Annotated in this window: 61 protein-coding genes (1 of these 61 cut by a window edge); 35 read left to right on the top strand and 26 right to left on the bottom strand. The window is 54.7% G+C overall.

From position 1 onward, the window contains the following. Positions 1–522 carry the 5' portion of a heavy metal response regulator transcription factor gene (locus tag G7009_RS23680; RefSeq protein ID WP_060519766.1) on the bottom strand. The gene continues 156 nt to the left of window position 1, outside the view, so the window shows 522 of its 678 coding nt (coding positions 1–522); the start codon lies at positions 520–522; its stop codon lies beyond the left edge, outside the window. A gap of 165 nt (positions 523–687) precedes the next feature. Here G7009_RS23680 and G7009_RS23675 point away from each other — a divergent pair, with 165 nt between their 5' ends. From G7009_RS23675 to G7009_RS23650, 6 genes are all read left to right on the top strand, one after another. Next, on the top strand, positions 688–894 hold the full coding sequence (locus tag G7009_RS23675) for a co-regulatory protein PtrA N-terminal domain-containing protein (RefSeq protein ID WP_060519770.1): 207 nt from the start codon (positions 688–690) through the stop codon (positions 892–894). Positions 895–1,075: 181 nt separating this feature from the next. Then, the gene (locus tag G7009_RS23670; protein ID WP_060519772.1) at positions 1,076–2,989 is read left to right on the top strand and encodes a copper resistance system multicopper oxidase; all 1,914 of its coding nucleotides are present in this window, start codon (positions 1,076–1,078) and stop codon (positions 2,987–2,989) included. Positions 2,990–3,003: 14 nt separating this feature from the next. After that, positions 3,004–3,327 carry a hypothetical protein gene (locus G7009_RS23665; protein ID WP_181132484.1) on the top strand — a complete coding sequence of 108 codons (324 nt, stop codon included), beginning with the start codon at positions 3,004–3,006 and terminating at the stop codon, positions 3,325–3,327. Further along, positions 3,317–4,432: a copper resistance protein B gene (locus G7009_RS23660; protein WP_060519774.1), complete on the top strand. Its 1,116-nt coding sequence runs from the start codon at positions 3,317–3,319 to the stop codon at positions 4,430–4,432. The genes G7009_RS23665 and G7009_RS23660 overlap by 11 nt, the downstream gene beginning before the upstream one ends. Before the next feature lie 10 nt (positions 4,433–4,442). Then, positions 4,443–5,225, top strand: coding sequence for a c-type cytochrome (locus tag G7009_RS23655; RefSeq protein ID WP_060519775.1), 783 nt, complete (start codon positions 4,443–4,445; stop codon positions 5,223–5,225). Beyond that, positions 5,215–5,670 carry a DUF411 domain-containing protein gene (locus G7009_RS23650; RefSeq protein WP_060519778.1) on the top strand — a complete coding sequence of 152 codons (456 nt, stop codon included), beginning with the start codon at positions 5,215–5,217 and terminating at the stop codon, positions 5,668–5,670. Before G7009_RS23655 ends, G7009_RS23650 begins: the two co-directional genes overlap by 11 nt. 105 nt (positions 5,671–5,775) lie before the next feature. Here the strand turns inward: G7009_RS23650 and G7009_RS23645 are convergent, their stop codons facing one another. Then, positions 5,776–5,964 carry an AbrB/MazE/SpoVT family DNA-binding domain-containing protein gene (locus G7009_RS23645; RefSeq protein ID WP_060519780.1) on the bottom strand — a complete coding sequence of 63 codons (189 nt, stop codon included), beginning with the start codon at positions 5,962–5,964 and terminating at the stop codon, positions 5,776–5,778. Between the two features lie 503 nt (positions 5,965–6,467). On the opposite strand from G7009_RS23645, the gene G7009_RS23640 reads away from it, so the two are divergent. Next, positions 6,468–7,208, top strand: coding sequence for a hypothetical protein (locus G7009_RS23640; RefSeq protein ID WP_197864294.1), 741 nt, complete (start codon positions 6,468–6,470; stop codon positions 7,206–7,208). Here the strand turns inward: G7009_RS23640 and G7009_RS23635 are convergent. The 5 genes from G7009_RS23635 to G7009_RS23615 all read right to left on the bottom strand — a co-directional run bounded on the left by G7009_RS23635 (position 7,165) and on the right by G7009_RS23615 (position 13,694). Further along, positions 7,165–7,641 carry a DUF488 domain-containing protein gene (locus G7009_RS23635; RefSeq protein WP_060519784.1) on the bottom strand — a complete coding sequence of 159 codons (477 nt, stop codon included), beginning with the start codon at positions 7,639–7,641 and terminating at the stop codon, positions 7,165–7,167. The genes G7009_RS23640 and G7009_RS23635 overlap by 44 nt on opposite strands. 193 nt (positions 7,642–7,834) lie before the next feature. Next, positions 7,835–9,133 (bottom strand): HEPN/Toprim-associated domain-containing protein, encoded by a 1,299-nt coding sequence (locus G7009_RS23630; RefSeq protein ID WP_060519785.1) that lies wholly within the window; start codon positions 9,131–9,133, stop codon positions 7,835–7,837. A 264-nt stretch (positions 9,134–9,397) separates the two neighbouring features. After that, a complete protein-coding gene (locus G7009_RS23625; RefSeq protein ID WP_060519786.1) occupies positions 9,398–10,729 on the bottom strand; it encodes a hypothetical protein in 1,332 nt (443 codons plus the stop codon). Further along, positions 10,726–12,735, bottom strand: a complete 2,010-nt coding sequence (locus G7009_RS27905) for a transposase (protein ID WP_165961575.1) — start codon at positions 12,733–12,735, stop codon at positions 10,726–10,728. Before G7009_RS27905 ends, G7009_RS23625 begins: the two co-directional genes overlap by 4 nt. Beyond that, the gene (locus G7009_RS23615; protein WP_060519787.1) at positions 12,732–13,694 is read right to left on the bottom strand and encodes a hypothetical protein; all 963 of its coding nucleotides are present in this window, start codon (positions 13,692–13,694) and stop codon (positions 12,732–12,734) included. The genes G7009_RS27905 and G7009_RS23615 overlap by 4 nt, the downstream gene beginning before the upstream one ends. Positions 13,695–14,323: 629 nt before the next feature. On the opposite strand from G7009_RS23615, the gene G7009_RS23610 reads away from it, so the two are divergent. The 3 genes from G7009_RS23610 (at position 14,324) to G7009_RS28275 (ending at position 17,173) form a co-directional block, all read left to right on the top strand. Then, positions 14,324–15,568, top strand: coding sequence for a TniQ family protein (locus G7009_RS23610; RefSeq protein WP_181132483.1), 1,245 nt, complete (start codon positions 14,324–14,326; stop codon positions 15,566–15,568). A 42-nt stretch (positions 15,569–15,610) separates the two neighbouring features. Beyond that, a complete protein-coding gene (locus G7009_RS23605) occupies positions 15,611–16,588 on the top strand; it encodes an IS5 family transposase (RefSeq protein WP_033991331.1) in 978 nt (325 codons plus the stop codon). A 165-nt stretch (positions 16,589–16,753) separates the two neighbouring features. Then, positions 16,754–17,173, top strand: coding sequence for a TnsD family Tn7-like transposition protein (locus G7009_RS28275; protein ID WP_375139569.1), 420 nt, complete (start codon positions 16,754–16,756; stop codon positions 17,171–17,173). A 27-nt stretch (positions 17,174–17,200) separates the two neighbouring features. On the opposite strand, the gene G7009_RS23595 is transcribed toward G7009_RS28275, so the two are convergent. The 5 genes from G7009_RS23595 to G7009_RS23575 all read right to left on the bottom strand — a co-directional run bounded on the left by G7009_RS23595 (position 17,201) and on the right by G7009_RS23575 (position 20,680). Continuing rightward, positions 17,201–18,115 carry a TniQ family protein gene (locus tag G7009_RS23595; protein WP_110765414.1) on the bottom strand — a complete coding sequence of 305 codons (915 nt, stop codon included), beginning with the start codon at positions 18,113–18,115 and terminating at the stop codon, positions 17,201–17,203. Positions 18,116–19,103: 988 nt separating this feature from the next. Beyond that, positions 19,104–19,349 carry a hypothetical protein gene (locus tag G7009_RS23590; protein ID WP_181132481.1) on the bottom strand — a complete coding sequence of 82 codons (246 nt, stop codon included), beginning with the start codon at positions 19,347–19,349 and terminating at the stop codon, positions 19,104–19,106. Positions 19,350–19,540: 191 nt separating this feature from the next. Further along, positions 19,541–19,840, bottom strand: coding sequence for a hypothetical protein (locus G7009_RS23585; protein WP_060515395.1), 300 nt, complete (start codon positions 19,838–19,840; stop codon positions 19,541–19,543). A gap of 247 nt (positions 19,841–20,087) precedes the next feature. Continuing rightward, entirely contained in the window at positions 20,088–20,363 is a 276-nt protein-coding gene (locus G7009_RS23580) for a hypothetical protein (protein WP_156341229.1), read from the bottom strand. A gap of 44 nt (positions 20,364–20,407) precedes the next feature. Then, on the bottom strand, positions 20,408–20,680 hold the full coding sequence (locus G7009_RS23575; protein WP_060515393.1) for a hypothetical protein: 273 nt from the start codon (positions 20,678–20,680) through the stop codon (positions 20,408–20,410). A gap of 153 nt (positions 20,681–20,833) precedes the next feature. Here G7009_RS23575 and G7009_RS23570 point away from each other — a divergent pair, with 153 nt between their 5' ends. The 4 genes from G7009_RS23570 (at position 20,834) to G7009_RS23555 (ending at position 22,522) form a co-directional block, all read left to right on the top strand. Further along, entirely contained in the window at positions 20,834–21,484 is a 651-nt protein-coding gene (locus tag G7009_RS23570) for a hypothetical protein (protein ID WP_060515392.1), read from the top strand. A gap of 132 nt (positions 21,485–21,616) precedes the next feature. After that, on the top strand, positions 21,617–21,802 hold the full coding sequence (locus tag G7009_RS23565; RefSeq protein WP_181132480.1) for a hypothetical protein: 186 nt from the start codon (positions 21,617–21,619) through the stop codon (positions 21,800–21,802). A gap of 43 nt (positions 21,803–21,845) precedes the next feature. Beyond that, positions 21,846–22,028, top strand: a complete 183-nt coding sequence (locus G7009_RS23560; RefSeq protein ID WP_060515391.1) for a hypothetical protein — start codon at positions 21,846–21,848, stop codon at positions 22,026–22,028. 200 nt (positions 22,029–22,228) lie between these two features. Next, positions 22,229–22,522, top strand: coding sequence for a hypothetical protein (locus G7009_RS23555; protein WP_181132479.1), 294 nt, complete (start codon positions 22,229–22,231; stop codon positions 22,520–22,522). A gap of 39 nt (positions 22,523–22,561) precedes the next feature. On the opposite strand, the gene G7009_RS23550 is transcribed toward G7009_RS23555, so the two are convergent. Both G7009_RS23550 and G7009_RS23545 read right to left on the bottom strand, forming a co-directional pair. After that, entirely contained in the window at positions 22,562–22,840 is a 279-nt protein-coding gene (locus tag G7009_RS23550; RefSeq protein ID WP_181132478.1) for a hypothetical protein, read from the bottom strand. Between the two features lie 608 nt (positions 22,841–23,448). Further along, a complete protein-coding gene (locus tag G7009_RS23545; protein ID WP_181132477.1) occupies positions 23,449–23,739 on the bottom strand; it encodes a hypothetical protein in 291 nt (96 codons plus the stop codon). Between the two features lie 791 nt (positions 23,740–24,530). On the opposite strand from G7009_RS23545, the gene G7009_RS23540 reads away from it, so the two are divergent. From G7009_RS23540 to tnpC, 9 genes are all read left to right on the top strand, one after another. After that, the gene (locus G7009_RS23540) at positions 24,531–26,024 is read left to right on the top strand and encodes a hypothetical protein (protein ID WP_181132476.1); all 1,494 of its coding nucleotides are present in this window, start codon (positions 24,531–24,533) and stop codon (positions 26,022–26,024) included. 56 nt (positions 26,025–26,080) lie between these two features. Next, positions 26,081–26,440: a histone-like nucleoid-structuring protein, MvaT/MvaU family gene (locus G7009_RS23535; protein WP_010951431.1), complete on the top strand. Its 360-nt coding sequence runs from the start codon at positions 26,081–26,083 to the stop codon at positions 26,438–26,440. 646 nt (positions 26,441–27,086) lie between these two features. Then, positions 27,087–27,929 (top strand): TIGR04255 family protein, encoded by an 843-nt coding sequence (locus G7009_RS23530; protein WP_020302570.1) that lies wholly within the window; start codon positions 27,087–27,089, stop codon positions 27,927–27,929. Continuing rightward, positions 27,926–28,609 (top strand): transcriptional regulator, encoded by a 684-nt coding sequence (locus G7009_RS23525; protein WP_258198039.1) that lies wholly within the window; start codon positions 27,926–27,928, stop codon positions 28,607–28,609. Before G7009_RS23530 ends, G7009_RS23525 begins: the two co-directional genes overlap by 4 nt. A 2-nt stretch (positions 28,610–28,611) precedes the next feature. Next, on the top strand, positions 28,612–29,481 hold the full coding sequence (locus G7009_RS23520) for a hypothetical protein (protein WP_016497350.1): 870 nt from the start codon (positions 28,612–28,614) through the stop codon (positions 29,479–29,481). Positions 29,482–29,791: 310 nt separating this feature from the next. Further along, complete coding sequence (locus G7009_RS23515) at positions 29,792–30,715, top strand: hypothetical protein (protein ID WP_010951435.1); 924 nt, start codon at positions 29,792–29,794, stop codon at positions 30,713–30,715. Between the two features lie 186 nt (positions 30,716–30,901). Beyond that, positions 30,902–31,234 carry an IS66-like element accessory protein TnpA gene (gene tnpA, locus G7009_RS23510; protein ID WP_009684096.1) on the top strand — a complete coding sequence of 111 codons (333 nt, stop codon included), beginning with the start codon at positions 30,902–30,904 and terminating at the stop codon, positions 31,232–31,234. After that, on the top strand, positions 31,231–31,566 hold the full coding sequence (tnpB, locus tag G7009_RS27900; RefSeq protein WP_009684097.1) for an IS66 family insertion sequence element accessory protein TnpB: 336 nt from the start codon (positions 31,231–31,233) through the stop codon (positions 31,564–31,566). Before tnpA ends, tnpB begins: the two co-directional genes overlap by 4 nt. Before the next feature lie 61 nt (positions 31,567–31,627). Beyond that, the gene (gene tnpC / locus G7009_RS23500; protein WP_009684098.1) at positions 31,628–33,163 is read left to right on the top strand and encodes an IS66 family transposase; all 1,536 of its coding nucleotides are present in this window, start codon (positions 31,628–31,630) and stop codon (positions 33,161–33,163) included. A 33-nt stretch (positions 33,164–33,196) separates the two neighbouring features. Here tnpC and G7009_RS23495 read toward each other — a convergent pair whose 3' ends face one another. From G7009_RS23495 to G7009_RS23485, 3 genes are all read right to left on the bottom strand, one after another. Further along, entirely contained in the window at positions 33,197–33,730 is a 534-nt protein-coding gene (locus G7009_RS23495) for an NUDIX hydrolase (protein ID WP_024947944.1), read from the bottom strand. 91 nt (positions 33,731–33,821) lie between these two features. Next, a complete protein-coding gene (locus G7009_RS23490; RefSeq protein ID WP_024947943.1) occupies positions 33,822–34,673 on the bottom strand; it encodes a universal stress protein in 852 nt (283 codons plus the stop codon). An 11-nt stretch (positions 34,674–34,684) separates the two neighbouring features. Further along, on the bottom strand, positions 34,685–36,172 hold the full coding sequence (locus G7009_RS23485) for a SulP family inorganic anion transporter (protein WP_053870531.1): 1,488 nt from the start codon (positions 36,170–36,172) through the stop codon (positions 34,685–34,687). Between the two features lie 552 nt (positions 36,173–36,724). Here G7009_RS23485 and G7009_RS23480 point away from each other — a divergent pair. Together G7009_RS23480 and G7009_RS23475 are read left to right on the top strand one after the other, a co-directional pair. Next, complete coding sequence (locus G7009_RS23480; protein ID WP_011953103.1) at positions 36,725–36,949, top strand: hypothetical protein; 225 nt, start codon at positions 36,725–36,727, stop codon at positions 36,947–36,949. 14 nt (positions 36,950–36,963) lie between these two features. Beyond that, on the top strand, positions 36,964–37,170 hold the full coding sequence (locus tag G7009_RS23475; protein ID WP_020302568.1) for a hypothetical protein: 207 nt from the start codon (positions 36,964–36,966) through the stop codon (positions 37,168–37,170). A 143-nt stretch (positions 37,171–37,313) separates the two neighbouring features. On the opposite strand, the gene G7009_RS27895 is transcribed toward G7009_RS23475, so the two are convergent. Both G7009_RS27895 and G7009_RS23470 read right to left on the bottom strand, forming a co-directional pair. Next, positions 37,314–37,442 (bottom strand): hypothetical protein, encoded by a 129-nt coding sequence (locus tag G7009_RS27895; protein ID WP_003253468.1) that lies wholly within the window; start codon positions 37,440–37,442, stop codon positions 37,314–37,316. Positions 37,443–37,564: 122 nt separating this feature from the next. Then, positions 37,565–39,262, bottom strand: coding sequence for a phosphoethanolamine transferase (locus G7009_RS23470; protein WP_003298414.1), 1,698 nt, complete (start codon positions 39,260–39,262; stop codon positions 37,565–37,567). A gap of 490 nt (positions 39,263–39,752) precedes the next feature. Here G7009_RS23470 and G7009_RS23465 point away from each other — a divergent pair, with 490 nt between their 5' ends. The 3 genes from G7009_RS23465 to G7009_RS23455 all read left to right on the top strand — a co-directional run bounded on the left by G7009_RS23465 (position 39,753) and on the right by G7009_RS23455 (position 41,559). After that, a complete protein-coding gene (locus tag G7009_RS23465) occupies positions 39,753–40,091 on the top strand; it encodes a zinc ribbon domain-containing protein (protein ID WP_071890582.1) in 339 nt (112 codons plus the stop codon). Between the two features lie 54 nt (positions 40,092–40,145). Next, a complete protein-coding gene (locus tag G7009_RS23460; protein WP_010951438.1) occupies positions 40,146–41,051 on the top strand; it encodes a cation diffusion facilitator family transporter in 906 nt (301 codons plus the stop codon). A gap of 157 nt (positions 41,052–41,208) precedes the next feature. Further along, positions 41,209–41,559, top strand: coding sequence for a DUF3147 family protein (locus G7009_RS23455; protein WP_011953105.1), 351 nt, complete (start codon positions 41,209–41,211; stop codon positions 41,557–41,559). Between the two features lie 32 nt (positions 41,560–41,591). Here G7009_RS23455 and G7009_RS23450 read toward each other — a convergent pair whose 3' ends face one another. Further along, the gene (locus tag G7009_RS23450; protein ID WP_011953106.1) at positions 41,592–41,918 is read right to left on the bottom strand and encodes a DUF2790 domain-containing protein; all 327 of its coding nucleotides are present in this window, start codon (positions 41,916–41,918) and stop codon (positions 41,592–41,594) included. Between the two features lie 689 nt (positions 41,919–42,607). Here G7009_RS23450 and G7009_RS23445 point away from each other — a divergent pair. Together G7009_RS23445 and G7009_RS23440 are read left to right on the top strand one after the other, a co-directional pair. Continuing rightward, positions 42,608–43,282, top strand: coding sequence for a heavy metal response regulator transcription factor (locus G7009_RS23445; RefSeq protein WP_003253457.1), 675 nt, complete (start codon positions 42,608–42,610; stop codon positions 43,280–43,282). After that, positions 43,279–44,697 (top strand): heavy metal sensor histidine kinase, encoded by a 1,419-nt coding sequence (locus tag G7009_RS23440; RefSeq protein WP_020302565.1) that lies wholly within the window; start codon positions 43,279–43,281, stop codon positions 44,695–44,697. Before G7009_RS23445 ends, G7009_RS23440 begins: the two co-directional genes overlap by 4 nt. Before the next feature lie 58 nt (positions 44,698–44,755). Here G7009_RS23440 and G7009_RS23435 read toward each other — a convergent pair whose 3' ends face one another. Further along, complete coding sequence (locus G7009_RS23435; RefSeq protein ID WP_020302564.1) at positions 44,756–45,343, bottom strand: hypothetical protein; 588 nt, start codon at positions 45,341–45,343, stop codon at positions 44,756–44,758. Positions 45,344–45,609: 266 nt separating this feature from the next. Here G7009_RS23435 and G7009_RS23430 point away from each other — a divergent pair, with 266 nt between their 5' ends. Continuing rightward, positions 45,610–45,831 carry a hypothetical protein gene (locus G7009_RS23430; protein WP_020302563.1) on the top strand — a complete coding sequence of 74 codons (222 nt, stop codon included), beginning with the start codon at positions 45,610–45,612 and terminating at the stop codon, positions 45,829–45,831. A gap of 82 nt (positions 45,832–45,913) precedes the next feature. Here the strand turns inward: G7009_RS23430 and G7009_RS23425 are convergent, their stop codons facing one another. Genes G7009_RS23425 through G7009_RS23415 form a run of 3 tightly spaced genes read right to left on the bottom strand, consistent with a single transcriptional unit; the run spans position 45,914 to position 48,730 of the window. Continuing rightward, positions 45,914–47,368 (bottom strand): phospholipid carrier-dependent glycosyltransferase, encoded by a 1,455-nt coding sequence (locus G7009_RS23425; protein ID WP_010951444.1) that lies wholly within the window; start codon positions 47,366–47,368, stop codon positions 45,914–45,916. Next, positions 47,362–48,345, bottom strand: a complete 984-nt coding sequence (locus tag G7009_RS23420) for a glycosyltransferase family 2 protein (protein ID WP_010951445.1) — start codon at positions 48,343–48,345, stop codon at positions 47,362–47,364. Before G7009_RS23420 ends, G7009_RS23425 begins: the two co-directional genes overlap by 7 nt. Further along, positions 48,311–48,730 (bottom strand): GtrA family protein, encoded by a 420-nt coding sequence (locus tag G7009_RS23415; protein ID WP_010951446.1) that lies wholly within the window; start codon positions 48,728–48,730, stop codon positions 48,311–48,313. The genes G7009_RS23420 and G7009_RS23415 overlap by 35 nt, the downstream gene beginning before the upstream one ends. Before the next feature lie 257 nt (positions 48,731–48,987). Here G7009_RS23415 and G7009_RS23410 point away from each other — a divergent pair, with 257 nt between their 5' ends. The 4 genes from G7009_RS23410 (at position 48,988) to G7009_RS23395 (ending at position 53,150) form a co-directional block, all read left to right on the top strand. Continuing rightward, positions 48,988–49,956, top strand: a complete 969-nt coding sequence (locus G7009_RS23410; RefSeq protein WP_011953108.1) for a LysR family transcriptional regulator — start codon at positions 48,988–48,990, stop codon at positions 49,954–49,956. A 210-nt stretch (positions 49,957–50,166) separates the two neighbouring features. After that, entirely contained in the window at positions 50,167–51,474 is a 1,308-nt protein-coding gene (locus G7009_RS23405; RefSeq protein ID WP_009395904.1) for an OprO/OprP family phosphate-selective porin, read from the top strand. A gap of 298 nt (positions 51,475–51,772) precedes the next feature. Then, positions 51,773–52,798, top strand: coding sequence for a hypothetical protein (locus G7009_RS23400; RefSeq protein ID WP_011953109.1), 1,026 nt, complete (start codon positions 51,773–51,775; stop codon positions 52,796–52,798). 127 nt (positions 52,799–52,925) lie between these two features. Next, positions 52,926–53,150: a hypothetical protein gene (locus G7009_RS23395; protein ID WP_010951451.1), complete on the top strand. Its 225-nt coding sequence runs from the start codon at positions 52,926–52,928 to the stop codon at positions 53,148–53,150. Between the two features lie 52 nt (positions 53,151–53,202). Here G7009_RS23395 and G7009_RS23390 read toward each other — a convergent pair whose 3' ends face one another. Next, positions 53,203–55,200, bottom strand: a complete 1,998-nt coding sequence (locus G7009_RS23390) for a heavy metal translocating P-type ATPase (RefSeq protein ID WP_181132475.1) — start codon at positions 55,198–55,200, stop codon at positions 53,203–53,205. 202 nt (positions 55,201–55,402) lie between these two features. Then, entirely contained in the window at positions 55,403–55,726 is a 324-nt protein-coding gene (locus G7009_RS23385) for a DUF2790 domain-containing protein (RefSeq protein ID WP_003253432.1), read from the bottom strand. Between the last annotated feature and the right edge of the window lie 111 nt (positions 55,727–55,837).

Below are 55,837 nucleotides of genomic sequence, written 5' to 3'. Positions count from 1 at the left end.
CAGCGACTTGGGGAGCACCTCGCCGCGTCGGCGCATGAGCAGCTCCAGCAGGGAAAACTCCTTTGCGGTAAGGTCGATCCGCTTGCCGTTTCGCGTAGCTCGACGCTTGAGCAGGTCTACCTCAAGGTCTGCCATCTTCATGGTGGTTTGAGCAGCACCACCGTTGCCTCTGCGCAACAACGTGCGAACCCGAGCCAGCAGCTCCGAGAACGCAAAGGGCTTCACCAGGTAGTCATCAGCGCCCAGTTCCAAACCTTTCACGCGGTCGTCTACGCCGTCTCGGGCCGTCAAGAAAAGAACCGGCACATCCTGACCCGCCGCACGGATCTTGCGCAGGACATCCCAGCCATCGAGCCCCGGCATCATCACGTCGAGTATCAGCAAGTCATACGCTTCGCTCTGTGCCTGTTGCAGGGCGTCAGTGCCTGTCATCACCCGGTCAACGGTGAAGCCAGCTTCTGTCAGACCTTGCTGGAGGTAGACACCGGTTTTTGGCTCATCTTCGGCTACGAGTAATTTCATCTGCTCTCATCCACGCGGGGTGCATCTCCAGTTTGCAGGAAAAAAGACGCCCAACCAGAAGCTGACGGAAAAGTAATGTCGAGATCAGTTTTCTGACAGCACCGCGAAGCTAACTTGACCCTGTACCTGACGCCATGAGGCGCAGAACCCACTGAGGATCTCCAGATGAACATGGTCAAAGCAATTGTGATGGTCGTTACCTTCGGCATGGCAGGCATCGCCCTGGCAGAGGGCGGCGCGGACCGGACCTTTGCGCGGATGGAAGCGGCTCGCCAAAGCTCCATGCAGGCATTCCAAGTTGCGCAGGAGAAGAAAGAGCAGGCGCCAGTTGCCGCCCAGTCCAGCAAGCATGCCGGCCACGAAAGCTGCTGATCCCAGCTTACAGAAATGTAATCACCCCGGAATCTGAACTATGGCAGTTTCAGACTACGGCCTCTCATCAGCCTCGCGCAGTGACGAAAGTCTACGAGACTGGTGAGAGCTCCAATGAACCCAAGGGCTGCCCCATCGAGCAGCCTGGATATCAGCGATCTACCTGACTGGACGCAACGGCATGCAAAGCAAAACCACGAGACGATCTTTCGTCAAAGGCCTGGCCGCTACCGGACTTCTGGGTGGGCTCGGCATGTGGCGCGCGCCGGTCTGGGCCGTGACCAGCCCTGGCCAACCGAACGTGCTGAGCGGCACGGACTTCGATCTGTATATCGGCGAACTCCCCGTCAATATCACGGGTGCAGCTCGCACGGCCATGGCCATCAACGGTTCGGTGCCAGGGCCGATCCTGCGATGGCGCGAAGGCGACACCGTGACACTGCGCGTACGCAACCGGCTGAAACAAGACACCTCCATTCACTGGCACGGCATCATCCTGCCCGCCAACATGGACGGTGTGCCGGGCTTGAGCTTCCACGGCATCGCTCCCGATGGCATGTACGAATACAAGTTCAAGGTCCACCAGAACGGCACCTACTGGTATCACAGCCACTCAGGCTTCCAGGAACAGTCCGGGGTCTATGGGGCGTTGGTGATCGATGCCAAGGATCCGGAGCCGTTTGTGTACGACCGTGATTACGTCGTCATGCTCAGCGATTGGACGGATGAAGACCCGGCGCGGGTGCTCTCCAAACTCAAGAAGCAATCTGACTACTACAACTTCCACAAGCGCACTGTTAGCGACTTCGTTGACGATGTGAGCGAGAAAGGCTGGTCGGCCGCTGTAGCGGATCGGAAGATGTGGGCTGAAATGAAGATGAGCCCCACCGACCTCGCTGACGTGAGCGGGTATACCTACACCTACCTCATGAACGGCCAGGCTCCGAACGGCAACTGGACGGGTATCTTCAAGCCCGGCGAGAAGATCCGCCTGCGCTTTATCAACGGCTCGGCCATGACCTATTTCGATGTCCGGATTCCTGGGCTCAAGATGACGGTTGTGGCTGCCGACGGCCAGTACGTCAAACCCGTATCGGTCGATGAGTTCCGGATCGCCGTTGCCGAAACCTACGATGTCATCGTCGAACCTGAAAACGAGCAGGCCTATACAATCTTCGCGCAATCCATGGACCGTACCGGGTACTCCCGAGGCACCCTGGCAGTTCGTGAAGGCTTGCAAGCGCCCGTGCCGGAGGTAGATCCACGCCCGATCATCGCCATGAGCGATATGGGCATGGACCACGGCAGCATGGGCGGAATGGATCACGGCGGCATGGCTGGCATGGACCAGGGGAACATGGCCGGGATGGATCACAGCAAGATGGCTGGGATGGACCATGGCAGCATGGCCGGCATGGACCACAGCAAGATGGCTGGAATGGACCATAGCAGCATGGCCGGCATGGACCACAGCAAGATGGCTGGAATGGACCATAGCAACATGGCCGGCATGGATCACAGCACGATGGCTGGGATGAGTCATGAGGGCATGGCCGGCATGAGCGGTGCAATGCAGAGCCATCCGGCTTCCGAGACAAACAACCCGTTGGTCGATATGCAGACCATGTCGCCGACCCCGAAGCTGAACGATCCGGGAATTGGCCTGCGCAACAACGGGCGCCGAGTGCTGACCTACGCCGATTTGCGGAGCACCTTCATCGATCCCGATGGTCGAGAGCCTGGACGCACAATCGAACTGCACCTTACCGGCCACATGGAGAAGTTCGCGTGGTCGTTCGACGGTATCAAATTCTCTGATGCTGAACCGCTGCGGTTGAAATATGGCGAGCGTCTTCGCATCACCTTGGTCAACGACACCATGATGACTCACCCCATCCATCTCCACGGTATGTGGAGTGATCTGGAGGACGAGAACGGCAACTTCATGGTTCGCAAGCACACCATCGACATGCCACCTGGCTCAAAACGAAGCTATCGCGTCACCGCAGATGCCTTGGGACGTTGGGCCTATCACTGTCACCTACTGTTCCACATGGAAATGGGCATGTTCCGAGAAGTCCGTGTGGACGAATGAGCTGGAGATTTGAGATGAGCAAACCAATGAAACGAAGCGCCTTTTTCCTCTCTGCTGCGATGGTCGGCATGTTGGCTGTTTATGCCCCGTCGTCGTGGTCCAGCGACAACCATGATCAGCATTCCCAGAAATCTACCGAGGCCGGTAAAGCCAAAGGTTCGCAGGACAAGCAGGGTCAGGGGATGAACCATGAAGGCATGGACCATGGGTCCATGGAAAGTATGGACCACGGCTCGATGAAGGGGATGGACCATGGCTCGATGGAAGGCATGGACCACGACATAATGATGGAATCGCATGGCAGCGACAAAGCTAAGGCAGGGAAAGATGGTCAATAGCCTTGGGCGGCCTTCGCTGCTGGCCCTGACTGTTTCAATCGGCATGCTGGGCGTAACGCCCAGCTTCGCCGCTGAAGAAATGGATCACTCGGGCATGGATCATTCGAAAATGGGGCACGGTTCCATGCAAATGGATGCTGTTCCGTCCGAATCGATGCCGGCGATGGATCACAGCAAGATGGGGGTGAGCAAACAGCAGAAACAGCCTGCCCCTGTTGATCACAGCCAGATGGAGCATGCTCAAAGCCAGAGCAAATCCAGCCCGGTGGACCATAGCAAGATGGACCACAGCAAAATGGGCCATGGAAACATGAAGGGCATGGATCACGGTTCGATGAAGGGCATGGACCATTCCCAGATGAATCATGGTTCAGCGATTTCTCCGACCACAACGAGTCGCACGCCGATTCCAGTGCTCACTGATGCCGACCGCGAGGCAGCCTTTCCGCCTTTGGGTGGCCACCAGGTGCACGACAGCGGAATCAACAGCTTCTTCCTGTTGGACCAGCTCGAATACCAAGACGCCGATGAGGGCAGCACCCTGGCCTGGGACGCATCAGGCTGGGTAGGCGGCGACATCAATCGACTCTGGGTTCGCTCGGAAGGCGAGCGCACCAATGGGGTAACCGAAGACGCTGAGCTGCAACTGCTATACGGGCGCTCGGTCAGTCCTTGGTGGGACGTGGTCGCCGGAGTCCGTCAGGATTTCAAACCGGAATCACCGCAGACCTGGGCAGCCTTTGGTATTCAGGGCATGGCCTTGTATGACTTCGAGGCCGAAGCTACGGCGTTCATCGGCGAGAACGGCCAGACTGCTGCGCGTCTTGAAGGCGAATACGACATCCTGCTGACCAATCGCTTGATTTTGCAGCCCACGGCCGAGGCGAACTTCTATGGCAAGAACGATCCTGAGCGCGGTGTTGGATCGGGTCTGGCCAATACCGAAGTCGGGCTGCGTCTACGGTATGAAATCGTCCGCCAGTTTGCCCCGTACATAGGCGTTACCTGGAGCCGCTCCTACGGCAACACCGCTGACTTCATCCGAGACGAGGGTGGAGATGTTGATGAGGCACGCTTCGTTGCCGGTATCAGGATGTGGTTCTGAGAATTCCAACATGAAAAGAACAATTACAACGCTGCTTGTGGCCGGTGCTGTCGGAAGTGCTGCGGTATTGGGCACCGCGTATTTCGGCTTGGTGAATGTCGGCGCCGATGATCCTCACTTCCCGGCTGTCCATTCGTTTCTCGCCATGGCTCGCGACCGGTCGATTGAGGTTCGAGCGCGAGACATTGAAGTGCCTGACCTGAAGAACGCTGCGTTGATCAAGGCAGGCGCAGGCAACTACAACGCCATGTGCATTGGGTGCCACCTCGCCCCTGGCGTTGGAAAGACAGAACTTAGCCAAGCGCTATACCCGTCGCCACCTGACCTCACCAAGGTGGGTGTCGGAGGCGAACCGGCTGCCGCATTCTGGACGATCAAGCACGGCATCAAAGCCACCGGCATGCCCGCTTGGGGCAAGAGCATGGGTGATGAGTACATCTGGGGAATAGTCGCGTTCCTGGATCAACTTCCCGAAATGAATCCCGAGCAGTACAAGGCTTTGGTGGCCACGAGCGGTGGCCATCAGCACGGCGGCGGCGAAAGCGATATGCATAACCATGAGGGCCAGCACGGCGGGAGCGGGCATGCCGAGCATGGCGATCACGACGAAGCGGCAGACAACGATCATGCCCAGGCAGCTCACGACCATGGAGCTCCACCCGCAGGCGCCACCCAAGCGGCAGATCATCACGGTGACCACAATGCGGCCGAAGCCCATTCGGACGCCCACCCGAAATCGTCGACAAAGACGCATGTTCACAAAGACGGTAAGGAGCACACTCATGCCAACTAACCGGATACTCGTTCGTCTAGCCGCTATCGCTGGGCTGCTGGTGACCTCAGCGGCCTACGCTGCCGAGCCTTTGTCCATCGACGTTCACCGAGACGCGAACTGCGGTTGCTGCAAGAAATGGATCGCGCACTTGGAAGCCAATAGTTTCAAAGTGACCGACCATATTGAGACGGACATGAGCGCAGTGAAACAGAAGCTGGGCGTAGCGCCACGGTTAGCGTCCTGCCACACAGCCGTGATTGATGGAAAGTTTGTTGAAGGTCACGTGCCAGCTGAGCAGATTCGAGAACTCAAGGAGCGGAACGATCTGGTCGGGATCGCCGTGCCAGGAATGCCAGCTGGATCCCCAGGCATGGAGGTTGATGGCGTAAGCCATGCCTACCAAGTCATTGGGTTAACCAAAAGCGGCGCGGACCTAGTAGTCGCCAACTATCCAGCCAAATAACGCACCGACCAGAAGGACGGCAGTAGGCTGACTGCCGTCCCATGTATCCCCGCTAGAAAGCTTCATCAGCTCAACACGACGACACAGAGGGCCTGCAACGCGTAGCTAATCAGATTCGCGGCGCTCGCGGACTGGCTTGAGTACGATATCGCCGTTGATGAGCTCTATGGAGAGTCTGTCGCCCGTCGTGACCCCGAGCTCGCGCAGAATGTCGTCAGGTAATTCCACAATCACATCGCCGGAGCCGTCGCCGGGATCCAGGCACTTTACCGTGGTGCGCGCTGATTCAGTCATTGGGCTCTCCTGCCAGAGCTACCAGTCCCCATCATACTCCAGCAGCCATGCAAGCGGTGATTTGCTCAAGCAGCTTTGCAAATGCCATTTTGTTGGAGTGTTCAGTACGCCGGAAGCCCCTTGCGACTGAGCTAGATCCCATCGACGAACATCGAAAGGGGCCGCAACCCCAAACGGTGCGTAGCTCGTCCGCTTCAATCGGACGGCAAGTTCGTGCCGAAGCTGCGTTCAATCTTTCTGCGGTGCAGCCCGGTTAGGCAATCCCTAGCAGCAGCTATGCCTGAATTGCTCGCTCTTGGTGATGACGCTCAGTGGCAGCCGCACATGGATGAGGTTTGTCGGGACAGGGCGATATCATATGGCCAGTTTACGCTCTGGTCGCTACAGTATCAGCAGTACAATAAGGACGTGCCTGTATGAGAAGGAAAGCTCGCATACTAATCCTATGCAAAACATACCCGTCACCCAGCGCTGCCTATACAGAGACTTCGTGCGTTGCGGGGATGGACGAGGCAGGCAATCTGATCCGTCTTTACCCTGTACCGTTCCGCCTGGTCACTGATGATCAACGATTTTCAAAGTGGCAGTGGATCGAAGCCTCCATCGAAAAAAGCTCCAACGATCACCGACCTGAAAGCCATAAGATTGGCGTGGATACGATTCAGCCCCAAGACATTATTCCAACCTCGAAAGCGTGGATTCGAAGGAGGGAAATGCTTAGCAAGCTGCCCATCTACGACAGTTTTGAGGCTCTGGAGCAGGCTCGACAGAATTCCAATGTCACGCTCGGCTTGATCAAGCCTGAGCGAATTATTGGATTAGAGATCCGTAAAGCCGCGTCAGAAAGCTGGACTGATGAGGAGCTTGAAAAACTGGAGAGACTGCAGCGCCAGCCCGGTTTATTCGATCAGGACGATGTCAAAGCCAGCATCAAGCGCCTAGAGAAGGTGCCCTTCGATTTCTACTACAGCTATGAGTCAGTACTTGATGGTGAGGTAAAGATTTATAAGCACAAGATCGTAGACTGGGAGGCAAGCCAGCTGTACAGAAACATGCGCCGAGCTCATGGGCCTAACGGCTGGGAAGCGCCGTTTCGACAGAAGCTGGAGGTCGAGTTACCAGGAAAAGATCTTATGCTTCTAATGGGAACGATTCATCGATTTCCGCAACAGTGGCTTATCATCAGTCTCATCTATCCACCTAAGCAACCGCCCGAAGCAAATCAGCAAATTTCTCTATTTTGAGAGGCAGATGCCGCGTATCCAGGGATGAATCCAATTCACTCGCAGCCTCGGCGATAAGGCTGCGGTGACAAAAATTCGCGTCAGCTTCGTAGCAAACCATACAAATGCGCTGGCTTGAGGCATCAGCTGTCAGGTTCTCCAGAAGGTCCATCCGGGTACGGATGTAAGCCCTGAAGTCGCGCGCATAGACCCCCCAATCGCCATCGACCTTATAGCGGTTTCGAATCGGTTTTGGGCAACCCAAGGGAGGGGAATGCTCGTAGGCAATTCCTGCATCCGCCAAGCACTGGGCGAAAGCCTTCTTGGAGAAACCAGGCTTTCTGGACAGAGGGTACTCGCGAACGTCCAGAACCTTGTCGATCTGAGCTTGCTTAAGACGAGCGATGAAGGCGTCGATAGACAACCCTTCATAGCCTGCGGTGTAGATCGCCATGTGAAATCTCCCAGCGGCTTCCTGCGGCTGTTCTGCAAATAAATGAGAGACTATACCATTCTAGCCATGCTGTACCCCATGGGCATTGGATGGATGGCCATCTCCAAGAGGTAGCGACGAGCGGATGGTAGGGGCCAGAAATCATCTCGGTCCGCGTTAGGTGGAAGCGCCTTCGCCGAGAGGCTATTGAGGTTTAGGACTTCGAATAGAGCATCGCAGCAGCCAAACCAGTGCATTCCTCAAGAAGCGCCGCTATCACGGATCGGAGCTTACTCGCGTCATACACACCTGATTCAACATCCTCCTGAGTGGTTTCATAAAACGCCTTTGCGTAGCTATCTTTGAAATCGAGGGCGCCCTGATAAATACCTAACGACTCCTTGTAATTCGTCCAGGTCACCTGCGCTGGGGGTCGCCCCTTAAGATTGAGATCGAGATAGCACTCGATAGCGGCCGCGCAGCCGTTGATGTCAGCGTTGGCAACACCACACGGGCCTTTCGCCGGAAACTCGCGCAGCTCGTCCAAGTCAGGAAGAACCATAGCTTTCATGTTCACTGGGAATTGAAAGCGTTTGAGTAGATTTTTATAGGTATCCACTCCTTCGGCGTCGTTATCGAACAGGAAGACCACGCGATTGTGAACATCAATTTTGACCAGTCCCTCGGCGAACTTGGACAGATTACCTGTACCGGAAAATGGGTGACGCTCCTCGATGTCAATGAATCGAAAAAAATCCTCGATGTCCGGGCGGAGCAGCGCCAGACCCCGCTTCAGAATGTGGGTATCAGAAGTGCCTTCAGTCGCTATCAAATAGGTCTGGGTCCGACGTGCGTTCCCAATGAAATCCTCATTTTTAGCCCATCCTGCATCCACAAAATTGCCGTAATCCCAGACGACATCTTCACCTAGATTAGCGGGGTTTTCGGCAAGGATTCGCAGAGTTGCATATGGGCTCAGAAATCCTAACATTGAGCCGAAATGGCTGCGCTCGGAGTAGCCTCCGATGTCTCGATCAAACACTCCCGTCGGGAGTAGAGATGCCGCTGGATCAGCCGCAAAGCGGCCCCGGCCCTGTGCATGATCGGAATCGTAGCTGGCGACATAGTCGCTTTTTAGGTCTCGCAATGCGTACGCTTTGATGAAGTCGATAAATTGATCGAAAGTCAAACGGTCGGATCGACGCTCACCTGGCAGGTATTCCTCGAACTGGTCTCTGTCGAGCACGACCTGATTTTCGTATTCCGACCTCACCGCCGCCAATGTGTATCCGAGCAGCTCCAACCGTGACACCATCGAACCAAGTGTCCGGCAAAAACACAGCTCCATTTGCTCCAGACTTTCAGGGCTATGAGCGTAGTCGTAGTCGATGCCCTCGTGCCGACGGTACTGGCGGTCGGACTCTTGATAGAGCATCCCGTGATCCATGCCCATATAGCCAGTGTTGTATGTGAGATCGAGGCTACCCACAGACAGCGTAATTGGTGTGCTCATAAGATCTTTGTACCTGGAGTTAACTGTCTAACGCCAATGCATGACGCGAATCTGGACATGCTTGTACTGGCACGTGATAGCACATTTCAGCGGCGTCGGAGATGCATCCGAGCTCAGGTGCTCTATCCTGGTGTACCTGCCCCTCGCTAACTCAGGCGTGTAAACCTGTTTTTTTCACTGTAAACCACTCTGGTTAACAGTGAAAAAAATAGGTTTACACGCCAGCAATCATAGGGCCCGCGAACGGAATTCTTCGCCACACCATCACTTGGGTTTGGGGTCCTTGTCGTCCTCCATCAAGGCAAAGAAAGCTTTGGCCTGCTCTTCCTCGGAGAGCTCCTCAACCGGAGTCCGCCGCGGGCGCGCAGTCGGCTTCTGCAGAGCATTCGCTGAGGCATCAAGTTGCTTTTTTACAGATCGTTCCGACGCAGTGAGCGATGAGTCGAAAACCTTCTGGGTGACTCGGTCCTGCCGTTCAGCTCGCGCAAATTTCACTACGTTGGACGTGAACGCGGCTGGCAGGTCAAACGGACACCGCAGGTCTGGATGCTGTTTGGACACCCGACCACCCAGAGCCAATTTTTGAAGGTGTTCGACCTGTTTGGCACTGGACGTGTAAGCCGCTGAGCGGTAAGCATGGCCGATGTCTTGAAGGGAGGCCGCATGACGGCCTGCACTGCGGCACTCAATGTACGCCTGCTTCAACAACTCCACCGCCAGGCGCTTGATACCGAAGGTGCAACGGTAAATTTCCCTTGCCAATTCACCCTGATTACCGCGAATCGCGCCATTGCCCACGCGAACACATTCATCAATGAAAGCTTTCCAGTCGGAACTGCCAGGCTCATCGGGAAGCATGATTCTTGGGTCCGTCAGCAAGCGCTGCTGATCCTCATTGTTTCTCTCAAACAACTTGTGACCCAAGCTGTAATTGCACACGTAGACCATTGGCGGACCGATACCAGCCATGTTCAAGAGGATATCGGTAACCTTCGCTGCACCAAGCCCCTTTTGGATGTACTGCATTTCATCCAGGATGACTAACGATACCCCATCACGATTCGCCCTACGCCGGCATTCACTCAGCAGCTCAGCAACGGTCAGTCGCGACAGAGGCAACTCAACGAACTCTCGAAGAAGGGCCTTAGCATTGGTGGTACCTCGGGCGCTTGCATACCAATGCGACCGCAACGGTAGCTCACCCTGGAAGTGATCGCAGGACAGATCAACGGGGCCAGGCAGAACCTTGCGCAGCGCAGCAATGGTCTGGCTCTTCCCAACCCCTGCAAGCCCTGTAAAACACACCGGCACAGCATCGACTGCAGGTGCTTCATAGAGCCCTCGGGCGTACTCGCGCTCAGAAGAGAACAATGCTCGCGCATGCAGCGCTGCGCGCCCCACCATCTCCTGGATGAACTCAATCGTAAATGCGTTGGGAATGAACGATTCACGCAATGCTTGAGACAGCACCTCTGCCGCCAACCGAGGTTCAATTTCGTACAGACTTTCCAATGGCTCAGGTCGACGCGTGATGATCTGGCGGACCTGATCAGCCGTTTGGCAGCCGTCGAACCAACTCGCAATGGCCTCATTCATTTGGCTTTACCTCGGAATCGATCATAGTCATCTGTATCTCGCTGCGCAGATGCCGATTTAGGTGGTCGACCAATTCTTCTCACGCCACCTTTACACTCTTCACCGGTATCTTCTTTGAATCTATCATCGTGAAATTGATGAATTGCCGGCATCTCATTACGAAGCAAAGTTTGAGATTTTCGCCTTAAGGCATCTAGTGACTGAAGATCACGTAATGATATGTCCCGATCACCGTCAACGGTCCTTTGCGTCGTTACAAAGTCCAGTTCGAACAGTGTGCCTCCTACCTCAATCCATATATGCCGAACGCACATAGTCAGTACATATACATCAACTTCAATAACGCTGCTCCTAGCAACTCGATCAAATATCCCGGTATTGATCAAATCAACAGACCTATACTTGCGCCCGTACAGATAGACTGCGTCTTGACGTACAACGGCCGGGTGCACAGACAGGAAGCTCTTTATGGCAACCTCTTGCTGCATCCCGATTGCAGAATTACGGAAGCGGCTGTCCCAGTAATTCCAGATACCCAGCGGGGTGGGCTTTATTCCGCACCAATACATTTCGGTTTCCATGCGGCCACTTGCGTCAGACGACCGGTTGTCTTTCAGGACTTGGTGAATCTCCCTGCGGGCCATTTGGACAAAATTCAGTGTGCTATGAACATAGGTGGGTTGATCGAGGTCGGATTTTGCTCGCGGGTGCGATGACTCAACCGTAGCTTTAGACTGGCCAGAAAAAACTGGCGTATTTTCAAGTGTGCCTAGCCAGTGGATCTCAGGCTCCGTGTCCAGGGCTGCTGCAGGACCTCGATCAAACACCAGCCCACCTGCCAAGCCTTCGCAGGGCCACCAGTCCGGTTTGATGGTTACTCCGAAAAGCCCACAAAACCATACTTTGTCGACAGCCATGGAAAACAGACACATCCGATAAGCTTCTTTGGTTTCTTTACCTTCGGCAAATCCAATGCCAACCACCATTCCGGACAATCCACACACGGCACGAACGACGCAAAATCCGTCAACGGGGCTACCCTCTGTCAGGCCCGAAAGTTTTTCAACTATGTAGTAACCATCAAACTCGACCTGCTGATTTAGATTCGTCAAGCGTTCTGAGAAACTGCCCAAACTGCCGCTCTGGTCGCGGGTCTTTTGTTTACCTCTTACGCCAATAGATTTCTCTTTAGCGCTAACTTGTTGTTCGATGCAGTAACGCACTTGGTCAATAGTTGGAAATGGGTGCCCTTTACGATTGATGAAAAATGCTACTCCATTTCGTTCAACGGAAACGCAACCAAATTCCTCTGTAAGGATTTTTCGGTAAACTTGACTATATGTTTTGTCAGCGGAACGGAACCTAAGATACGCAGAAAGGATTCTTTCCCTCATGGCGCTATCGGCCCGGTAACCCCACTCTTTGCCATTGGGTGATGGCCGGCCCAGCCTGCGTAATTTCCCCGGCCCCTCCCTGTCCCACCTCCCGATGCGGTGCAGGGGAGGCATGAGAGCCCACTTGTTTTGTCCAAAAGTAATGTAAGTGTAGAACCACAACCTCAAGCGAGCTGCATTTTGCTGAGGCGACTGGCTTTTGGCATGAGCGTTAATTACAGCGTCCGGATCGTCACTGGCTAGAACCTCCTGGAGACGAACCATCAGGCCTGAGATAGCCAGAAAACGGCGGTTGACCTTTTGGTCGTAGGTTTCCTTAGCAGAAACCCGCTTCGTTTCACGATCTGAAATTGCGATCCCCTTAATCGGTTCCAGCCATGGCGGAAATTTGTCCGTCTCCCCTGACGCCAGCAGCGCACCCGCTTCGAGCGCTTCTTCGAACTCGAACCTTGTGAGGGTGATCAAGGTGGTGCGCACGTCTTTCGCTAGATCACTGAACTCCACCAAGCGCACCCGGTTGTGGACCGCATCACTGTTCAGGAAATGGTAATAGTGGCCTTTGACAAGGCTCCGATAACCTTCAGGCGCAAATAACCTAGCGCCCGTGATCACGGCTCAATCTCCAAGAAAAATTTGCCGTAGGCTGCCAGCAGATCACCACCGTCGGTATCGAGAGGATGGTCGATCAGAATCGGCTTGAAGAAATTTACTGGCAGCTTTCGGTCCCAGATGTCTTGGTAGACCTTCGCAATAAACTGGTCACGCTTACCCCATCGGGCTGCATACCGGTAAATGATGGGGTGGATCAAGGCCCCAGCATGCACAGCGCCCTCAATCTCAGCGCTAAACTCCCTGAGCAGCTCGGGGTCGTGGGTCAGCGGCAAGCCATGCATCGGAAATAGCAGATCGAGATTGCCCATGACGATCGGGTCCAGACGATCCAAAGACATTTGCACGGTCCTGATACCGCCGCTTGCGTAATGCAGTTGCTCTAGGGCTGTGCGTAGCTCAGCATGATCACGGTCCTTTTTTTGCTGATTAGGGGTCTTGGCTGCTGAGTAGCGCCTCTCGCTGAAGGCATGAGCTTGATCCTTCACCGTCCAATTGACCGCGTAGGGTTTCCCATCTGAACCCATCAAATACAGTAAAAGGTCCCCCTGATAGGGAAAGGGCATTCTCTGTCGGCTACCAGCTTTAGTGGTAATCACCACCTGGTGATGCTTGAAGCCAATTTGCTTGGCAATTTCCATCGTCCCAGTGACAGGATGAGAAAAATGTCCTTTGGTGAGTGGATGCCCGTGCAATGGATGCGGGGCGTGATATGGCCACAGCATCTTCTGCTCGTGAATATCGAGCAGCTGAGGATGGAAGAGCGCGAGCTGTGCGAACACCGCTTCTGGGGTGGACAGCGAGTGAATCGCACGGCCGAGCTTCCGGCTATTCATTCTGCTGATACGAGAGCCCTTAGGGGCTTCTCGTGGAACCGCTAAAATCGAAGGCGTGTAGATATCGCCCCACGCGAAGTGAGCTTGTCGGCTCCTGATGAGGGCAAATCTCTCCTGCAAAGTCATCAATACAGTCCAATGTCTACGGACCTAGGATCGTCATCCAGCCTGGGGATAATTTGCTGGATGCCCCTATAGCCCTTGCCTCCCGGGCGTACCCAAGAGTGCGGGTTGTGGATAACGCTCACCTTCTTGTGGATGAACGAAGCCCTGCAGGACTTGACGTCCCGCATGTTCGGAATAGACAATGGAAAGGTCAGGTCGCTAAATTCTGACTTATCCACAGAGGCCCAAGGTCGCACTTGGGCCTTTGTCTATCTGAATTCTAGCGCTAATTAACTAGTCAGATTTCATTCAATACTTCCTTATTATTCATACGTGTTAAGAATCTAGGACATAGTTAGCAGCTATCTGCAATGGATTCGCTGGGTGTACACGTATCTGTGTGCACATTTTAAAGCGCTTCGCTTAGCAGGGTATGTTACCGCCGTGGTTAACAGGGTGACAACTGAAAAGTCATCCCTCTCTGGGTCGCGACTGGATTCAAAATTGTCCAGCTTGGGTCATTATCTAGATCAACCGTGCGCCTCACACCCATCGGATATATATCTTCACCCCCTTATCTCAACTGATAATTTAAGGGTTTAGCCCCAATCAAATAAAATGTTGAAAACGACAAGCGTTTGGTGAGGGAAATGGCTGATTCTGCAAATGCATCTGTCCCTGTCGTTCGATGGCTACCGGATGAGACCTTTTTCAGTATTTGTTGTCGTCAGCATCGTTTTATGTGCCACGTTACTAAGGCTAGCACCACTGCATGGCTATTTGGTGAGGGATCAAGTAGTGTGCAGCATGACTTTCCTAGCAGACTAAACTCTTTGCCCCAAAAAGCCAAAGAAGTATGGGGAAGCCCATTCAACATCATTACAGAACATACGATATTGCCGTTGTTTTTTCCTTTTCAATCCAAGGAAAGAATTGACGACGTCTTTCATACAGTTTCAAACAATTCTTTGGGCACCTTAAAATATCGCCTGGGTCTGGTGACCGGTCGCTTTGGCGCAGAGCACCCATTGAAAGCATGCCTCGAATGTTTAAGGGAAGACCGTATCAATCATGGGGTCGCCTACTGGCACCTGTCCCATCAGTATCCAGGCGTCACGTTATGCCCTAAGCACGGAACTCTCATCAGGATTTGCTCGGCCAACCGGCAGTGGTCGGACTCTGCGCACTGGGTATTACCTGCCGAGCACCTAATAGCGAGCGTTGCAGAGCAGCCCGTATGCCCGACAGTGGTACAAACCCTCAAGCGTTTAGGACACTCAGTGATTGAGTTAGCCAAGCTAGGCATTTCTGAGCAATTTCGTCCAGAAAATGTCACGGCTGCTTATAACGAAGCTATTCGTCGCCTCTCAGTCAATACAGAAGCATGCTTTGATGCCCAAGCAGACCTAGCTTCGTTCGCTTCACAACTGCAACCGTATCTTCCACTGGCCTCGCTTCCGACCACTCCAAAGAGAGCTGAAACTTTTATACAGAGTCTGACCCGTACACCGCGCGTTTACTCCCATCCGCTCAAACATCTGATTTTGATCACCTGTATATTCGGCGAGTTTGCGCCGTTTTTATGTGCGTTAAAAAGATTTCAGTCTCCAGGGGATCAGGAAACCCCAGTACAGTCTCCAGACCACGGAAGACGAGCAGTAGGCGATAAAGCAGCACACCGATTTAAAGGTCAGGAAATCAGGGATAGAGTCTTCAAAAAACTGAAGCCTAAAAAGCTGAAACCCGAGCTTCGGGAACAAATCTTGGGTTGCTTGGGCAAAGGAGTGGAGAAACATTCCATAGCGGAACGATATGACGTTTCGGTTTCTACAATAAACAGGATCCTAAGGAGACGCTGCATAAATAGCCAACCGCTCAGAGCCTTGGCACACTGACCCCCTCAATCAGCCCCCTCTTCGTGAGCCTCGTTACGCGCTATGCAGAAGACCTTCTCCGAACTCGAATACACCGGCAAGAAAAAGCAAACCCGACGAGATCGCTTCCTGGCGGATATCGAGCAGTTGGTGCCCTGGGCACAGCTGGAAGCTCAAGTGGCGCCGTTCTACCGCGACACCACCGGCAAGCGCGGACGCCCCTCGATTGGGTTGTCGCGCATGCTGCGCATGTATGTCGTGCAGCAGTGTTTCGGTTTCTCCGATGAAGGCACCGAAGATGCCATCTACGACAGCCAGGCCATTCGTGGCTTCATGGGCATCGACCTGGGCCGGGAGTCGGCACCGGATGCCACTACCTTGTTGCGCTTTCGCCGCTTGCTGGAAACCCATCAGCTGACGCGGGTGTTGTTTGAAACGATCAACCAGCATCTGGCCAGTCGGGGTCTGCTGCTCAAGGAAGGCACCATCGTCGATGCCACCCTGATCGCCGCACCGCCCTCGGTCAAGAACCGAGAAGGTAAGCGCGATCCTGAGATGCATCAGGCTAAAAAAGGCAATCAGTGGCACTTCGGGATGAAGGCCCACATTGGCGTCGACGCCACGTCGGGGCTGGTGCACAGCCTGGTGGGGACCGCGGCTAACGTGGCCGATGTCACCCAGGTCGACAAGCTGCTGCACGGTGCCGAAACCTATGTCTCGGGAGATGCTGGATACACCGGTGCGGCCAAGCGAGCGGAGTATGCTGAACGGGACGTTATCTGGTCGATTGCAGCACGGCCAAGCAGCTACCAGCATCACGGCAAAGACAGCGTGCTGTTCCGGGTCAAGCGCAAGATCGAATACGCCAAGGCGCAACTGCGTGCCAAGGTAGAGCATCCGTTCCAAGTGATCAAAGTGCGCTTCAACCATCGCAAAGTCCGTTACCGTGGACTGGAAAAGAATACGGCGCAGTTATTCAGTCTGTTCGGGTTGGCCAATCTGATGCTGGCAAAGCGGTACTTGCAACGGGTGGCGGGATAAATCCGTCTGAAAGGCGGGGTTTACCCGCTAATCAGTAAAACAGGGCCTGAAATCGGCCCATAAACGCAAAATAAGACCGTCAGGTTGAAAAAATCGGTTGGAAAATGGAATGCGGACTGAAGAGGTAAATTGTTCAGCGTCTCCCTAAGTGCTGATCCTCTACTGATGGCTGCTTGGACAACTCAGCGCAGGGAGCTACTGCTACACAATCACCGTGCGGAGTGGGTTAGCGCCATCGGCATGAATCCAGACGCCAGTCCGAAAAGCCTGAGATCAATGCTCCCCAAGGTCTATCAATGGCTATACCGGAACGATAATGACTGGTTGATGGCTCAAACTAAGCGGATGCCAAGTGGTCGCGTAGGCAACAATCAAAAAATCGATTGGAGTGCTCGCGACAGGCAACTATGCGAATCAATTGAATTGAGCATTCAAAGACTGAAATACTCGGCCACGAATTTCCCTGTTCGAGCTAGTCATATTTTCGCGTTGGTGCCCACACTGCATCGGTGCCTAGAAAAAAGGAATCGCTACCCAGAAGCACGAAACCTACTAGAAATTGTTACCCAATCGACCAAGACTTAACATGCAAGTGCAGCAACGCTCAGTCAGCTATTCCCGACAAGTGGTCGCATACCTACCATTACCATAATTTCGCCATAGAGACTCAATAGGAATCAAATCTTTATCATACTCGTACAAATCAACAACAAATTCATCGAAAGTCTCATAGGCATAAACCACGATTTTCAAAATTTCTTCGGGGAAAAATTCCGTCTTTACAACAGGACTCTCAAATCTTTTTTCTTCCAAATTATTTGAAATCCGATCGAGATACTCAATCATGGCTGTCCGCTCAGATTTCATCCGCTTCGTCAGTTTCTTGAGGCTGCGCAACTTATCGGAGAGAATGGCCACTGCAGAATGGATTGAAATGGAGAATTCATAAGCGCATAGCGCTTCTACGAAGCGAGCATGTTTGAGAGCATCTTCATCCAAGTTCATTACGCTCTCTGCGTTACCGAGGTGTCGCCCAGAACACTTTCTCCACATCACATCGAGATTGTGGCCTTTTGATGAGAAAGGTTGATCGCAATATGGGCAAGTGGACAGCAGCACCACATTGTGTGTGGCACACACGCTCACATGATCAGGGAAATTTCGTCGCCAGTAGGAAAAGCCCAAATCCTGCACGTCCTGCCTGACGCATTCCGGGCAGTAGGCGTGCAAGTCGGAATTAGTAATCGCCATTCGGGGTTTGAGATACGCCGTTCGAGAATAACTGGCATCTCGGGTATCCCTGATAACAAACTGCAGGGGCAATTGAGTGTGTTCGTGCAGCAAGCGGTTGAAGCCATAGCATCCTTGCCAACCCATCGTTGAGGCGATCACCTTAACTGCTTGGTGAGTAATCTCCCCTTCAGAAAGCCATCGTAACCTGTCTACCCTCCAGTCCATAAAATTCACGAGCAAATTGCGGTCAACATATGAGCGCAAAGATTCATCAGGTTGGATACGCAACAGCATGGATGGGTTGGCCCCTCAGCGACTGATCCCGCGTCATCGTTCAAAGGTTGCGGTTGAGCAAACATTGCCAGAAATAAGGTGTAAAAAAGGCACCCAAAGGTGCCTTTTCGGAAGGTTCGAGGAGTAGTCGCAGCGATCCTTTAACTCCCAGCCTTGCGACCTTGGGTTCAGAATCCGACCGGCTATGCCCGTCGTCACTACTTCAGAGAAACCAGCATTCTCTGCTGCCGAAATTGCGGGGGGGCCTTGCTGGTACCCAGTCCCAACGGATGCGCAGTTGCAGTCCTCGACTACAAGCCTATACAGCGTGACACACCTGTCAATTAGATTCTGAGGCGTAATTCCAAGTCGGGACAACGGCGTGCATCACTGCACCCCGCCAACCCGGATTGGTCACGAACAGGGTTACCCGCGACAGCTTTATTTCCCTTGCGACAGGTTTAATTCCCTAAATCTAGCGCTCCTGGATAGAAGCGCCAGATATTACACGTACGCGTTAAGTATCGTAAACGCACATATTAGATGAAGAAGCCAGCTCACAGGGTCCCTGTAGATGCGCCGATCGCCTTTTCCGCGGGCAAAAAAAACCTCAGCACTTGGGTTGCTGAGGCTTCTTGATGGTCGCTATCTTCATTGCTACCTAGGCACGAGCTTTACGGCGGCGAGAAGTATCCGGTCATAGCGCATGACCAATTGTTTAAGACGGCGGCTAGATACGTTGCCGTTGATCGCCTTGGCTACCATTCTCTCGTGACGTGCTTGGGCGCGACGCAGCCGCTGGCCTTGTTCTCCTCGCCATAATTTGAGAGGCATCTCCGGACCAGTGGGGGTAGAGTTGAGTGTTCCCATTTGCAATCTCCTGAGGCTTGCGTTGCATGACTCAGGGAGATGCGGAACGCAATTACATACGCCTCATTCGACTTTCATTTTCCAGAACTACAACGAGCCAGCCGGCCAAAATTTGCTTACATCCCGGTGGCGGCACCGCTCAATCCGCATTTTTCTTTTTCGCCCTTGGCTTCTTGGTGATCACAATATTTGGCAAGCCGCGGACCGCGTCATCCCAGTGCGGATCACGGTCAAGGTCGTTGACCACTTTGCTGATCCACACAGCCGTCTTATCCCAGCGGATGGCAAGCTGGCGGCCATTCCAGCCGCGGGCCTTGTACTCAGCTTTGAACTCTGCCGGGGTCAACAGCGGCTGTTTCAGTTGAACTTCGTTTTCCAATTTCATGCACTCGAAAATTTTGATGTCGAAGGCTGGTCGAGAGTCCACCCTCACCTTCGTACGCTACCACGAAAGCGCAGAGAGAAGATGCATTTTTAAACTATAGGACAATAATATTCAACTGGGAACAGCCTGCCCTCTTCAGTGGGGCACAAAAAACCCGGCCTCGTGAGCCGGGTGGATGAATCGTTATTGGTTCAGCATCCGAGTGCCTGGCAGTCGTCGCAAAGGCCAACCTGGAATACTTCAAGATCGGTGAAGCACCGGGGACATTGCTCGACATCATGATCTGCCGCAGGCTTGCTGATTGCGTCGCCGAACTCGGCAACCAGTGCAGCGTAGTGATCGCTGGTTGAAGCGTCACCGCGCAGCTCAAAATAGCGGTCCTCGGTCTTCGAGTAGGCTTTGAACACTTGTTTACCGTTGAACTGGCTGGCGCCCACTGAAACGGGTGCAATGTTGCGCAGCATGGCGATGTTCACGGGCATTGTTTGCATTGGGTTCTTCCTCAAGGAGTGGGTTGGCCGTATAGCTAGGAATGGCCAACAACACCTGATAAGCCGCCCCAGACTGCAGCTCCCGCGGGCGAAGCTGCGGGTATCAGCTGCCGATCGCCGCAGGCTCTTTGAGTTGCGCCTTCCTGACATTACCCTCCTGAGCAGGAAGCGCAGGTGTAAAAAACCCCGAACTGCGTGAGCAGTTCGGGGTGGTGCAGCGTTAGGGGACCAGGCCTGGCGGAAGTTACTACCAGTGCGAAGGCCACTGGATAGAATCGTCATCGTCGTAGGGGACAGGCTTCACCTTGAACCCAACAAGCAGAATCTCCAGCAGTTGCTCATCGTCCTGGGGCAAATCAAACCAACCTGCCTTGTAAAAGCGTCTCGCGAAGCTGTAGTCATCCCACAGCCGCTCGATATCGTTCTCGCTGGCCATGTAGCCTGCATTCGCCAATGCCGCACACATGCGGCGAACATCAGCGCTGCGTGCCGACGGCGCCGGCGTGTATTGAAGGTATTCCATACTGCTCATCCGCCAATAATCACTTTTTGCTCGTGTTGAGAACGTCACGCAGCGCGTTTGTAGGCCTCGATTCGCTCGTCGGCTGCGGCCAGGTAGCCCTCGACCCTCGCACGCGCTTTGGCCATGTTTTCGACATCATCGGGTTTCGCACGCGAGCACGAAATGTACGAGACCTCAGTCAAAACACGTTGGGTTATCTCTTTCCAATGGGAAACTTCATCGGCACTGCAGCAGGCATGGTAGTCATCAACCTTGCGGTGGAGACGGTCGTAGGCACGGCGGTATTCAGCGACAGGGACGGTTTTGTTGCTGCTCATGGGTGGCACTCCTCAGAAGGGAAATCTGGTTGAACTTGCCCATGGAGATGCCTCACGCACGCGTGTAACGGATGTGCCGGCGAGCACCATCGTCCTTGTTCTGCAATGTAACTCATCCCTGAGCACGATGTTCAATTCCTCAGGAGAGAAACTATGACAACACTCGTGAAAGTAGCGACCTGCTTGACCCCGGAACTTGCGCGTACCATCGTCAAGATGGCGTGCATCGTGCGCATCTCTCAGACCGGAGAAGGTGTAGAGATTCGCGACACCAGACCCCTGCTCGATCGCTTGGAGTCCCCAATCGAAGGGCGTGGTGTCGTCCGAACATTTGGCTCCACGCATTTCGTGGTGACCGAGGACCTGGCGCACCGGCTCGACGCAAAACACCTACCAGGTGAGCCGACTGAAACTTCACCGGTGACTGCGGCAGAGGATTCCGACGCGCTGAAAACGATTATTGCTGACCGGCTGGGATCTCAAGGTTGGGTGATCGTCGACGACCTGAGCTTCAACTGCACCTCTGGTGTGGCCAAAAAGCAGTACCAAACAGCAGTCGGCATCAAAGAGGCAATCGCATACCTGCAAGCCGGGGATGACGGCGCCAGGCGCCTGCTCGCTGAATACTACAGCGAGGGCAACAATGTGCTGAGCACAACCACTGCGACCTTCACCCCAGTCTGCTCGACCGAGGCTGTAGGAGCGGGCACTAGCCGTTTCGCAGCCCGAGTTGACGACGTAGTCAGCGGCACCTATGCAGTGCGCCTGCTTCGTCCTCGCGACCTGGCCGCAGATGGTAAATAGCACCACCACGCTCCCCTAAACGAACGCTCCACCATACCCCGGGTTCGCCTGGGGTTTTTCTTGGCCAGAGTTTCCTTTTGCATGTGCGGCATCACCGCGTACATAGCCAACAATCCACCGGGCGGAGACACCATGAACCATTATCAGCAACTGATCGCAGACGAAATCCTGTCTGTTCAAGGACAGAAAGACTATTGCTTGCAAGTCCTATCCGCCGGCGGCCTTCAAAGCTGGGAGTCGAAGGAATACAGCGACCTGGTTGAGGAATACGACCAGAAGCTCAAAGGGCTGAATGAAAGATTGCCCGCGGCCGGCTGATCACCAGTCCTCCCTTACCCCCCCAACCTCACCCAGGAACATCATGACCAACGCAATCGAAGCACAAGCACAGAAGGTCCGTGCCGCCTATGCAGTTACTGGCAGCGTCAACCCTGAATACGAGCGCGAGTTCGACAAACTCTCGGATATGCGTCGTGAGAACATGGCTCAGGAGTTCCGCGCAGAGCGTGGCCTGCCCCCCACGGCCGAAACCCCGTATGACTGAGCCTCAGGGACCTGAGTCTTGAACATACACACCACCGCCCCCGGCTTGCTGGGGGCGTTTTTCGTTCCGCTTCCGGCAAGGTAGAGCCAAGCTGCAATGCGCAAGAGGCACCAACAAAATCGAAGGGGTCCTTTGATGGGTTGCATCGGTTGCCACGTAGGTGTAAATCACCGTGTGCACGCAAATTTCAAGGAACAGGCATGACTGAACAACCCGACCAGGAGCTGTATTACGAGCTTCAGATCGCCGCCAATCGCCAGACCATCTGGATTCACAGCAGTGATGGCTCAACGGTCGGTCGATTCAGCCCTAGAGGAATTGATCTTCACAATACCGTTACCGAAATGATGGCCGGAGCGCCTGAATGCCGCCTGTGTACGCATGGAAGTCCAACACAGGCCGACTGGCTGACCTTTCGCAACCGCTCGCTTGAATGGTGGGGCGTGGATGTTCCTCACAATGCAATCGACACCAGTTTCCTGCTGCCAGGCTAAGAGGCGATGACAGGGCCTCACTCGGTAGCCAGGCGGCCCTTAGCACGCACTGGGCGCCTCGGTCAGAGGTGAACCCTCCATTTCATCATCGCGCTTGTCGGCCTCTTCCATACAGGCACGTAGTAACTCAATTTCTAGCAGATCATGTTCAATTTTGGTGACCACGCGGAAATCTCGCAGCAACATTAGACGCCCCATGTGATAGCCCCGGGTTCGCTCCAAGTCCGGGTGCTCACGATAGCTGCCAAGGTTCGCCATATCATTCTCCATGGCGTCCAGCACAAACTGTTTCAGGGCTTCCGGATCGATCATGCTCATGGTCTGTACCTCTCGAAATCGCAACTGGGAGAGCGTATTTCGTGAGCGTCGTGACTGTCCATTTCATCGCCAGCCTGACGCGATTACCCGCACTCAAAGAAGCTGCATGCCTGCCCTGCTCCGGGCAGCGGGTTTGAAGTCCATTCAACCTACATCGCGGTGAGCACTGACAACTGCCCCGCCCCGCTTACAGGTCACTGCAGGCAGGGCTATCAGTATAGCGCGTGGCTTCAAGGTCGGCGGCGAGGAACCGGCCGGACTGTCGCTGAGCACTGATCAGATGAGAATGACCGGCTCCGGATCATTTTTATCGGCCCAGCTATGTGTACGGCGATCCCGTGTAGTGAGCTCCCAAGTGCGAACAGTCGGAGTAGAACGTGTCGTTCTCACAGACCAAGGTAAGATCCAAATGCTCGTCAGGGACCGTTTGAGGCTCTGAAGGGCCTCCCGCACTGTTACCACCGCGTTTCGTGAATTCTTGCTCTTGCAGGCCTTTGTCAGGGTCTTCAACCCCGGAACGCTTGCCTGCAGTTGCAGCCGTGAATTTGTTCGAGGAAGACGGCAGCTAGGCACTTGTGCCTACCGGATGACTAGGCACATGTGCCTAGCTAGGAATGGGCCTCTTCAGCGATGGACTGCGCATCTAGCTGCTGCTTTCGACGCTCCATCAACTTCTGCATGTATACGATCCCATCTTCCAAGGCCTTCACCGCCCAGGACGGGCAAGGCCTGGATGATTTCTTGGTCGGATCGTTGAGCCAAGATCGAACCGCACGAACTGAACAGGGTCGCTGGGTCACGGCATTGATGAGCATCGCGCTCTCCCCCTGCTTCACCTTGTGCTTTTCCAGCAGCGCGAGGAACGCTTGCCGGTTGGCATCCCGTTGTTCGACGTCCATCAACCCTCCGAGCCTTTTGAAATTAGGCACATGTGCCTATCAAGTGAACTACAAAATTATGGTCCCAGTCATGCCTAGGCAGTGCTTCCGACGTGCTTCCGCGGCCCAGGCCACACCTGGGCGCTGCCGGTTGGCCGTGACTGGTCAGTCGTCGTAGAAGTCGGTGTAACTCTGCAGAGTTCTCCCTCCACGAACCAGGTCGATCGTCATCTTGTTACGGTCGGGCCCCATTTGGAAGGTACGGCTGGTATCCCAGGACTTCACGACCAGCGTCACGGTACCGCCGGTGGCGTCGGTGTACTCGTTAGTGGTATCCCAGTAGGCATCAGGCCTAAACGCTATCGTCTATTACCATTCTGAGCTTGGGAAAGTCGATCGTTGAAATCGTCAAGGGACAAGCTGCCATCGTTCAATTGGAAAAGCAGGTTCTGGCCTTGCACCCTCCCCTCCGCTTTGCTCTCGCGGACCACTACATCGGTGGCCAAGAGGAACTTGCGAAGGGCTTCTTGAAATTCACGAGGGACGGTTGCGATGAAGTCGCATTGGTGGGAGTCACGGTGACGCACTTCGAAGAAACCGTCACCGCTGTACATCTGGCCCGCCCCCCTTTGCACCCAGGGATCAGTCACTACGCCAGGACTAACAGCCTCGGTGGGGAATGATGCTCGCACAAGCTCAGACAGAGCTTCAGCCATACGCTCGCTACCAGGCAGCTTGTAGCACCCCATTGGCAACGCCAAACCGATCCAAGCGCAATGAGTGCGAATAGTTGCCAAGCGTGTGGCACCTCATTGAGTGGGACCAATTTTGAGATCGCGCCGGCGAGTGATAAGGCCGCCTGGCTCACCTCTGGCTTTGAAGATAGGTTTTACGCCGACTCGTTGCCAGCTGACGCGGGATTGGCGGCCCTCACCTACGAACAGTTTCACGAGTTGTCATCGCGTCTCGCTGTCAGAAGTTTGCCTACGGAAAGAACCCAGCCGCTGAAGGTTGCTGATTCGGGTTCGCTAGAGATATCGCGGCTTATGGCAAACGCGGCGGGCGTGGTTCTCATGAACTGGCCTCTCGCATTCAGAGAACTGCTGAGTGGCCTCAAGGCAGTCCATTCCGATAACGAACATTGGACGCTCAGCAGATCGTTCGGCCCGATATACCACGACATCCACCGTGATCTGGATGACTCTTGTTTTGACTTTCTTCGTCGAGAGTTCGAATCATTTCTGCAGCATGCGTGGGAAGCACCGTTAGCGAAGCGAAATCGCAATTTGAGTGAGGAGACGATTGAGAGACATCGTTGGGTGTCGTTCGATTCTGCTGCTGAAGCTTGTGGTCTCGGGGTATCAGTCATAAAACGCCTTCATCAGGAGGGACAAATCGCCTATCGGGAGAAGGTCCATGAAGATCGAGTCTTTACGGTCGTGGACCTGGATCATTTGAAGGCAATCTCGCAGCATCTCCAGGGCGTGGCTGATATGAAAGAAACCTCGACTTTGCTAAGCCTCTGTCGCAATCGGGTTAGGCAGCTGCTAGCTGGTGGTACCCTCCAGTTCTTTGGTGGAGAACCGCGCCCAGGCGAAAGGTGGCTGATTGACTGCCGCTCGATCAACGAATTGATTGATGAGAAGCTGCCTACCAGCTCTGACCAGAGCCTGGTGTCGATCAACTACTTGGCCAAGCATTCTCTGCCCAAGGGGGGTGGGTTGGTCGAGTTGGTTCAGGCAATACGTGCAGGTGAACTTCGCGCTTACGGCCCAGCTGAGAATGGCTCGGTTGCGGTAGGGGCGTGGTTACTCAAGCCGCAAGATTTTGCAGCGTGGCAACAAGCCCGAGCTGAGAACAAGAGTCCGGTCTTTCCCGGCCTGTCGGTAGTCAAGGCTGCTGCGCTGTTAGGCGTCAAAGAACAATGCGCATACGCGTTCGTTCGACTGGGTCTGCTATGGAGCACTGCTGTCGAACGAGGCCGGCGTACGCAATTGATGGTTAAGCCTCAAGCCATCGACAGATTCAGGCGTGGCTATATCTTGGGACCGGAGATTGCGGTGTATTTGGGGAAGTCGACCAGGGAGGCGTTCAAGCACCTTTGGGAGGCCAGGTTTCGCCCCGTTGCGGGGCCATCCATTCCAAACGCGGCTTGCCGGCAGTACGTTTGGGTAAGAAGCAAAAAGCTGATCGATTACCTCGCAAGTGAAGCCGCCCAGATCGACGATCCTGAAGCCATCACGTTTTTATCCACACCGATCGCTCAGCCTCGTGATTGCCGATTCAGGCATGTGGGATCAAGATAGTTAGCACGCTTTCTTTCTTGATTGCTAAAATCATCGAACCCATTTTGGAGAATCTTATGTCCCGTCTCGCTGAATTCCGCCTGCTCGAACAACAGCTCGCAGCCCAACTGGCGGAGCTGGAAGCGCTGAAAAATGACTCTGCCCTGAAGCAGGAAATGGAATTTGAAACGAAGCTGCGCAGTTTGCTCAACGAGTATGGCTACGGCCTGCGCCAAGTGGTGCTGATCCTCGATCCGCAAGCGGTGGCTTCCACTGATATGGCCCCAAAAACCTCTCGGAAACCACGCGAAGTGAAGGTCTACAAGAATCCACACAGCGGAGAGGTTGTTGAGACCAAGGGTGGTAATCAGCGTACGCTTAAGGCCTGGAAAAACGAGTATGGCGCTGAGGTAGTCGAGTCTTGGCTCGCCAATTGATTGCACTGCAGGCGGCTTCTGGCACGAGATGAATCGTGGTGCGCCCCGAATGCAAATTCCCATTCTGGGGCGTGACGAAATTTTCTGCGGGTGGTGGTGACACACAGTTTATGCGCATTAAATAGAGGTCCACTTCAAAAAATGGACTCTCCAAAATGCGGAATGCTCTCGTCTCAATCTCAGTGAACACCATCGCAAGCCTCCTGACTGCGCTTGTGCTTCACTGGATCACCCCTCCTCTTTCCGACCTCTCCATTCAGCCAATCACGGCCTCAAACTCTGGATCCAAGAGCTCTTCGTGCTCTTCGTAGATGAGAAATCTGGACCAGACAGCACGTTTCTGAACCACCCCATCAGAGCAAGCGTTCCCCTGGATTGAGCTATCTGGTGACGATTCGTTGAGTTTCTTCTCACTGCTAGGAAGAGCTCTGATTAAAAATTCGTGCTTCCTCAGAGGCTTAGCGATGGTGTCTGTAGAGGCTTTTCTGGAATGACGAGTAAGCTCCTGATGGAGGCGTTTTCTGCACTCCATCCCTCACGGGGACCGCTTGTCAAATCGAAAGGCCCTGCTATACAGTTCTTGTCAAAGGATTTGTCAAATGATGTAGAATCCGGTCCCTCGTTGGGGAGCGGTGGAGGAGTTAACATGTCAGAACGCGAAGGGGTCTTAGCAAGGGCGCCGCTTATCTATGCGTTGAGCGTAATCAGATTTGCCCCGATTCTTAAGCTGCCAAAGCTGATCCCAGACATTCAGCACACGATCCGTCAGAGCCTCCCGGGCTTCTTCCAGATGGTCAAGGGCGTGCCGCCTGGAGTGATGCACAGCGGAGAACCGAATTCTTGGGCGTTCCTTAATCGGGATGCTGACTACGCGTGCGTGCTGGCCATGGATCACATGATCCTGCAAAGCACAAATTATCTTCATTTTGATAACCACTTAGCGCTTTTCCGTGAGTGCATTGAGGCGCTGGTAGGGCAAGCAGGTGCATTGGATATCACCGCTATCGGGATGCGGTACGTCGATAAAATTGAACCAGCTGAAGGTGAGACCCTAGCCGACTACCTTCCGGAAGCCATGCTCCCACTTAAATGCGATGAGCTAGCGGCGCATTGGAAAGTCCCCAAGGAGCAGCTTGGAATCTCTACTACCACCTACCATCTAGATCCGGAGTATCTGCACATCAGATGCTGGCGGCAGACTGGTATGTGGATACCGGAAGATTTGGTCGAGCCGGCCATGGTTTTCGAAATTGCTAAGCAATCGAGGAATTCATCCAAGCATGGTGCTCCTCTGCAAGGTGCATTTGTGCCTGTTAGCGAAAATGGTGCTCTTCTCGATACGGATGCGCATTGGCCGCTGCAGTTAGCCGAACGACTGGGAACCGAGGAGATCTGCACGAGACTCGACGGTTTGCATAAGACTGCTAACTTTGCTTTTAGGACAGTCGCGAAAGATCATGCCTTTGAGGTTTGGGGGAAGGCGAAATGACTACAGCAATGAATGGGCAATGGATTGATCCTACCGGGGCTGCTGTAAGCAGATCTTCTACTTGGGAAAACCCTGAAATTGCTCCGCGTGTAGGTAGCACGACAGCAAACCCTGTATTGGCGATTGCTTTCACAGCGATGCTGGCCGTTTCGGTAGTAGTCGCTCCTGGGACTGCCTCCCTGCCCTATCCACAACTTATCGGCTCAGCAGGCATGAGCTTTCATGGCGTGCATGCTGGTGCCTGGACCGAGGTGGACACCAGCCAGGATGCCAATGTTACCGAAGACGTAGCGCCGGCCTTAATCGAGGAGCTTAGGAGCGACTTCAAGTTGTCAGATAGCTCCATCGCGCAGATCTTCAACGTGTCTCGTCAGACCGTGTACAATTGGCGGACTGGAAAAACCGCCACTGGTTTTCCCGAGAGGCTTGCGGCTTTAACTGAGGCGTTGCGCCAAGTTAACGCCGAAGAAGCGCAGTATCTGCATCGGGTGCTTTTCTATCCAACCGCCGATGGCCGCATGATTCAGGATGCGCTTTCGGATGAAGCGTGGAATCGAAATGGCGCTAAAGGTGTGTACGGAATGGTTGCGGAGTTGGCTGGCAAGGCGCAGCAGCTACGTGATAGGGACCTCAAAACCATCGCCAGGTTAGAAAAATCGGGCGGTTCGAATTTGGTTTGATTATGGCTGATACACCTGAGCAAGAGATCGTAAGTGCCATTAGCGCTGCTGGTTGGCTGCAAGGAGATACCGTCTCAGGTGACGCCTTGATTGAACACATATCCGAGGAGGTCCTGAAAGGCCAATTCGAGGGGGTGGCTCCAGCTTATTGGATGTTGGCCTCCCATTCCTGCACGGTGCATGCACGCAACCTTTGTGATGCGCCGTGGATAGAGTGGATTGCCGTTAAGGTAAAGAAAAAGGCCTTTGATAAGCAGCTGCACGCCCTCAATCCACGTACGCTGCACCTGCAGCACGCGGAAAAGCAGGTTTTGGAGCTCAAGATTCACAAGCGTGTGTGGACCAAGAGAGCCGTGCTTCCGACGCTCCACCGAAATCCGGTAATCACGCTGAGCGAAGAAAACGGTCAGTATTTCTCATACTGGATGTCCCACCATTACAACCGTATTGCGATGCCGGACGAGTTGGTCAACCGCCTGAAGGCAGACCAAGGTGACGACGGCATGAAGGGCATCGCCGTGCTTGTCGACGATTTCCTCCATCAGAACAACCAATTTTTCGCTAGTGCTTGGGTTTCCTTCAACCCCAAGGGCGAGATTCGCGACCCGGCTGAGCCCTACGAGGTGGTGTTCCGGTTTTTGACCAAACGAGAGCACGCCAGGCGCGCAAATGAGCTGCACGACCAGCTGAATGAATTGCTCGGGGTGGCCAGAAATCTCAACGATGGGCTGTACTTCGGTGGAGCAGACGTCACGGTGCTCCAAGACTTTACCATGCTCGATGCGGAAGACTTCGTGCGGTACAACCTTCACGACTGGCTCAGTGTTGGGGATACCGATGAAGATGAAGAAGGTGCCGATGATGCTGACTGAGCTGCTATCGGCCTCCCCTTTAGGATCTGGGATTGACCTTAGCTGACCGGCTGCTCTACAAACCAATTGATTTTCTCCGGAGCCGGTGTCACTGTCGCTCCAAGAATAGCCCCCACGCCTCGGGCAGGTCCCAGACCTGTACTGCGCACCAGGGGGTTAGTTGTTTCTAGGGCCCGCCCAGGTCGATCAGGCATGCTTTGGGCGGGCCTCAAACCAGTGGGTGACCACCAAAAGGGTCAGTTAGGCCTACTGCTGCCTATCCTCGCTCGTTACCATCCAGAGACCCTCTATTGATACGGTTTCAGCAAAGATGGATGTCTATAAGGTCCGCATCGAAGACACAGAAAGCAAGATCATCGACAAGGAAGGTTTCGAGGCCGAGACCTTCCGCAGAGATCCATGGTACCAGCCTGGAAGTGCCGGCAAGCTAGCTCAGTTTGCTGTATGCCCGGCATGCGACAACCCTGTCCAGCTGGTTGGGCTGTATGAGCTACCGCCTAACGTGAAGAACCCATTCGGGAAACATGCTACTAAGAGCATTCGCGGCATCGCTCCATTTGATAGTGAGGCCCGTAACGATTGCCCGTACTTCCAGCCTCGCCAGCACAAGAAAACAGAACGAAAAACCAGGTTTGACGGCGTCCCACGGAAGATTCTCAAGCTATTGATCGAACAGTTCGATCGCGTGGTTTACATCCTGGAGAAAGAGACCCAACTGGTCCTTTCCGAGAACGCGTTGAGAGGCATGCTGCAGCGTTACAAGGGAGAGCGTGGCTACCTCTATACCGGCGCGACGCTTCGCAATGTGCCATGGATCTTTGCTTACATGTCGGACGCCACCCGCCTGTTTGGCCAGAAGGTCATTGGAAATGCTGAGCTGGTGAAAGCTATTGCCGCTGAGGTGCCAGGGGCGGAAATCAGCAGCACTGGTCGGCTGGAATCGAAGAAGGTGCCTGGTTCGAAGGCGGCATATTTTGATCTCAAAATGAGTTTCATCCGCCATCGAATCGTCAAAGACAGTGAAGCGTCCGGCTTGGTTGAAAGCATGGAGTTTGTAGTGTCACAGCCTCGCGGAGGTGAGCTTGAGCACATTCACAAGGAAGTCATCAAATTCGATTCGGCTTGGTTCGAATCCCTTATCCGGATGCCGGTTGATCATCCTTATCGCAGAATGGATAGAGTGAAGATGGCCCGGGAGGAACTGGGCGATCTGCTGGAGCTGACTCAGGCCTGAGGAGGCCTGCTGTAAACCACTTTTTTTCACTGTAACCACAGTGGTTTACAGTGAAAAAAAGTGGTTTACAACGTAGCTACGACGTAACCGTCCGGCCAACTCACCTTCCTGACCCCGACGCCAAAGGCGATGGTGTCCACCTAATTTAAGTGGACACCATTTCTAGCCTTTTAAGCGGGTCTTTCCATGCAGTCACAACGCCGTTCCTATTCAAAATCCTTCAAGGCCCAAGTTGTCCAAGAGTGCGCCCAGCCCGGCGCATCGATTGCCAGCGTCGCGCAGAAGCACAGCCTTAACGCGAACCTCGTACATAAATGGATTAGGGTACTCACGAACAAAACCATGGCGCTGCAACCTGCTTTCATTCCAGTGCCCTTGCCGCTAGCCGGAGGACATTCGCAGGCAGCTTCATCAAGTATCTGCATTGAAATCCAGCACCCGCGTGGCACCGTCAAAGTGAACTGGCCGACCGAAAGCGCTGTCGCCTGTGCCACCTTTCTGCGAGACCTGTTGGAATGATTCGGATCGATGCCATCTGGCTTGCCACCGAGCCTATGGACATGCGCGCCGGTACCGAGACCGCGCTGGCCAGGGTGATCGCGGTGTTCGGTGTGGCGAAGCCGCACTGCGCATACCTCTTCGCTAATCGCCGTGCCAACCGAATGAAAGTCTTGGTGCATGACGGTGTGGGCATTTGGCTGGCAGCGCGACGATTGAACCAAGGCAAGTTTCATTGGCCCGGCATCCGTCACGGATCGGAAGTCGAACTCGATAACGAGCAACTTCAAGCCTTGGTACTGGGTTTGCCGTGGCAGCGGGTCGGCGCAGGCAGCGCGATCACAGTGCTTTAGCCCCTGCCATTAGCCCATCGGTTTATCGCTGTTGACGACCTACTCTGACACAATCAGCGGCATGACTTCCTCGCCCAATCTCGACCAGATGACACCGGAACAGCTGCGCGGCTTGGCCGAACAGGCTATGCAGTTGCTGTCCCAGGTCGACTCCATGAGCCAGAAAATCCAACGCCTCGAAACGGTCAACGAGCAACTGGCTCATGAAATCGCCATCCTCAAGCGACACAAGTTCGCCAAGCGCAGCGAGCAACTGAGCCCCGACCAAGGCAGTCTGCTTGATGATCTGCTCGATACCGATATCGCAGCTATCGAAGCCGAGCTGAAGGCAGCCAATCCGCCGGCCGCACCGGCCGAGCCACGTCATAAGCCCAAGCGTGCACCACTGCCGCCGCAGTTTCCGCGAACCGTGATCCGTCACGAACCAGAGAATACTCAGTGCGTGTGCGGCTGCCAGCTTCAGCGAATCGGCGAAGACGTCAGCGAGAAGCTCGATTACACTCCGGGCGTGTTCACAGTTGAGCGGCATGTGCGTGGAAAATGGACGTGTCGTCAGTGTGAAACACTGATCCAGGCGCCTGTACCGGCCCAAGTGATCGACAAGGGCATCCCGACCGCAGGCCTGTTGGCCCACGTGATGGTGGCGAAGTTCGCCGACCATTTACCGCTGTACCGGCAGGAGAAGATTTTTGGTCGGGCCGGACTGCCCATCGCCCGTTCGACACTGGCGCAATGGATCGGACAGACCGGTGTGCAGCTCCAGCCTCTGGTCGATGCGCTGCGTGAGCATGTGTTGGCCCAGGGCGTGATCCACGCCGATGAGACCCCGGTTCAGATGCTCGCACCAGGCGAAAAGAAAACCCACCGCGCTTACGTGTGGGCCTATAGCACCACGCCTTTCTCGGCCCTAAAGGCCGTGGTCTACGACTTCAGCCCCAGCCGTGCCGGCGAACATGCGCGTAACTTCCTGGGCACGTGGAACGGTAAGCTGGTCTGCGATGACTTCGCCGGCTACAAGGCCAGCTTCGAGCTGGGCATCACCGAAATCGGCTGCATGGCCCATGCACGCCGCAAATTCTTCGACCTGCATGCAGCCAATAAAAGCCAGTTGGCGGAGCAGGCGCTTCACTCGATTGGCGGGTTGTATGAAGTCGAGCGACACGCCAAGGAAATGAGCGACGAAGCCCGCTGGCGATTACGTCAGGAAACAGCGGTGCCCATCGCTGAAAAACTGCATGAGTGGATGTTGGCCCAACGCGAACTTGTGCCCGAGGGTTCGGCCACGGCCAAGGCCCTGGATTACAGCCTTAAACGCTGGGTAGCGCTGACGCGCTACCTGGAAGATGGTGCTGTGCCCATCGACAATAACCAGATCGAGAATTTGATCCGGCCGTGGGCGCTTGGGCGCTCGAACTGGTTATTTGCCGGGTCGCTGCGCAGTGGAAAAAGGGCGGCGGCAATCATGAGCCTGATCCAGTCGGCGCGTATGAATGGGCACGATCCGTATGCCTATCTCAAGGATGTACTGATGCGGCTTCCGACACAGCGGGCGAGCGAAATCACGCAATTACTCCCGCAGCATTGGATGCTTGCCTGAGGCAGGCTAAGTGGACTTCGCCAAATAGTCAGCTCAAAGGCTGATTGGCATCAACAATTCGGAAGCGACTTTTCTCAGCATGTAGGTTTCGCGCAGAATTGATTGCCCCATCGAAGACTCGTGCCGCTGCATAACGGCTTCATTGTGCGTGATTGCTTCATGCAGGTTGATCCAGACAGGCCGCATACCATTAGCGATTTCGTGGCTTTCCATTCTCACGGGCTCTAGCTGGGGCGCTACTTCGCATTGATAAAAATGCGAGGTCATGTGCATCAGATCGTACTGTGGCTTCCAGTAGGACCGGTACTCCTCGATGTAACCGTAGTGCTGGAGCACCTGTATTTCACGGGCACCAGTCTCTTCCTCCAGCTCACGCTTCAGGCCTGTGACAATGTCCTCGTCAACATCAAGGCCGCCTCCAGGAAAGCTGAAGTCGTTATAGCGCTCGGTGAACAGCAACAGGATCTGCTCACCCCGCATCACGATGCCGCGTGCTGCATGTCGACGGAATACTCTGCCCTGCTTGGATTTCAGCTCGGGGTGAACAATTTCAGTTATGAGTTGCATGGGGCTCGTTACGGCAAGATCAGTTAGTCATCGTCCAGGGTGGCCACGGCATTTCCGCAGTTCTGGAAATACTGTGGCCAGTGGAACTGGCTCAGCGAAGCAGCAATACGGGTAAAGTGGATGTTCGCAGCATCGTCGTGGTCGTGCTACCTATCAGAAACTGCCTGATGCGTGAGTGCCCGTACGCCCCCATGACCAAGAGGTCAATGCCGTGCTCTGCCTGATACGCATGCAGTGTGGACTCTACTTCGCCTGGGCGGATCTCGGTATGCACCAGCGAGCCGGAAGAGGCAAGCGTGGTTCGTGCCTTCTCCAGCGCGTTCTGGTTGTCTTCAGAATCCGCTCCAACCATGACGATATGAATTGGCAGGCCTTCACACAGCGGGCTTGAAGCAAGCATCTGTACGGTCTTGTGGCATGTAGCACTGCCGTCAAATGCCACCATGACCGTTTCAGGTTTCCTGAAATGGCTGGTTGTAATCAGGATGGGGCGGTGGATAGTTCGGACTACCGCTTCAATCTGGCTGCCAAGACTTTGGGCACTGCGCGTGCTGTCCTCACCGACTCTTCCAATCACCAGTAACCGAATATCGTCTTGGAGATCGCTCAGGCTCTCGACGAGATGGCCATGGCGCTGCTTCATATCGGGTGACATGGCGCCAGAGTGGACTGTTCGCTCGCGAGCTTTTTCAAGCATGTGCTGCCCATGCTCCAAGGCCAGTTTTGCCCGCTGCGCATCCAGCGTGGCCAACTCTTCCAGTAGATGTTCTCTGCTACCGAGACCGATATTGCCGCTAAGATCAGCGGATGCAGGATACTTCTCCTTATCCAGCACATGAAGCAAGGTCAGGGGAGCGCTGAGTCGTTGCGAGGCCCATGCTGCGTAATCGCAGACCGCCAATGAGGATTGTGAGTTATCAATGCATGCCATTACGTGGGTCATTGTCGTTCTCCTTAGTGGCTCATGAGCTTGTCGATGGCGCCGGGCTTGTCATGCACGCCGAAGCGGTCAACGATTGTTGCGCTGGCTTCATTGAGACCGAGCACTTCAACCTCAGCTCCTTCGCGTCGGAACTTGATTACGACCTTATCCAGCGCTGCGACGGCGGTGATATCCCAGAAATGCGCCTGTGTGAGATCGATGGTGACCTTGTTGAGCGCCTCCTTGAAGTCAAAAACCTCAGTGAACTTGTCCGCAGAGCTAAAGAACACCTGGCCCACGACGCGGTAAGTCCGATGCGATTTCGTCTCTTCAAGAGTGCTCTTGATATCCAGGTAGTGCCCGACCTTGTTTGCGAAGAACAGGGAGGCCAGCAGCACACCTACCAGTACGCCGTAAGCCAGATTGTGAGTGGCCACGACGACCACGACGGTCGCCACCATGACGAGGTTGGTCGACAGCGGATGCTCTTTCAGATTACGCAAGGAATCCCAGCTAAAGGTGCCGATGGACACCATGATCATTACAGCCACGAGTGCGGCCATAGGGATTTTGGAGAGCCATTCGCCAAGAAATACCACCATCAGCAGCAGGAAAACGCCGGCACACAATGTCGAGAGACGGGTGCGGCCGCCAGATTTCACGTTGATGATCGACTGGCCGATCATGGCGCAACCTGCCATACCGCCAAGCATGCCGGCAGCGATGTTGGCCACACCCTGGCCTTTGCACTCGCGGTTTTTGTTGCTGGTGGTATCCGTCAGGTCGTCGACGATGGTCGCGGTCATCATCGACTCCAGTAGGCCTACAACTGCCAGCGCTGCGGAGTAAGGAAAGATGATCCGCAGGGTTTCAAAGTTCAGCGGCACTTCAGGCCACAGAAAAATCGGCAGCGTGTCCGGCAGTTGGCCCATGTCACCGACGGTGCGGATATCCAAACCGAGGTAAATGGCGATGGCAGTCAGCGTCAGAATGCACACCAACGGAGAGGGAATCAGCTTGCCGATTTTCGGTACATACGGGAACAGGTAGATGATTCCCAGGCCCGCAGCGGTCATGGCATAGACATGCCAGGTGACATTGGTCAGCTCAGGCAATTGCGCCATAAAAATCAGAATCGCCAATGCGTTTACGAAGCCGGTGACTACCGAACGTGAAACAAAGCGCATCAACGAGCCAAGCTTCAGGTAGCCGGCAAGGATTTGAAGTACGCCACATAGTAGAGTCGCGGCCAGCAGGTACTGGAGTCCATGCTCTTTTACCAGCGTAACCATCAGCAGTGCCATGGCGCCTGTCGCCGCCGAGATCATTCCGGGGCGCCCGCCGACAAAGGCGATGACAGCACAGATACAGAAGGAGGCGTAGAGACCGACTTTGGGATCTACCCCGGCGATGATGGAAAAGGCGATGGCTTCCGGGATCAGCGCGAGTGCGACCACCAGCCCCGCGAGCACGTCGGCACGGACGTTGGAAAACCACGTTTGTCTAAGTTTTTGCAGCATATAAATATCCAAGGCAAAGCATCGCGCACGCCAAGGGAGTGGCGAGCGAATCGATACAAATTCAAATTTTGAGGATTTTTTGCTGTGTGCTTAAGGTGTAAAACCAGGCGTACAGCAGTGAGCACCCGCGAGCGAGGCTAGCGGAAGCAGGTTGTTGCGAGGGGGCGTAGCGCTAAGGCGGCGTAGGCTGCCAGTAGATCGTTTGGAGTACAGTCATGCTGATGTTCCTGTAGCTCAAGGGGTATGCGGAGCCGAAGTATACAATGAAGCCATCGTCGATTGCGACCCGCTGGCAGGCTCTGCATGACCTACGTCAGATACAGGCTTATTCAATGGGTATACCTGCGGGCAAGGCTTTGTTTTCCACCCGTTCTTGTCCGAGCTGGTCTGTGTGCTGAGGGGTGAGTTGGCCAGACGGTTACGCTACGACACGCGCCCTGGCCACTCCCCAGGCCAGCGCGCTCCTCATTGATTCGTTCAGTCGGGCGTCGAACACCTATGCTGCTCGGGGCCTTGCCACGCCGCGGTGTCCTATAATTCATCTTCAGCTGAATGGAGCAAAATGTTGTGAAGCGCACATTCATTGGAATGGTCGAGGCTGGTGAGCCACTGATGAGGCAAGCGCTTGAAGCTATCCGACAGGCCCACGAAGCGGAGGCTGCTGGATTGCCAGACCTTGAGGTACAGCGTCTTCACCTATTGGCAGATTCGCTCTATCAGGCGGTCATTGATTTTCAGCTCCTCAAAGCAGGTAAACCACCGTCGACTATCCAGTGAGGACCTGCCGCTACATGACGAAAAAGATGCCAGCTCTTCTCCCCGACCACCCCATGTATACCGACGCAGTGGATGCGATGAAGCAATACCACGAGGCGCAGGCTTCTGGCTCATCTGCCGAAGAGGTTGAGCGCCTGCGTCAAATCGCAGAATCACAATTTCGGGTTGTCAGCGAGTATCAGCTCAACGCTCTGGGATATCAGTCTCGTCGTCCGCACTGAAGGGATAACCGATCCGGAGGTAGCTTCAGAATCCATCAAGCCAAGCGGAAGACTCACGACGCGGTCCGATTGATCAGCGAGACGGTCGGGAGGGTTTGCACACAGCCCCAAAAAAAAAGCAGCTCCCGAGAGCTGCTTTTTTCTTACTCCCCCTTTTTGTGCTTGTGGGGTTTCAGGTCCGGATGGTCCTTCTGCTTTTCAGGGGTGACTCGCTGCCTTTTGTCCGGAGTGCCATCTTCATTGGTGCGCTTTGGGCCTGGCTTGATGCTCATGCAAAACTTCCTTTTCCGCTTGGGTTGTTGAATGCAGCTATGTAATTAGTCCAGCTTCTCTCAGCTGTCAAAGCAGGCTGGTGCAGAACCGCCTGGCCGATGATCCGGTCCACATCGAACATTCAGAGGCCAGAATAAGAGCCTCCGACAAAGGGCTTACAAGGGGCAGTGAAATCCAGCGCTGAGCGATACGAAGACGTCTGGACGTTCATCATGCCGAGCACGGTGTGGAACAGGTTGTCGTGGCTCAGCGGTGACGTGGTTTGAGCTTTCAAACAACCCACGTTGACCTTTTCGCTCTTCGCGAGCGAGTCAGACATCCAAAGTACCAACGGCACCTTTGTTTGCTCGTCAGGAGCCATCGCGTAAGGCAGCCCGTGTAGATAGAGCCCACCCTCCCCCAGCGATTCGCCGTGGTCCGAAACGTACATCAGCGCAGTGTCGAACTTGGTGTTGGCCGCCAGGATATCGATGAGATTTGCAGTCACATAATCGGTGTAGAGGATTGAGTTGTCGTAGGCATTGACCACCTCCTCCTGCTTACATTTGTCGAGCTCGTTGGTCTCGCACACCGGTGCGAATTTCTTGAATTGCGAGGGGTAGCGCTTGTAGTAGGCCGGGCCGTGACTGCCTTTGTAGTGGAGCACCAGGACAGCATCGCCTTCCTGGCGCTTGATGAAGTCTTGCATCTCCGTGAGCAGCACCCCGTCCTTACACTCCTCGCTGGTGCACAGTTGGGAATCCGCGTGAGAGGCAGCCTTGTGGTTGGGAACCCTGTCGCAGACCCCTTTGCACCCCGAGTTGTTGTCAGTCCACATGACACTGATGCCAGCGCGTTGAAGCACGTCGAGCAGCCCTTCTCGGCTCTTGGCCAAGCCATCTTTGTACTGGGCCTTACCCACGTCCAGGAACATGCATGGCAGCGAGACCGCGGTAGCGGTACCGCAGGAGCTCACGTTCGTGAAGCTAATGACATTTCGCTTTTCTAGTTCCGGATTCGTTTCACGGGAGTAGCCGTTGAGGGAGAAGTTGGCGGAGCGAGCGGTCTCTCCTACTGCCAGTACCAGCAGCCTGGGTTTACGAGCCGCACCCTGTCGATTAACTACCGCATCAGTACCAATGGCCGTCAGCGTTTTAGGTGAGGCCAGCTGACGCTTCAGGTACCCATGGCCAGCCGCAAACAAGTTGGTAGGTACCAGAATCAGCCGGATCTCCCGATTGTTGCGCAGCAAGGAGGCATACGACTGGTACTGACTCAACGCGATGCCAGATAAGGTCAACAGAGCGAGCGACAGAGCAATGAACCTGCTGACCAAAGCTTTGGCCCAAGGCTTGCGCCGGAGGGGAACCCGGGCAATCAGGTAGACGGGCAACACCCCAACCATTGCGACCCAAAGACCGAGCTTCCAATTCAGCAGCTCGGTTGCCTCAGCGACGTCGGTCTCCACAACGTTGGTGAACATTGTGTAATCGATCACGATGCCGTAGGCATTCATGAAGTAACTCGCAAAAGACGCGCTGATCAGTACCAGGCACAGTATGGGTTTGGCCAGCCGCCCCCATGACAGCAAGCTCAGAACGGTAAACACCCATGCGAATACTATGACTGGGAGGCTAGCCGCTAGCTGCCAGTTCACTTCATCGGTTTTGAATACCAGCTTCCAGAGCACGTTCCAGAGCTCAGCGTTCGCGAATAGCAGTAACCAAAAAGTCACCAGGCCGATTAGCAAATTAGTACTGATGCCTTTCTGCCGCGCATTGCGAATAGCAAAGATCCATTTGCTTAACAGGGTGTGAACAATGGATTTGGAAGGTGTCATTATCAAACTCTGGAAGCTGCTTATCCATGGCGGTAGCTATGGAGTTAGCGGGAGCTACAAGGCAAACCGTCGACAGATGCTGAGCGATTGCGCAATGTGCGGAGCGTCAGAGGCCTTAGGCCCCTAGGCGTTGGGGACGCTTAGTATGTGTGAGGCATAGGGATAAAAAGAGAAATGAATCTCGCTGAGCGCATTATTTCCGGGACCTGATAACGACACGATGACCTCGGGATTACAATGCTGACAGAAATCCAATTACTGCTGTTTTGATTGTCATTGATCACGCTATGATCAAAATTAGGGGGATACTACCCACCAAAAGCAATGCTCCGCTCAGCTAGATAAATTTAATTTCACAAACAAAACGGTTTCGTTTTGTCGTAGGCTAATTTTGAACTTTCAATTCAACTTACAAGTCTTTCTCGCGAGCAGAATATTATTTTCAACTTTTGCTCGTTAATATGTCACCCATCAATGAGGGGCGAATACCATGAGCTTTTTCAAAAACATCCTGGGCGGGCACCATGGCCGTGGAAACCACGGTGGAGGCAAGCACCACAGCGGGGGACATGGGGCCGAGCAATATGATCGCCATGGCCGGCAGCAGGGCTGCGACGGCGGTAATCAGGTGTATGACGGCGGGCGCCCTCCCACTCCTGCCCCCATCAAAGATCTGCAGGGCTGCAGGCAGTGCCGGACGGCCAACGATCCGTCAGCACGCTTTTGTCTAAACTGCGGAACACCGCTATCGAGTGGTTGCACCGCCTGCGGCTCGCTGCTGAGTGCAGGAGCAAGATTTTGCAGTCACTGTGGCCAAGCGACGCTCTAAGGCTAGGTAGACAGGAAGGCCAACGAGACCACAACCCTGCGCAAGGAGAAATACGTGGGTTCAAATCATGACCATGGCAGCGCTGCAGTACGCGAGGGGCATCAGAAGAAGCTAATCATGGCGCTCGGCTTGACTGGCAGCTTCATGATTGCAGAAGTGATCGGTGCGTGGATTACCGGCAGCCTGGCGCTGCTGTCGGACGCATCTCACATGTTCACAGATACTGCCGCCTTGGCGATCTCACTGATTGCACTTCAGATAGCCAAGCGGCCGGCGGATCAGAAAAGAACCTTCGGCTATGCGCGCCTGGAAATTCTGGCTTCGACGTTCAACGCCGTGCTGCTCTTCCTGGTGGCGATGTACATCTTGTATGAGGCCTACCAGCGCTTCTTCATGCCGGCGGAGATCGCTACCGGAGCGATGATGTGGATCGCAATCGCCGGCCTGATCATCAACCTAATTTCGATGCGCCTTCTGGCATCTGCGAGCAACGAAAGCCTCAACGTCAAAGGAGCCTACCTCGAAGTTTGGAGCGACATGCTCGGCTCGCTTGGCGTAATCATCGCGGCACTTATCATCCGCTTCACCGGCTGGACCTGGGTCGACACGATTGTCGCTGTGGCGATCGGCCTTTGGGTTCTGCCGCGGACGTGGCAGTTGCTTCGCGAAAGCCTGGGGATCCTCATGGAGGGTGTCCCGAGGGGGCTCGACGTTACGGCAATCGAGGCCACCATCCTCGGAGTAGATGGCGTGACGGACGTTCATGACTTGCACGTGTGGGCTGTCAGCAGTGGCAGTAACGTGATGACGTCGCACGTAGTGGTTCGGGATTCTGCAGATGGGGATGCTGTGTTGGCGGCCGTCGTGGATGCTGTCAGCGATGCATTCGAAATCCATCACTGCACCATCCAGATCGAGCGGGCAGCTTTCCACGAGAGCGTTCCCTCACCCTCGCACTGACCGATCGGTAAACACCATGCAAACACATCACCCTCCTGGCTGAGGGTGATGTTGCAAAAAAAATGCGGTGAGGGATGCCGTAAACGGCAGGAGCGCTTCAAGGGGGTTGGTGAATGGCTTCGCCTGCCCTCGTCAACAACCTCCAGAAGGCTCAGCGATGGCCTGGATCATCACGAAGTACCTACTCACTGCCGGTATAGTGATTCTCGTGTCAGAGCTGGCGAAACGCAGCGACAAGCTGGGCGGCTTGGTCGCCGCCCTACCCTTGGTCACGGTCGTGACGTTGGTCTGGCTCTATTTAGAGAACCAGAGCATGGAGAAGATCTCCAACCATGCTTGGTACACGTTCTGGTACGTGCTTCCGACCCTGCCGATGTTTATTGCTTTTCCATTGCTGCTACCTAAGCTCGGCTTTTGGCCGACACTGATCAGCAGCATCCTCATCACAATGGCCAGCTTCGGAGGCTTCGCCATACTGCTGCGCCGGTTCGGCATTGAGCTTCTATGATCCGGTGGCCGCAGGGATCATCTTGATGAGTCTTAACGGCTATTAACACACTCGCCCTTCACCAGGTAGCGAACCATGTGCAGTTCGCCTTTCGAGTCTTCGTAGGTCATCATGCTTCTTACATTACCGCAGTACCGCACACTGGGTGATACATACACCAACTTACCAACGTCCAGGTCCATGCCATAGGCGTAGTCTTCTAGTTGAGGCATGGGCTTTTTTACGCGTTGAGCATAATCCGCTGTAGCCTCTCTAGCAGTACGCTCGATGCGTTTATTGATCTCCATACCGCTTTGGGCATTGGCTGTTAGTGATGTAAAGAGCAAAAACACGGCGATCGCTGATACAGTAGTGTTCATAAGAAGTCCCTTAATAAAAAAGCGCCCGTAGGGGGGCGCTAAAATTCACCTACCAAAGGAGCGTATGGTTTACAGGTGAATGCACTGGCGCGAACAACTGCTCGGTGCTCTTGCCAAGCTGCTTTGAAATGAGACAATTTCCAAAGCAGCGATGCCTCTTCCGCTGCCCTTAAACTAGCAAAGGAGGCTAACACCAAGATGATCGTGCAATTACAATTTGGACATGTAATAGATTGTAAGATAATTATTCGAGAGAATATCGAGCCGCCACGTGAACTAATTTGCAGAAAGGCGCTGCGGTTTGCGGCCGTGCATGGGGTCTGCCTGCGTGGCGCCCTCGATCCAAGGCCAGTACCAGTCCTTGCAAGCTAACGACCGAAATGCTGCCTGTCCTGGCCGATTCCACCTGCCAGGCGAATCTGTCATACACCGCCGCAGGCCCCAGAATCCGCTATGCTTAGGGGTGGAGCCTGCATGACTGTCAGAAATCTTGCGGCTACATTACAAATTTGTAGGATTTCGCCGCGGCCAGCTTCTTCGCGTTAAGATTCAAGCGTCCTCAGGTGACCCGGCGTATGGACAGAGGTAGCGACTACCACATGCCATACCCTCAGCCAAACTTTCGAACAGCCTGCAACCATAATCTTGGCGGATTAGGCCAACTCCTTCCTCACACCTTGAGATAAGTTATGCGCGTTCTAGTTGTGGAAGACGAAATTAAAACTGCCGAATATCTTCAGCAGGGCCTATCCGAAAGCGGGTATGTCGTAGATATCGTGCACAACGGTGTAGATGCTCTGCACTTGTTCAACACTAATGTCTATTCGTTGGTCCTCCTGGACGTGAACCTCCCGGGTATCGACGGCTGGGACCTGCTGGAAACCATCCGTAAGACCAGCCGGGTCCGCATCATCATGCTGACCGCCCGCGGACGCATCAATGACAAGCTCAAGGGCTTGGACGGCGGCGCGGATGACTACCTTGTGAAGCCATTCGAATTCCCTGAGCTGCTTGCTCGCATCCGTTCGCTGCAACGCCGTGGTGATGAGTTAGTCGAGAAGAGCTCGCTGAAAATTGCCGATCTGGAACTCGACTCCGTCCGCCATCGCGTCTTCCGCGGTGGCACACGCATCGATCTCACCACCAAGGAATTTGCGCTTCTGCACCTGCTCATGAGCCGAACGGGCGAAGCGCTGACTCGCTCTCAGATCATCTCGTTGGTCTGGGATATGAATTTCGATTGCGACACCAATGTCATCGATGTAGCCATCCGGCGCTTGCGCTCGAAGATCGATGACCCGTTTGAAACCAAGCTCATTCACACGCTTCGTGGCGTTGGGTACGTTTTTGAGGAACGCGCATGAGGCCATTCAGCCTGGCTGCAAAGCTGGGGTTAAAAGTTGGGTTGATGAGCGCAGCGTTGCTGCTTCTGTTCGCCACCTTTGGCTATCTGATGGTAGGCAAGGCTCTGGAAAGAAATGCCAGAGCAGACCTGGAAGTAAAGATGGCGGGGATGGCTCACAACCTGTCCACCATCCCGGACATCTCCGGCGTCAACGCGGATGCGCATCAGCTTGTCGATTTGGTCATGGGCCACAACAACCTGTATGTGAGCATATTCGATACCTCACAGAATCAGACTCCCCTGCTCTCGATTGGCTCGAAACAGGTCAATCTGGAGGTGCACAAGTTTCAGCCGGCGGCCCAGCCCAAAGAGCACGAATGGCGTGATACGCAGGACCGCCCTCTGCTGAGTGCTTCTCGAATCATGCGTTTGGGCGATGGAACAGAGGTCAGCGTCTATATGACCATGGACCAGTCATCCAGTGAGGCGCTGCTTGATGCGTTGCTTACCTGGGCCTTGATGATGTCCCCCGTCATCCTCGCACTGATCTTGGCCATTGGCTGGTGGACCGTGCGCAGAGGCCTGCTGCCACTGACCAAGTTCCTCAAGATCGCCTCGAAGATCTCAACCGAGAGCCTCGACCATCGCCTTCCAACTGATGGGATGCCGGCAGAACTCAAAATGCTCGCCGACGGCATTAACATCATGCTGGCTCGCCTGGATGATGGGGTTCAGCAGCTCTCGCAGTTTTCTGACGACCTTGCTCACGAACTTCGGGCACCGCTCTCCAACCTAATGGGCAAGGCCCAGGTTGCTTTGACCAGAGAACGATCGCTTTCCGAATACCGGGAGGTTCTGGAGTCGTGCACAGAAGAGCTGGACCGCATGAGCCGCATGGTTTCCGACATGCTGTTCTTGGCCCAGGTCAGTCATCCAGCATCCATGGTGGAGTTCGAACCCGTCTCCTTGGTCGACGAGGTCCAGCGCGTGTGCGACCTCTTCAGCATTTCGGCAGAGGAAGGCGAGATTCAGCTGCAGATCTCTGGCAGTGATGATGTGGTACGCGGGAACCGTCTGATGGTTCAACGAGCGGTCTCGAACCTCGTGTCAAATGCGATCCGCTACTGCCCTCGCGGCCGCACCGTCTACGTGAAGGTGCAGCATAGTGCGAGCGGTACGACGTTGAGTGTCGGCAACCCCGGCCGCGGTATTGCCAAGGAACACCATGCGCACTTGTTTGAGCGGTTCTACCGTGTGGACAAGAGTCGAGCACGGAGCGAAGGCGGTACCGGTCTTGGCTTGGCCATCGTTCAGTCGATCATGAGCCTGCACCAGGGATCGGCGAGCGTGGAGGTGACCGAAGAAAACTTCACCTGGTTCCACCTTCACTTTCCCGCGGCCCAGCAACTGCAGCCGGCAATGACTGCCGCTTAAACCGCGCAGACATGAATAGGCCCGTCAATCGACGGGCCTTTTTGTTTGCCTCACTGCATCAGTGCCGGAGGACCACAGGGTCCATGGGCGACCGCAGAATCACCGACTTGATGATCTTCTGTTCGTCAGAATTGGCATTCATCCACAGGTGGGAGAAGTACTGAGCATTCACTTTCTCTTGAGCACTTACGCTGCCGGCGGCATCGATCAGGCGCATGGTCGAGTAGACACAGATCAGCGCCAGAATGAAGAACGCCGTGGCGACCACCATCACATAACGCTTGGCCAGCACCGGTGCACGCTTGAGCTCCTGGATAGACGCGTCCGCGGCCTTTGTCGCGGCTGTAAGCTCCGTGATCAGTGGCTGGATGGCGGTATCGACTCCGCGGCATGCGGCTGAATACGCAGCTGCAGCGGCGCGCAAGGCAACCTCTTCCGCATTCGACCAAGCCTTCTCCGCCTTTCGCACCTCCTCCTGGATCTGCCGGCCGACAGCGTCCACCTGTTCCACCAGTTCGTTCGACCTCTCCAGAACAGCGCTGGAGGTACGAGTCTGCGAGGTCAGCTCATCAAGCTGGACAGTGAGTTTTTCAGTGCAGCGGCGAAAGTCACCGATAGCAACTGCCCAGGGCTCTATATCATTCATGCCTATCTCCTAGGGCGGCCAACAACGCCGCGCTGAATTAACGCGCTAGATATCAAAATTGTAATTTAAGTGAAAATTCTTAGTCGCCCTCGACAGTGCCGAGATAGACATGATCCTTCCAGATTTGAAGATTTATCGCATCCTATCTGCAGCCAAAATTACGGAATTGTAATTATTGACTCACCTTGTCGTTAGCTTCGCGTTCCTAAACTACAAACCAACAAAGGCCGCTAATCAGGCAGGCCTAGTATGAACCGAGGTTCACAATGAAATTTGTCAAATCTATCGCTATTGGCAGCCTGCTGCTGGGTCTCATGGGTACCGCTTACGCTGAAGGCGGCTTCGAGCGAGCGAAACAGTTCAACGAGAACTTCCGAACCGAACAGGCTCGCGTATGGAGCGATGACTCTTCGGACCAGAACAAACAACAAGTCGCTCAAGAGCAAAAGAAAGAAAGCAAGGATGATAAGGAGCAAGCCGACAATTAATCGGCGGTTAAATAGGACTTCAAATGACGAAAGAAATCGACAAAAAAGCCAGGGTAAAACCTGGCTTTTTTGTGCTTGGAATTTAGCCTTCGTTCTTGCGAGGCGTTTCCGCATTGCTTTCTCCGGCCAGACCCTCGGCACCTTGTGCGGGGCGTTTCCAATGGCACAGCAGGAGCTGGCTGGCGTTCGCTTCGGTGATCGATGTGCAAGCTAGATCAGCGGGCAGACCATCCTTGCTGTCTCGCAAGCGCCTGGACAGATAGAACGAGCCATCCCGCGGCCACTTGGCAGGATCCTTGATGTTCTCGGACTTCCCGCTGCTGTAAAACTCCGACGAGTATGAGCGGCGGCCAGGATAGATCAGGGGAGCGGAATGAGCAGACTGCACATTGAGCCAGGCTTGAACCACATCCCGCTGATTCTGAGGGCGCTCCTCTAGTACCCCGGCGTAGATGATGCCCGCACCGATGATTGGCAACACCAATGCGCTCGCAGCGGCAGCCCAGGTGGTCTTCGGGCCAACTTCGCTGACCCGTGCAGACAGCAGCAATGCCCACGCTGGCAGCGCGGGTAGCAGGTAGGTCCACAGAATGTTGCCTGCAAATGTGAAGAAGACCGGTGTCGCCAAGGCCCACAGCCAGAGGTAGGCTTTGAAGCGCTGCATCGATCCACGCTTGCGGATCAACAGTGGTAGAAACAAGGCCCATGGCAGTAGCGACAATCCGAGCTGGATCCAGATGCTGCCGTACGGCTTGGCATGAGCACTACCATAGAGGTCCCCTGCCCAGTTACTGACGACGTAGCGGCTCCAGTGCTCACCAACGAAGAAGTACTCCATGAAGCCGGGCGTTTTCATCTCGGCCGCGACATACCATGGCACGGATATACCGAACATGAGTACAAGGCCGCTAATCCAGGGAAGCCTCAGTACCCGTCCCCATTCCTTGTAGATAACGAACCAGGCGAATGCCGGCGCCCCCATAAGCACCAGGGTCAGCGGCCCTTTGGCAAGCAAGCCCAGCCCGAGACCTGCGAACATCAGGTAGGCATCCGCCTTGCTGGCGCACTTCATCCAACGCCAGAAACCGTAGCTGGCCAGCAGAATCGAGAACGACAAAACAGGGTCAGTCAGCACAACACCGCTGGAGACCAGGCCAAGTGTGGTGCTGGAAAAAATAATGGCAGCCCAGATGCCGGCGTTACGAGAAATCTGCTGCGTGCCGAGTTTGATGATGATGAAACAGCTTGCCAGGTGGAGTAGCCACGCTGGGAAGCGCGCAGCGAACTCGTTAACGCCGAAGACCGTCATGCTCGCGGCCTGGGTCCAGAAGGACAACGGAGGCTTGCCCCAGAACGGTACCCCGTAGTCGAACATGGGCGTGATCCAGTCATTCAACTCGACCATCTTGCGAGCCATTTCAGCGTAACGGGCCTCAGATGTGTCCATCAGCGGGTAGATGCCCAGCCCCACCAAACGCAATAGCAAAATCGAACCCAGGACCCACCACAGCGTCCTCTCGTTCTTCAGGTTCAGCATTTCTTACCCTCGATCGAAGCCATCGAAGGGTGGAGTGACACGGGATCTGCCTTGTTGCTGTGCTTCAGGAAATAGAGAGGCCGGCGCTTCACTTCCGCGAGTGTCACGCCCAGGTACTCCCCCACCATGGCGACACCGACGCACATGAATGAAGCCATTCCGACGATCAGGTGATGGATGTCGAAACTGCCTGCCACAAGCGACGCAAGCATGTAGCAGATGCTGGAGACGAAAAGACCGAAACTGATGAGGCTGAAAATGCGCAGTGGTTTGCGAGAGAAGCTGACGATGCTCTCGATGGCCAGATTGAACAGGCCAGCTGCATTCCATTTGGTGCTCCCGGCATGGCGAACAGTGCGATTGTAGGGCAGTTCGATGGTACGAAAGCCTACCCAGCCGATCATGCCTTTGAGAATCCTGGAGCGTTCATCCAGGGCCCGCAGGGCTGCCAGCGGCGCAGGCCCAATCAATCGGAAATCGCTGACATCAGCCGGCATGTCCACCTTCTCCACCAGGCGCTGCATGACCCAGTAGTAAGCCCGGGCACTCATGCGCTTGAACCACGAATCACCGATTCTCAGGTTGCGCTGCATGTTCACCACGTCGTAGCCGCGTTGCCAGTAGTCCACCATGGCCGCGATGAGCTCTGGTGGATCCTGCAGGTCGACATCAATGAAGATCAGCGCACTGCCACGGGCATGGTCTATCCCGGCGCTCAGTGCAGCCTCTTTGCCGAAGTTGCGACTCAGGGACAGGCAACGTACAGATGACCCATCCTGATAGTGGCGAAGAATGTCGGCCGTCCGGTCATTACTGCCGTCGTCGACATAGAGGATTTCGCAGGAGACGGGTAAGCGCTTCACCACGCGGGTGATTCGCTGGTGGAACTCGGGGATGGTTTCCTCTTCCTGGAAGCAAGGGACCACGATGGTTAACAAGGGATCAGGGCGCTCGGGAAAGCGATGTAATGTCTGCATGATTGAATGTCCAAAAACGATGTGCAATGAATCCAAGTGCAGTGAGGCTTAAGGTCACTACGACTTGGGAGATGAGCGGTGACAGATTCGACTTGATGAGGAACCACATACCCACGCCATTGCCGAAGTTTGTGGTTAACGCGACCAGTGCAAACCTGACAGGCTGAAACTTACGAGAGCCATCTGCCACAAAACAGAGCGCCCTATTTCCAATGAAGCTCGCGATTGCGCCAACCATGCCGCCACAGATACTGGCCAGTAACGGAGTAACGAATTCTGTCGTAACCAGCAATAGGAACACCGCATAATGGACTCCCGTTGCTATGAAGCCGATCCCCAGATAACGAATCAGTAAGGTAGTAAGAGGTGGGGTTTGATTTTCCATGCCCAAAGCCTATGGAGGCAAAGGTGAAAAAATAGTGAACTAAATGTAAATGCGTAATTAGCCGAATCTATATATGGTAAGTAACAAGTCGGCGCACTAGGCTAGCACGCTACAATATCAGAGGGATTGCCTGAAAATTACGCTTTCGAAATAAAAGCCTTCCGATAACGCATGCATGACCCGTGGATTACAATGTTGACAAGATAAGGAAACACCGGGTGGCATTGAGATAGATTCCCCGAATTAAGGGGGACCTAATGGTTACACAAAATGAAACATATACAAGCAGCGTTGTTCCTTACAGCCCTGACATATTGGATGATTTGCCAATTGATGATCAGCTGGCCGTAGAGTTTTTCGCAACAGCACGTTGTGCCAGTTTCAAACAGGCTGCCCGAGGGCTCAATGTGCCAGTGGTAGGCCTGCGGAAACGCTTGGAGAAACTGGAAGAGCACATTGGTGCTCCCGTGTTTGTCTACAAACACAACAAGCTTGCCCTGACCCGCACAGGCGAGAGGGTCAGCCATTACCTGTGCCAGCTCTTCGGCCCAGACGGCCTTGGCAAGTCCGGTGAAAAGGAAGTCCCCAGGCTTACCATCGCGATCACAGAGCCAGTGCTGAACGACATCGTAAACCGCGATCTAGTCGCCTACGTGCGTGATCATGCCGAAATGCAGCTGGAAATCCATTCAGAATGCACAACGCAGATGCTTTCTGAGTGTGAAGTCGATGTGGGTATCGCTTTGGTGAGCCCAGATGATAAAGGCGCGCTTGATCGCCATCCTACGTATAGGTTTGAACGGCTTGGCCGGATTGGGCACGCCCTGTTCATTTCCAGCCGCTATTCAAGAAGCGTCACCCTTCCAGTGGAGAGCTTGGATTTGCACAACTTCATGCTCGTTGTCCCTTGGGATGAAGAGATCTTGGCGGGCTCACGAAAGTGGGCATCGATAATGGCTGAGCATCAGGGCGGTACCACTCGGGTCAAGAGCTACAACCTATCACGAGGCCTTGTCGTTGGCGGTGCGTGTATTGGAGTGCTGCCCGACTACAGCCGAAAACTGGAGAGAAATATCCTACCCGTGCCGGGTTTCCTGGACGACCTGGAGGAGAAAGATGTCTATCTTGTTATCAAAACGAAGCTTGTCCGCAATCCGCAGGTTTTGGAAATTCGAAGATTGATCAAGAAGAGCTTCTTTGATAAGAAGGACTGGCTTGTTCGGTAACAGTTTTGTTAGGTTTCAAACTCCTCCGTTAACACTACAGAAACACAACTGTCATATTCGCTTGCAACCTAGTCAGAGTGCTTAGAACAAAGGCATCTTGTTACAGCAGGTGACAACCGTGGCCTGCTCCCATCTGCAAGATAAATTTAGGCCGGCGCAGGGCGAAATATAACGTCGGTAGCTAAGCACTTAACATACGAGAGGCAAGCAATGATCCGTTCTTCGAACATGCGGGAAAAGCTGTTGGCTGCCGCAATAATAGGCACATTTTCCTCGCAAGCATTCTCCGGAACAGTAACCACTGACGGAGCTGACATCGTTCTGAAGACCAAGGGCGGTCTTGAAGTATCGACTTCTGACAAGGAATTCAGTTTCAAACTGGGCGGCCGAGTTCAGGCCGACTACGGCCGTTTCGATGGTGTCTTCACCAAGAATGGCGATACCGCTGACGCAGGCTACTTCCGTCGCGCCTACCTTGAGCTCGGTGGCGTGCTGTACCGCGACTGGAAGTATCAGCTCAACTACGACCTTTCCCGCAACACGGGCAACGACTCCGACGGCTACTTCGACGAAGCCAGCCTGACCTACACGGGTTTCAAGCCGGTGCAACTGCGCTTTGGCCGTTTCTACACCGACTTCGGTCTTGAGAAAGCCACCAGTTCGAAGTGGACCACCGCCATGGAGCGGAACCTCTCGTACGACCTGGCGGACTGGATCAACGACAACGCCGGCATGGGTGTTCAAGCCACCAGCACCATCGCTGACATGGCTTATGTTTCCGGTAGCGTTTTCAGCGAAACCAATAACAACTCGGATGGCGACAGCACCAAGCGCTACAACGTACGTGGCGTGTTCGCACCGCTGCACAGTGATGGCAACGTCCTGCACGTCGGTGCTCAGTACGCTTACCGCGACCTCAAAAACAGTGCGGTCGATACCCGGATTCGTTCGCGTCTGGGCGTCCGCGGTGTAGATACCAATGGCGGCGGCGATGCCGGCACCAACGGCAACCGCATGCTGTTTGGCGGTGCTGCTGCACAAGATGGCCTGTGGAAGGACGACTCGGTCTGGGGTCTCGAAGGTGCCTGGGCCACCGGCCCGTTCTCGGTTCAAGCGGAATACCTTCGCCGCAAGCTGAAAGCTGACCAGGCCAACAACGACATGAAGGCCTCCGGTTACTACGCCCAGATGGCTTACACCCTGACCGGCGAGCCGCGTATCTACAAGCTCGATGGTGCCAAGTTCGACACTATCAAACCAGAGAACAAGGAACTGGGGGCCTGGGAAGTCTTCTACCGCTTTGACGATATCAAGGTCGAAGACGGCAACCTGGTCACCGCGGCGGACCAATCGAACGAGCGCAAGGCCAAGAGCCACACGGTGGGTGTGAACTGGTACGTCAACGAGGCGGTGAAAGTCAGTGCCAACTACATCAACGTGCGCACCGACAACAACGAGAACACCGTGGGCGACGACAGCGGCAATGCCATCGTGACCCGCCTGCAATACGTCTTCTGATCCCTCTCATCAGTCTGACGTGAGAAAGCCGGAAGCGCTCAACGTGCTTCCGGCTTTCCTGTTTCTGGAGGTGATCAAGCATGGAGCGCCCTCCTCCTACCTGCTTTCGCTTACCGATGACCGCTCTTGCCAAAGCTCGGCGAATCTGATGTGATTGCCGCGTCGGGCTTTGCATGGTGGCCGTGCAAGCAAATCAAACCTGACTCCTATTCATGATTGAACCTGATTCGACGTCCAGCTTCGCGTCTAACGGCCCTACAAGCGCAGCTACCCCAACGTCGCTCATTAGGGGATAGTCATGTCTGCAAAAAAGCTGCTTCAACCTCTCGCTGCTCAGCTGCACGCCTCGTTCTCGGCTTCTGGCCGCCCGTACTCTCATCTGCACCTCCACCAGCTGTTCCACGCGGCCATCGGCTCCGTTGCACCGCAAGTTGCCATCCAAGACAAGCTGCCAATTCAGGTCTGTCGTGACAACGAGACACGGCAGTACAACCTCTACGCGGCGGTCGAGCGGGCGAAAACGTGCTTAGGATTGACCGATCTTCAAGCAGTCGGTGTGGCTGAAGAAGTCATTGAGGTGCTACGAACTGCGGGAATCGGCGTGAACCAGGTTCGCCTGCTCCTTGACCCCTCCTTCAGCTCGAAGACTCGCAAAAAGGCCTTCAAGGCTCTCTGCAAGAACCTGGATCTGAACGAGCTAGGCGATCGCTTCGTCCCCAAGACTGCCACGTTGGCCATCGCTGCTGGTATTGCGCCGCCTCCCAAAATGTCGTGGAAGGATCGCTTCGCCCTGGCTGCAAATTCCCCCATGCGGGGGCCAAGCGAGCTCATCAGCATGGTCAACCGGGATGAGTGTTATCTGTGGGTATTCCCACCGACTGACCATCATGCGACGGCTCCAGCGACGCATGACCGTTTCTTTGGTGAAAAGACCCACCCGAGCGCAGAAATGGGCATGGGGTTCAGCATCATCGATTCCGGCTGGACCCGCCCCAAGTACCCGCTATCCAGGCAGTCACAAGAGACCTTCATCCAGTATTCGCTTTCTGCGCCGATGTGGTCCTGGCGCGCACAAAGTGACACCTGGCGCCTGGGAAACATCCTGCGTTCAAGAATCCTTGACGGGGCTCCTTGGCATAACGAGCCTCTGAGTGACGTGCTTCCGAGCGGCCTTAAATCCCTGCCCCGGATCTATGGGTGCGAAACCTGCCGAACGCTGTTCATTGAGAATCACAGCGACTACCCGGATGTACCCACTCAGTGCCAATGCGGTGAGGCGAGCAGCACGGGTGACCAAAACGAGTCATCTGCTCTCAATAGCTGATTTTCCTTACGGTGGCGGGCTGAGCCCCCCGTTAGGGATTGGCTATGGGAGCGGGATTCGCTCACCCCAAACCTGAAGGCGCCGCCACCTAACCGAGCGATATGAGCTGAATGCTCGCGGAGTAGATATGCAAAAGAGTAAAAACAAACAGGACACCCTGGCGGCGATCAATGCGCTTGTCGAGATTGCGTATGATCAGGGATTTGCGGACGGACACGGAGTCGGCAATCAAGTCGGTTTCGTAGCCGGTGTCATGAGCCTCAAAGCTGCATTGGCCTGCGGCTTACGGCATGGCTCACCTGAGTGCGGAAAGGCCCTTGAAAGCCTCAAGCGCATCGGGATCGACGAGTGAGAGAAAAGTACGGGTCATTTCCCTGCTTAGCTTCATGATTGAAGCTCAGGGATCAGGTGCTTCTGCGGTAGGCCAACAGGCGCAAGGCGTTGAAGACGACCAACAGTGTGGAGCCCTCATGGATCGCAACAGCGGCACCAATGCTCAAGCCCATGATGCTGGACGGAACCAGGATGGCCACAATCCCCAAGCTGACGAACAGATTCTGGTGGATGATCGATCGCGTGTGACGGCTCAGCCCCACCGCAAATGGGAGTTGCCTGATGTCGTCAGCCATAAGCGCGATATCAGCCGTTTCCAGGGCAACATCAGATCCAGCAGCCCCCATTGCGATACCAACGCTCGAACTGGCCATGGCAGGGGCATCATTGACGCCGTCACCCACCATGGCCACCTTGGCGCTAAGGCGCAGGTTTTTGATGGCCTTGACCTTGTCTTCCGGCATCAGGTCTCCCCACGCTTCATCTAAGCCAACTTGTTTGGCTACAGCCTCTGCAACGCGGTTGTGGTCTCCAGAAATCATGACCATGCGTTCGATGCCCATCTCTCTAAGCTTCTGGAGTGCCTCTTTGGCCCCCTCCCGGGGTGTGTCCAATAGCCCGATAGCGCCCAGATCCTTGTCAGCACGCCGTACCACCATGGTGGTACGGCCTGACTGACGTAGACGCTCCGCAGCCTCCAGGGCTGCCTTGCTGAGTGCGGGAATACCATTGGTACCGAACATCTCGACCTTGCCAATCCAGACGAACTGCCCATCAAGCTCAGCACGCACGCCGCGGCCAATCATGTTGCTCATGTTCTTGGCTTGGAATCGGCGCCGTGTGCCAATCATCTCTTCACCGTCACGCACAATTGCCGCAGCCAGCGGATGGTCGCTCATCGACTCCACAGCGATGGCGACGTTTAGCAGATCCTCGATCTGCGTGCCGCCTATGGGTATTACATCGGTGATACGTGGGCGCCCTTCGGTCAGGGTACCGGTCTTGTCGAATGCCATGGCATTCAATGATCCAAGCTCTTCAAGTGGCGCACCGCCCTTGATCAGCACGCCACCTCGGGCTGCCCTGGCGATGCCAGAGAGAATGGCGCTTGGTGTAGCGATCGCGAGCGCGCAGGGGCTGGCTGCAACCAGTACGGCCATCGCCCGGTAGAACGAGTCACGGAACGGCTCGTCAAGGAAAATGCCGGCAAATAGCAGCCCGACTACCAGCAGTAAAACCAACGGGACGAATATGCGTTGGAAGCGGTCCGTGAATCGCTGGGTCGGTGACTTCCTGACTTCGGCTTCACTGACCATCTTGATGACCCGCGCCAAGGTACTCTCCGTAGAGCGCCGTGTTACCTCAACCTCGATGAGCGTTTCGCCATTGATGGTACCGGCGAAGACTTTCGAGGCTGCATCCACTGCATCTGGCTTGCTGCGTGCGAGTTCGGCATCAGGAACAGGTTGCTTGTCCACGGGGACGCTCTCACCGGTTACTGGCGCCTGGTTGATACTTGAGGAGCCTACGACTACAAAACCATCGGCCGGCAGGCGGTCATTGGGGCGCACGATGACAACGTCACCGGGAACCAGCAGCTCCACGGGCATCTCCACCGTGCCATTTGCTCTGCGTACGATCGCGGTGGCTGGTGCGAGCTTGGACAGTGCCTCAATCGCTTTCTTGGCCCGCCCCATCGCGTACCTTTCAAGGGAATGCCCCAGACTGAACAGGAACAGCAGCAGAGCCCCCTCCGCCCAGGCGCCGATGCTCGCGGCACCGACTGCGGCGAGAAGCATCAGCGAGTCGATCTCGAAGCGTTTCTGACGGATGTTGGTAACCGCTTCCTTAGTGGTGAACCATCCACCGAACACGTAGGCCGACACGTACAGAATCAGAGGCAGACGATCAATCAGGCCAAGTTTTCCTGCGAGAGCTCCGGCACCCAGGAGAGCACCACAGATCAGCGCGAAAATCAGCTCTGTGTTCATTCCAAAAATGCCGCCATGCTCATGGCTATGACCTTCATGCCCGGCTTGGTCATCAGGGCGTTCAAGCAAACTCTTCATAACTCGTCCCTTCTGGGGTCAAGGCTTCCAATTGCCCTCTGCAGTTGGGGAGCCGTCTCTGTTGGTTGGCTAAGATCTATTGCACGGTTTGCCCGAGCCCAGGCGTTAACATTTCGAAGCTATGGGGTATCGGGCGTAATAAAAAATGCCAGGCACTGCCTGGCATTTATGAATTCTCTAATTGTTCTGTTCAAATCGTTTACTACTTGTTGTTGATGCATTGCGAATACATCGAGTAACGAACAGTCTTGAGCGTGCCCTGGGAGTCCTCGAAGGTCATCAACCGTGGATAGACCTGGCAGGTACGGGGGTCCTGCGACTGACGTACGAATTTCGCAACGTCTATCTTCATGCCATATTTGTAATCCTGAATCTCTGGCATTGGCTTGCCATTTTTCTCCGCGTACTTGGCCACTGCGGTCTGGTGTTCCTTGGTGTATTGAAGCTGCTTGCTCTCGGAGAAAGTGTTGGCCTGCGAAGCCACCGAGAAAACAACAAGTGCAGCAGCGATAATTAGCTTTTTCATAAAACCCTCTCAATTTCAAAACTTCTCGGGCGTAACCTTAGCAATGCATAGGCATCACCGGCATGACGAGAAACTTACAATTTTGAAAGGTAAGTGCATCTACTTCACTTT

This window comes from Pseudomonas capeferrum (assembly GCF_013523055.1).
Lineage (GTDB): Bacteria > Pseudomonadota > Gammaproteobacteria > Pseudomonadales > Pseudomonadaceae > Aquipseudomonas > Aquipseudomonas capeferrum_A.
The sequence above is the reverse complement of the archived record's forward strand: the minus strand, read 5'-3'. Positions and strand labels throughout refer to the sequence as shown.

Coding starts and splice junctions, on each gene's coding strand:
- G7009_RS23675 (WP_060519770.1), top strand. CDS start 688: ATGAACATGGTCAAAGCAATTGTGATGGTCGTTACCTTCGGCATGGCA.
- G7009_RS23670 (WP_060519772.1), top strand. CDS start 1,076: ATGCAAAGCAAAACCACGAGACGATCTTTCGTCAAAGGCCTGGCCGCT.
- G7009_RS23665 (WP_181132484.1), top strand. CDS start 3,004: ATGAGCAAACCAATGAAACGAAGCGCCTTTTTCCTCTCTGCTGCGATG.
- G7009_RS23660 (WP_060519774.1), top strand. CDS start 3,317: ATGGTCAATAGCCTTGGGCGGCCTTCGCTGCTGGCCCTGACTGTTTCA.
- G7009_RS23655 (WP_060519775.1), top strand. CDS start 4,443: ATGAAAAGAACAATTACAACGCTGCTTGTGGCCGGTGCTGTCGGAAGT.
- G7009_RS23650 (WP_060519778.1), top strand. CDS start 5,215: ATGCCAACTAACCGGATACTCGTTCGTCTAGCCGCTATCGCTGGGCTG.
- G7009_RS23645 (WP_060519780.1), bottom strand. CDS start 5,964: ATGACTGAATCAGCGCGCACCACGGTAAAGTGCCTGGATCCCGGCGAC.
- G7009_RS23640 (WP_197864294.1), top strand. CDS start 6,468: ATGGACGAGGCAGGCAATCTGATCCGTCTTTACCCTGTACCGTTCCGC.
- G7009_RS23635 (WP_060519784.1), bottom strand. CDS start 7,641: ATGGCGATCTACACCGCAGGCTATGAAGGGTTGTCTATCGACGCCTTC.
- G7009_RS23630 (WP_060519785.1), bottom strand. CDS start 9,133: ATGAGCACACCAATTACGCTGTCTGTGGGTAGCCTCGATCTCACATAC.
- G7009_RS23625 (WP_060519786.1), bottom strand. CDS start 10,729: ATGAATGAGGCCATTGCGAGTTGGTTCGACGGCTGCCAAACGGCTGAT.
- G7009_RS23615 (WP_060519787.1), bottom strand. CDS start 13,694: ATGACTTTGCAGGAGAGATTTGCCCTCATCAGGAGCCGACAAGCTCAC.
- G7009_RS23610 (WP_181132483.1), top strand. CDS start 14,324: ATGGCTGATTCTGCAAATGCATCTGTCCCTGTCGTTCGATGGCTACCG.
- G7009_RS23605 (WP_033991331.1), top strand. CDS start 15,611: ATGCAGAAGACCTTCTCCGAACTCGAATACACCGGCAAGAAAAAGCAA.
- G7009_RS28275 (WP_375139569.1), top strand. CDS start 16,754: ATGGCTGCTTGGACAACTCAGCGCAGGGAGCTACTGCTACACAATCAC.
- G7009_RS23595 (WP_110765414.1), bottom strand. CDS start 18,115: ATGCTGTTGCGTATCCAACCTGATGAATCTTTGCGCTCATATGTTGAC.
- G7009_RS23590 (WP_181132481.1), bottom strand. CDS start 19,349: ATGAAATTGGAAAACGAAGTTCAACTGAAACAGCCGCTGTTGACCCCG.
- G7009_RS23585 (WP_060515395.1), bottom strand. CDS start 19,840: ATGCAAACAATGCCCGTGAACATCGCCATGCTGCGCAACATTGCACCC.
- G7009_RS23580 (WP_156341229.1), bottom strand. CDS start 20,363: ATGGAATACCTTCAATACACGCCGGCGCCGTCGGCACGCAGCGCTGAT.
- G7009_RS23575 (WP_060515393.1), bottom strand. CDS start 20,680: ATGAGCAGCAACAAAACCGTCCCTGTCGCTGAATACCGCCGTGCCTAC.
- G7009_RS23570 (WP_060515392.1), top strand. CDS start 20,834: ATGACAACACTCGTGAAAGTAGCGACCTGCTTGACCCCGGAACTTGCG.
- G7009_RS23565 (WP_181132480.1), top strand. CDS start 21,617: ATGAACCATTATCAGCAACTGATCGCAGACGAAATCCTGTCTGTTCAA.
- G7009_RS23560 (WP_060515391.1), top strand. CDS start 21,846: ATGACCAACGCAATCGAAGCACAAGCACAGAAGGTCCGTGCCGCCTAT.
- G7009_RS23555 (WP_181132479.1), top strand. CDS start 22,229: ATGACTGAACAACCCGACCAGGAGCTGTATTACGAGCTTCAGATCGCC.
- G7009_RS23550 (WP_181132478.1), bottom strand. CDS start 22,840: ATGAGCATGATCGATCCGGAAGCCCTGAAACAGTTTGTGCTGGACGCC.
- G7009_RS23545 (WP_181132477.1), bottom strand. CDS start 23,739: ATGGACGTCGAACAACGGGATGCCAACCGGCAAGCGTTCCTCGCGCTG.
- G7009_RS23535 (WP_010951431.1), top strand. CDS start 26,081: ATGTCCCGTCTCGCTGAATTCCGCCTGCTCGAACAACAGCTCGCAGCC.
- G7009_RS23530 (WP_020302570.1), top strand. CDS start 27,087: ATGTCAGAACGCGAAGGGGTCTTAGCAAGGGCGCCGCTTATCTATGCG.
- G7009_RS23525 (WP_258198039.1), top strand. CDS start 27,926: ATGACTACAGCAATGAATGGGCAATGGATTGATCCTACCGGGGCTGCT.
- G7009_RS23520 (WP_016497350.1), top strand. CDS start 28,612: ATGGCTGATACACCTGAGCAAGAGATCGTAAGTGCCATTAGCGCTGCT.
- G7009_RS23515 (WP_010951435.1), top strand. CDS start 29,792: ATGGATGTCTATAAGGTCCGCATCGAAGACACAGAAAGCAAGATCATC.
- tnpA (WP_009684096.1), top strand. CDS start 30,902: ATGCAGTCACAACGCCGTTCCTATTCAAAATCCTTCAAGGCCCAAGTT.
- tnpB (WP_009684097.1), top strand. CDS start 31,231: ATGATTCGGATCGATGCCATCTGGCTTGCCACCGAGCCTATGGACATG.
- tnpC (WP_009684098.1), top strand. CDS start 31,628: ATGACTTCCTCGCCCAATCTCGACCAGATGACACCGGAACAGCTGCGC.
- G7009_RS23495 (WP_024947944.1), bottom strand. CDS start 33,730: ATGCAACTCATAACTGAAATTGTTCACCCCGAGCTGAAATCCAAGCAG.
- G7009_RS23490 (WP_024947943.1), bottom strand. CDS start 34,673: ATGACCCACGTAATGGCATGCATTGATAACTCACAATCCTCATTGGCG.
- G7009_RS23485 (WP_053870531.1), bottom strand. CDS start 36,172: ATGCTGCAAAAACTTAGACAAACGTGGTTTTCCAACGTCCGTGCCGAC.
- G7009_RS23480 (WP_011953103.1), top strand. CDS start 36,725: ATGGAGCAAAATGTTGTGAAGCGCACATTCATTGGAATGGTCGAGGCT.
- G7009_RS23475 (WP_020302568.1), top strand. CDS start 36,964: ATGACGAAAAAGATGCCAGCTCTTCTCCCCGACCACCCCATGTATACC.
- G7009_RS27895 (WP_003253468.1), bottom strand. CDS start 37,442: ATGAGCATCAAGCCAGGCCCAAAGCGCACCAATGAAGATGGCACTCCG.
- G7009_RS23470 (WP_003298414.1), bottom strand. CDS start 39,262: ATGACACCTTCCAAATCCATTGTTCACACCCTGTTAAGCAAATGGATC.
- G7009_RS23465 (WP_071890582.1), top strand. CDS start 39,753: ATGAGCTTTTTCAAAAACATCCTGGGCGGGCACCATGGCCGTGGAAAC.
- G7009_RS23455 (WP_011953105.1), top strand. CDS start 41,209: ATGGCCTGGATCATCACGAAGTACCTACTCACTGCCGGTATAGTGATT.
- G7009_RS23450 (WP_011953106.1), bottom strand. CDS start 41,918: ATGAACACTACTGTATCAGCGATCGCCGTGTTTTTGCTCTTTACATCA.
- G7009_RS23445 (WP_003253457.1), top strand. CDS start 42,608: ATGCGCGTTCTAGTTGTGGAAGACGAAATTAAAACTGCCGAATATCTT.
- G7009_RS23440 (WP_020302565.1), top strand. CDS start 43,279: ATGAGGCCATTCAGCCTGGCTGCAAAGCTGGGGTTAAAAGTTGGGTTG.
- G7009_RS23435 (WP_020302564.1), bottom strand. CDS start 45,343: ATGAATGATATAGAGCCCTGGGCAGTTGCTATCGGTGACTTTCGCCGC.
- G7009_RS23430 (WP_020302563.1), top strand. CDS start 45,610: ATGAAATTTGTCAAATCTATCGCTATTGGCAGCCTGCTGCTGGGTCTC.
- G7009_RS23425 (WP_010951444.1), bottom strand. CDS start 47,368: ATGCTGAACCTGAAGAACGAGAGGACGCTGTGGTGGGTCCTGGGTTCG.
- G7009_RS23420 (WP_010951445.1), bottom strand. CDS start 48,345: ATGCAGACATTACATCGCTTTCCCGAGCGCCCTGATCCCTTGTTAACC.
- G7009_RS23415 (WP_010951446.1), bottom strand. CDS start 48,730: ATGGAAAATCAAACCCCACCTCTTACTACCTTACTGATTCGTTATCTG.
- G7009_RS23410 (WP_011953108.1), top strand. CDS start 48,988: ATGGTTACACAAAATGAAACATATACAAGCAGCGTTGTTCCTTACAGC.
- G7009_RS23405 (WP_009395904.1), top strand. CDS start 50,167: ATGATCCGTTCTTCGAACATGCGGGAAAAGCTGTTGGCTGCCGCAATA.
- G7009_RS23400 (WP_011953109.1), top strand. CDS start 51,773: ATGTCTGCAAAAAAGCTGCTTCAACCTCTCGCTGCTCAGCTGCACGCC.
- G7009_RS23395 (WP_010951451.1), top strand. CDS start 52,926: ATGCAAAAGAGTAAAAACAAACAGGACACCCTGGCGGCGATCAATGCG.
- G7009_RS23390 (WP_181132475.1), bottom strand. CDS start 55,200: ATGAAGAGTTTGCTTGAACGCCCTGATGACCAAGCCGGGCATGAAGGT.
- G7009_RS23385 (WP_003253432.1), bottom strand. CDS start 55,726: ATGAAAAAGCTAATTATCGCTGCTGCACTTGTTGTTTTCTCGGTGGCT.